Raw genomic sequence first — 57671 nt, 5'->3', positions numbered from 1 at the left:
CCCCGCGTCAAAACCGCCGGCGACCACGTCCACCAGGGCGTCGCTCTCGACGATCTCCAGGCGGATATCCGGGTACGCCTGCAAGAACTGGCTGACAATCGGCAGCAACACCAACTCACACGCCTGTCGACCGGCGGTGATGCGCAGGTTGCCTGAGGGCTTGTCGCGAAAGTTGTTGAGGTCTTCCAGTGCATCATCGATGTCACGAAAGGCCGGTTTCAGCCGGGCGTAAAGTCGTTCCCCCGCGTCAGTCAAGGCCACGCTGCGGGTGGTGCGGTTGAACAGCCGTACGCCCAGGCGATTCTCCAGGGCCCGCAATGAGTGACTAAGGGCCGAGGGCGTGAGGCCGAGTTCCACTGCCGCCCGACTGAAGTTCAGGTGCCGGGCGATGCACAGGAAAATCGACAGGTCGGCGGTGGAGGGGGATTTCATTTGTGAGCGCCTTTCACTAAGCTATGTAAATTTGCTGGGATTATCGCATCAGTAACACGAGCTTAAAGTCGCATCAACTCATCGAGAAGGCCCGGCAATGTCGCACGGGTCGCTGACAGGAGGAGTTGAAATGCGTACCTGGTTCATTACTGGCGCTTCCCGTGGTTTTGGCACCCTCATCGCAGAACACGCCCTGCGTGCCGGCGACGCCGTTATCGCCACTGCCCGCAATCCACAAGACATCACTGACCGTCTGGGTGACCAGCCGAACCTGCTCGCCGTGCGGCTGGACGTTACTCGCGAGGAAGAAGCCCATCTGGCTGTCGCAGAAGGCATCAAGCGCTTCGGGCGCATTGACGTGCTGATCAACAACGCCGGTTTCGGTGTGCTGGGCGCGGTGGAAGAAACCAGTGCCAGCGAAACCGAACGCCTGTTCGCCACCAACGTGTTCGGCGTACTCAACGTCACCCGCGCCGTGCTGCCGCACATGCGTCGCCAGCGTAGCGGTCATGTCATCAACATCTCGTCGATCGGCGGCTATCAGGCCTACATGGGCTGGGGGGTCTACGGTTCCACCAAGTTTGCGGTGGAGGGCATTACCGAAGCGCTGCATCAGGAACTGGCGCCCTTGGGCATCCATGCGACAGTTGTCGAGCCCGGGTTCTTCCGCACCGACTTCCTGGACGAGCAGTCGCTGATCAAGACCGCCCTGGAACTGCCGGACTACGAGGAAACCGTCGGCAAGATGCGCCAGTTTGCCGAAGGCGCCAACCATGCGCAGCCTGGCGATCCGGTGAAGTTTGCCGAAGCGATGCTTGCGCTGGTCAACGCCCCGGAGCCACCACAACGCCTGGCGCTGGGCAGCGACACCGTGGCACGAATCGAGGCGAAGAACCGCTTTGTGCAGGCGGAACTGACCGAATGGAAAGCGCTGGCGCTGTCCACCGACTTCAAGGCCTGATGTAGCGGTTTAACGGTAGATTCAACAGATTTCGCAAAAACCGGGCGGGTCCCGGTTCTTGCGTTTGGAAGACGGTGGTCATGCGGCCGGTTAACCCGGCCTCAGAGCAGGCTCCACGACACCCCGACGTACATCGCCATGCCTTCTCCGGGCGTGGATCGTGCCGCGTCCAGCCCTTTGTCGTCGTAGCCCGGCGTGACAGTGGCGGCATAGTGCTTGTCGGTCAGGTTGCGCAGGTCCAGCCAGGTCTGCCAGTCGCCCTTGGGCGCGTTGTAGCCCAGCGTCGCGCCGAATATTGCGTAGGGATCGGCGTAGTAGCTGTTGGCGTAATCGACGGCCACTCTGGACACCCATTGCGTGTTGAATGCGGCGAAAAAGCCTTGTGGCCAGTCGTAGCGCAGTTCGCCCTGGTAATAGTGCATCGGCAGGCCAGGCAGGCGGTTGTCGCCGAAGCGGTCATCGTCGCGATAGTGGAAGTCACTGAAGGTATAGCTCTGGCGCAGGCTCTATTGGCCGCCATCATCCGGCGACCAAAGCGGGCTCAGCAGGCTGGCTTCCACACCCTGGTGCACGGTGGGGCTGGCGTTGAGCTCGTAGGGCGTGGTGGCGTTGGCATCCGGCAACACCGAAAGCAATTCATGTCGCACCTGGGCGTAGTACCAGGCCAGGCTCCACTGCCCCAGAGTGCTGTCACCACGGCCACCGATTTCCAGGGTGGTGGCGGTCTGGTTTTGCAGCTTGACCGGATCGCGCTGGGCACCGGTGGCAACGCCGCTGCCGGCGGGGAATCGAATGTTGGAGCTATAGATCAGCGACCACGGGTGTGGCGCCTCGACCGAACGACTGAGATTGCCGAACAGTTGCAGGTCAGGCGTCAATTGGTAGCGCAGGCCCACGCGCGGGGCGTAGTCCCAGTCGTGCAGGCTGGTCTTGCCACCACTTTGCGGGTAGGTGACATCGCTTTCACGGCGGGTGTAGAGGGCGGCGAGGCCGGTGGTCAGCCACAGGTCGTCGGCGATCTCCAGGTCATTGCCCACATGCAGGACGTTGTCCGAACCCTGGTAGGTGAAGTTGCGAATCAACGTGCCCGGCGCATAGCCGGCGGTGTTGCCGGTGGGGATGCGCACGAACTCGCTGGCGCCGGCATTGGGTAGGTGCCTGGTTGTTCGCAGGCCCACTGTGCTGACGCTTTCCAGGCCCCAGAGCGTGTCGCGACGCTTGTAGTCGAACGTGCCGCTCACATCCGTGTACGCCACCTTCAGGCGGTTGGGACCTTCGCGCAAATCCATCGGGTAGTCGTGGTAGACGAGGCCGGTCTGGATGCTCGAATCGTCATCGATGTAGAAGGTGGTCTTGTTGCCGATGAAGGTGCTGCCCGGCTGTTCACGGCGATCGTCCCGCGCCACGTAGGCCGGGTTGGCCGCCCGTGGGTCGTGCTCGATGGAGTGCTTGGTCACCCGCCCGGCGAGGTCGTTGTCGGTCTGGCGGTAGCGCAGATAAAAGCGTGTTTCCAGGTTCGGGTTGAAGCGGTAACCGAAGTTGGCGACGACACCCTGGCTGTCGCTGGCGGTGTGATCCTGATAGCCATCGGCGTTGGCGCCGGTCATGGACACGTAATAGTCCAGATTCCCCAACACTTGCCCGGAGCTGACCTGGCGTTGCTGATAACCGTGGCTGCCCATGGCGTATCGCACCTGCAACAGCGGTGAGTCGTAGCCGGTGTGGCTGACGTAATCGATGGCGCCGCCCAGGGCCAATGCGCCACGGTCGAAACCGTTGGCACCGCGCAGCACTTCGACGTGATCGAGCCACAGCGGCTCCAGCAGTTCATAGGGCGTGCCGCCAGGGCCGGTCAGCGGCAGACCGTCGAGCATGGTGTAAATCCCGGACGCATGGGCACCCGGTGCACGGTTGATGCCCGAGCCGCGGATCGAGATCTTCACCCCTTCGTTGCCCGCCGACTGGGCATAGACCCCAGGCTGATAAGCCAGCACATCCTGATTGCTCGCCACGCGGCCCTGCAACGGGCGGCGCATGTCGACCACGTTGGTGCCGCCAGGCACCTGGTCAAGCCGGGCCTTGGCGTCTTCGATGGTCTGGTCTTCGTCGCTCTGGTCCTCAGCGCCGATCAGCACTTGTCCCAACTCCAGACCCTGGGCTTGGGTCATGGCCGGGCAGACAAGGGCCAGCCCCAGCAGCGCGGCGGGCAGGGATTTGGGCGAGGGCATGGGGACATCTCCAGACAGACAGGAACGGGCAGTGATCACTGCGACGCAAGAATGAACGAAGGGAGCACATGGGAATTTTGCTTTTTGACGAGAGATGCACGTGCTGCCTGTCGCTCTGTAGGAGCAGCCGGTCGACGCTCGATTGCTCCGGGCGGCGTTCCGACGAAAAACGTTAACGATGACGCGATCACCCTGAAAGGTCGCGGCGCCTAGAGGTTTTTCGCGAGCAAGCTCGCTCCTACAGGGGAAAAGCCGGATAATGGCCGCCATTCGCTTAAGCTCGCTATTCTGGTACCCCCGCATGGAAATCAAGGTCAACTTTCTCGACAACCTTCGACTTGAAGCCAAGTTCGACGACTTCACCGTGATCGCCGATCAGCCTATTCGCTACAAGGGCGATGGCTCGGCCCCGGGTCCGTTCGATTACTTCCTGGCTTCTTCGGCGTTGTGTGCCGCCTACTTCGTGAAGTTGTACTGCGAGACCCGCAACATCCCCACCGACAATATTCGCCTGTCGCAGAACAACATTGTCGATCCGGAAAACCGTTACAACCAGATCTTCAAGATCCAGGTTGAGCTGCCGGCCGATATCTCCGACAAGGACCGCCAAGGCATTCTGCGTTCCATCGACCGTTGCACGGTCAAGAAGGTCGTGCAGGCCGGGCCTGAATTCGTGATCGAGGAAGTGGAAAACCTCGACGCCGATGCCCAGGCGTTGCTGATGCCTGCTGCCAATTCAGATGCGACTTCCGAGGGTGGCACCTACATCGTCGGCAAGGACCTGCCGCTGGAGCAGACTATTGCCAACATGTCGGGCATTTTGGCCGACCTGGGCATGAAGATCGAAATCGCCTCCTGGCGCAATATCGTGCCTAACGTGTGGTCGTTGCATATCCGCGACGCGCACTCGCCGATGTGCTTCACCAATGGCAAGGGCTCGACCAAGGAAAGCGCGCTGGCGTCGGCGCTGGGCGAGTTTATCGAGCGGCTGAACTGCAACTTCTTCTACAACGACCAGTTCTGGGGCGAAGACATCGCCAACGCGCCGTTCGTGCATTACCCGGACGAGCGCTGGTTCCAGCCTGGGCGCAAAGACGAACTGCCGAAGGAAATCCTCGACGCGTATTGCCTGAAAATCTACAACCGCGACGGCGAGCTGCGCGGCTCGCACCTGTTCGATACCAACTCGGGCAATGAAGAGCGCGGCATCGTTTCGCTGCCGTTCGTGCGTCAGTCCGACGGCGAGGTGGTGTATTTCCCGTCCAACCTGATCGAGAACCTGTACCTGAGCAACGGCATGAGCGCTGGTAATACGCTGGCCGAAGCCCAGGTTCAGTGCCTGTCCGAGATTTTCGAGCGTGCGGTGAAGCGCGAAATCATCGAGGGTGAGTTCGCACTGCCGGACGTACCGGCTGAAGTGCTGGCCAAATACCCGGGAATTCTGGCGGGCATTCAGGGCCTGGAAGCCCAGGGCTTCCCGGTACTGGTGAAGGATGCGTCGCTGGGCGGCGAGTTCCCGGTGATGTGCGTGACCTTGATGAACCCGCGCACTGGCGGTGTATTCGCTTCGTTCGGCGCGCACCCCAGCTTCGAAGTGGCGCTGGAGCGCAGCCTGACCGAATTGCTGCAAGGCCGCAGTTTCGAAGGCTTGAACGATCTGCCGCTGCCGACTTTCGAAGGCCACGCGGTGACCGAGCCGAACAACTTCGTCGAGCACTTCATCGACTCCAGCGGCGTGGTGTCGTGGCGCTTCTTCAGTTCCAAGTCCGATTACGAATTTGTGGAGTGGGATTTCTCGGGCCACGGCGAAAACTCCAATACCGACGAAGCCGCGACCCTGTTCGGCATTCTCGAAAACATGGGCAAGGAATCGTACATGGCGGTGTACGAGCACATCGGCGCCACGGCCTGCCGCATCCTGGTACCGGACTATTCGGAAATCTACCCGATAGACGACCTGATCTGGGATAACACCAACAAGGCCTTGTTCTTCCGCGCCGATATCCTGAACCTGCATCGCCTGGACGAAGCCGAGCTCAAAGACCTGGTTGAGCGCCTGGTGGAAAGTGAGCTGGATGACTACACCGACATCACCACTTTGATCGGCATCGAGTTCGACGACAATACCGCTTGGGGTCAGCTGACGATCCTGGAATTGAAGCTGCTGATTTATCTCGCCTTGCAGCAATTCGAAGAGGCGAAAGAGGCGGTGGAAGCCTTCCTGCAGTACAACGACAACACGGTCGAGCGCGGGTTGTTCTACCAGGCCGTGAACGCGGTGCTGGAGATGGAACTGGACGAAGACCTGGAACTGGCCGACTACGAGGTCAACTTCCGTCGCATGTTCGGCAACGAGCGGATGGACGCAGCGATCGGCTCGGTGAACAGCAGTGTGCGCTTCTTCGGCTTGACGCCGACGAGCATGAAACTGGAAGGGCTCGACAGGCATCTGCGCCTGATCGACAGCTACAAGAAACTGCACACGGCACGGGCCAATGTGACGGCCTCAACCCGTTAACAACGATGGACGTATGATCGTTCCCACGCTCCGCGTGGGAATGCATCCTGTGACGCTCTGCGTCACGCTCCAGAGGGGACGCGGAGCGTCCCGGGCGGCATTCCCACGCAGAGCGTGGGAACGATCAACATTGGCCAATCATCCACGCAACTTCGCCGGACTGACGCCAAGGCGTTGCTTGAAGACGGTCGCCATGTGCGCCTGAGAGTTGAAACCGCAGAGGAGGGCGATTTGCGCCAGGCTGGCGGGTGAATCGCGCATCAGGGCTCGGGCCTTGGCCAGGCGCCGATCGATCAGGTAGCTATGGGGGCTTTTGCCGGTCGCTTCCTTGAACGCGCGCATGAAATAGCCTTCGGACAACCCCAGCAACTGCGCCATCGCCGGCACGCCCAACGGGCCGTCGAGCCCCGCGTCAATGAACTCATCGAGCAAGCGCATCCGGCTGCCGGTGATCGAACCACCGGACGGAGCCGACAGCGCTTCGTTAGCCTGCGCCCGTTCAGCCAATGCCAGCGCCCAGGCCTCCCAATCATCGTCAACCGAGGCTCGCAACAGCGCGCTGCGCATCCGCAGTGCGAGCGCCGTAGCCGGCTGATCGATGCGGTTGTTGAATGCACGATCCCCTATCAACGCGATTCCGTCAGTGCGTATCACCCGCAAGTATTCACCGCCTTTGGGGGATTCGGACAACACGTCACACCCGGCCGGAACGAATGCCAGGCCGTTGGGCACGGCATCGAAGGGCAGCACTCGGTCGCTGCCGATAGCGTGCAGGCCGCGCTGGCTGTCGAAGGCAAAACCGATTGCCGATTGGGACGCTACATATCGAGTCGCGTAGGCAGCGCCGGGAAGCAACTCGATTGCCCACGGCCCGGCCTCGACTCGGCGGATCGGTTCAGACAGCGACGGTGGTTGCGCACGGTTTCGATGGCTCATGGGCCCCATAGTAGTGAAGAGGGTGGGCAAAAGTCAGGTCAGTTTTTTGAAAGCCTGCACACGGCACCCTTGATTAGACTGGGAAAAACCTCAGGAAACTCCCCATGCACAAGCTGACTCGCAACGATATCGAACAGGCTGCCCGCCAGGTGTACCAGGTCATGCCGGCCACTGCCCAATACGCTTGGCCCTTGCTGGCCGAGCGGCTCGGTTGCACGGTGTGGGTCAAGCACGAAAACCACACACCGACAGGGGCGTTCAAGGTGCGCGGCGGCATTACCTTCATGCACTGGCTCAAACACACGCACCCGCAAGCGAAGGGCATTGTCACCGCGACCCGGGGCAACCATGGCCAGAGCCTGGCGCTGGCGGCCAGCGCATTGGGGCTCCGGGCGTTGATCGTCGTGCCGGTCGGTAATTCGGTTGAAAAGAACAACGCCATGCGCGGCTTCGGCGGCGAAGTGGTCGAGTATGGCCGCGACTTCGACGAAGCCCGCGAAGAAGCCGCGCGCCTGGCGCAAACCCATGGCCTCTTTCTGGTTCCGCCGTTCCACACCGAGCTGGTCAAAGGCGTCGCCACCTATGCGCTGGAGCTGTTCACGGCTGCACCGGACCTGGACACCGTCTACGTGCCGATCGGTTGTGGATCGGGGATTTGCGGGGTCATCGCCGCCCGCGATGCGCTGGACTTGAAAACCCAAGTGGTGGGTGTGGTTTCCACTGAAGCGGCGGCGGCAAAGTTATCGTTTGAGTCGGGCGCCATCCGCGAAACCGCCTCGGCCAATACCTTCGCCGACGGCCTGGCAGTACGCAGGCCCATTCCCGAAGCCTTCGCCATCTACGCCGCCGGCGCGGCGCGGATCGTGGCGGTCAGCGAGGCGCAGATCGCCGAGGCCATGCGCGTGTATTACACCGACACCCATAACCTCGCAGAAGGGGCCGGCGCCGCAGCCCTGGCGGCGCTCATGCTGGAGCGTGAAACGATGCAGGGGAAAAAGGTGGGTCTGATACTGTCCGGCGCCAATGTCGACAGGTCGGTGTATGGGAAAGTGATTGGGTGATTGAAAGGTCGCAATGATGAAAACACGGGCATGTGTATCGCTCTGTATCCGAACACGCTGTACGGAGACTGGCTTACAAATGCCCCGCAATGCGGATACATCCGGGATACACGGTTGCAGTCAAATAGCCCTGCCTTAGCGAGAAAGCAAACGCGCCTCGCACCACGGCTTATCGCCCTTGTGGCAATGACCCTAGCGGCCTGGCCGCACACTGTATCCGGAGTAATAACCATGTCCCGTATGTCGAATAAATCCCGCATTGGCCTGATCGCAGTTGCACTGGCCGGCAGCATGAACCTGGCTTCCACCGCTTTCGCTGCAGACGCGCTGCCTCAGGGCTACCGACTGGCCGCCGCGGAAAAGACCAGCGAAGGCAAGTGCGGCGAAGGCAAGTGTGGTGCCGATGGCGCCAGTGCCAAAGTGACCAAGGCCGGTGAAGGCAAATGCGGTGAGGGCAAGTGCGGCGACGCTTCGTTCGCACGTACCGACGCTGATCACGACGGCCGTGTCTCGCTGAAAGAATTGCTGACCGTAGCCCCAAAGGGCGCTGAAGAATTCAAGGCGATGGACACCAACAACGACGGCTTCCTCTCCGAAGGCGAGGTCTACAAATTCCGCACCAACCAGTTCACCTCCAACGGCAAGAAAGTGCCCACCGAGCTGTTCACCAAGATGAGCAAAGCCCAGGGCTGATGGTTGGGTGAAGTGGTAAAAAAACCTCCCCGGTATCAAAGCCGGGGAGGTTTTTTTATGGCGGGTGAAATGTCTGTCTATTCGAAGGCGCTACGGTAGGCGAAAAGACCCGGCAAACCACCCGTCATCACAAACAGCAGATTGCTTGCTGGCGGGTAGTCTCCACGGCGCACGGCGGCCAGCAGTCCGGCGAAGGCCTTGCCGCCGTAGACGGGATCGGTGAGCAAGCCTTCGTGGGAGGCCAGCAGGCGCACGGCCTCAAGCATGGCTGCGGTCGGTGCACCGTAGGCTTCGCCACGTTGGCTGCCATCCACGTTGATCAGGTGTTCGTCCAGCGTTATGGAAGCATCGAGCAGGTGCAAGGTCTGCCGGGATTTTTCCAGGGTTGTGGCCAGCGCCTGTTCTTCACTGGCCAATACCGAGTACCCGAGAATGTGCGTTGCCGAGCGGGCGAGCGTGACACCAGCCAGCAAGCCGGAGTGGGTTCCGGCACTGCCGTTGGGCACGATGATCTTGTCGAACTGCAGACCCAGTGCATCAGCCTGATGCAGGATTTCAGCCGCGCAGGCGGCGTAACCCAGACTGCCCCGGGGGCTGGAACCGCCCAAGGGCATGAGGAAGGGTTTTTTACCCTGAGCCTTGAGTCTGCCTAGCAACTCGTTCGCGTAGACATCCGGCGCCACACCTCGCGGTAAACGGTGAACCTTCGCACCAAAAAGATCGTCCAGCAGCACGTTACCGTTGTGGCAAAAGTCGTTATCGGAGCGCACGGCGGACGGGGTCAGAATCAGCTCGCAAGCCAGGCCATGGCGTGCGGCGACCGCAGCGGTCAATCGCGCATGATTGGATTGGAAACCACCCCAGGTCACCAGCGTGTCGGCGTTCTCGGCCAGGGCTTCACCCAGCAGAAATTCCAGTTTGCGCAGTTTGTTGCCGCCGCCACCAAGGCCGGTCAGGTCATCGCGTTTGACGTAGAGGTTGCAGCCGTTCAATTCGGGAAGCTGGCTCAGGCGGGACAGCTTCTGGATCGGTGTCGGGCCTTCGAGCAATGCCACCCGTGGGTAGGCAGCCAGCGCGGCATCAAGATGACTCAAGTCGTGGGGCATGAAGGTTTGCTCGTGAAGTGAAAGAACGCAGTGGGTTAAAACGCCACCATTCACTCTAGAAAGCGAGGGCCGGGAGATATACCGCTGACCAGGAATTACTGTTGATACGCGGTGTAATTAACCCACGGTGGTCAGGGGGCGGTCACAGAATCTGCGATCAACCGAAAAACAGTGTGGGAGCTAGCCTGCTAGCGATAGGGGCTTCACATTCAAAGAAGATGTCGAATGTGCCGCCGTCATCGCTAGCAGGCTAGCTCCCACAGTAGACCTGCTGAGATCGCAGAATCCATGTACGTCTCTAAGCTGTAGGAACCTTGCACTACAATTTTCACAATCTTCATAGGAAACCCAACATGGACCAATTCACCGGCGGCTGCCTTTGCGGCAACGTTAGGCTTGTGGCGTCGGGACTCCCCTACAGGGTGGGTCTTTGTCACTGCCTCGACTGCCGCAAACATCATGGGGCGCTTTTTCACGCGTCCGCGATATTTCCTCAGGATGCGGTCACGATCGAGGGCAAAACCCGGGACTACGCCGGACGGTTTTTTTGCCCGCGCTGTGGCTCGTCTGTTTTTGCCCGCACTGGCGACGAAGTCGAAGTGAACCTGGGTTCCCTCGATGCCCCGGACCAACTGACGCCCACCTACGAAAGCTGGATCATCCGTCGCGAGTCCTGGCTGCCGGCGTTTCCACTCGCACGGCGATACGAGCGTGACCGCGACACCAATGGGCGGTTCGAATAGGCGCTAAGTGAAAAGCAGCAGCCTCGAACGAGGCTGCTGCACTGCGGCTAGTTCGGCACCGGAATCGTGATGCCTTCTTTTTGCAGGTCCTCGCGTACTGACTGGAATTTCTGATACTTGGACAGCTCGACAGGGCCGTCGTAGCCCATGCTTTGCAATTTGCGTGGAGGGTATTTGGCGTAGGTTTTCATCAGGTTATTGATGGCGATGCTGATGGGCACCATGGTCCAGGTGTGCTCGGTGTAATTGTTCATGAACACGTCGTAGCGCTCCTGCGGGTCCTGCAGCAAGTCGAACACTTGCGGCACGATCGCTACGTATTTGGACTCACCTTTCCAGCCCAGGTTCGAGTCCACGGCCAGGCCACCGGTCTGTGCGCCATTGTCGCCGCGCAGGTTGAATACAGCTTTGTAGTTCCCTACGCGGGCGGCACCCGGGGTCAATTCGTTTTCGGTGAAATAGAACCATTCCTTGCGTGGATCGGGGCCGGTGCCAAGCAGCACGGGGGTCATGTCATAGCTGTCGAAAATGATGGGCTGACCTTCACGGTCTTTTTCCGGCAGTTTCACGCCGGCAACCGAGGCGAAAGTCGCCATCAGATCAAGGCCGCCAATGATGTCGTGGTTTTTGGCGTTCGCCTTGATTTTGTCCGGCCAGACCATGATCGCCGGCACCCGGTTGCCGCCCTCGCGCACGGTGCCCTTGGTGCCGCGAAATGGGGTGTAACCGGCATCCGGGTAAACGTCCTGCCAGGCGCCATTGTCGGTGGTGTAGACCACCAGCGTGTTCTTATCCAGGCCCAGCGCCTTGAGTTTGTCCATGATGTGGCCGATCCGTGTATCCAGCTCGACCACCGAGTCGGCGTACTTGGACTTGGAGATCGACTTGTGAACGAACTCCGGTGCCGGCAAGTTCGGTTGGTGCACTTTCATGAAGTTCACGTTGATGAAAAACGGCTTGTCGGATTTGGCGGCCGTATCGAGGAATTCCAGTGCTGCTTTCTCGACATAACCGTCAAAGAAGGGGATCCCGACCACGCCAGGTTTGCCATCGACGACCGGCGTATCAACATACTGGCCGTTGATCTTGAAGTCCTCGACGGCCTTTTCCCCGGCCTTACCCGAGAGAGAGCCCTTGGTCACCTTGGTAAACATCTCCCGGGTTTCCGGGTCCATGTCGGGGAACCATTTCGGGTCGGCGTAGGTGTAGGCATTGAGGTGATAGAGGCCGACGTACTTCATCACGTCATAGCCCTGGGCATTGGGCAGCGCATAGTCGGCTTCACCCAAGTGCCACTTGCCGGTGAAATAAGTCTCGTAGCCACCGGTCTTGAGCACTGAAGCGAGTGTCCATTCCGCGGCAGGCAGGCCGCCACCTTGCCCCTGAAAAGCGACGGTGGTCATGCCACTGCGGTTGGGGATCCGCCCGGTTTGCATGGCCGCCCGGCCGGGTGTGCAACTGGGTTGGGCGTAGAAGGAGTAAAAGGTGGTGCCTTCAGCGGCCAGTTCATCGATGCTGGGGGTGGGCATGCCACGCCCGACACCACCGCCGTAGGGCCCGAGGTCACCGTAACCGGTGTCATCGGAGACGATGAAAAGAATGTTGGTTTTTTCCGTTTGTGCAGCCTGTGTAATGCCATTTAGTGCCATGAACAAAGTGCATGCAACGCAGAACCTGGATCGATGCGAGAGCCTTTTCATATTGGCAATCCTTTCGGGTTAGATCCTTGCGCTGACAACTTGAATGTAATCAACGACCGGATCTCAGTGAGTAACCCCCCAAACCATGCTCATGAATAGTTTGAGGGGACAACTAACCCGAAAACGAAACTCCCATTCACTACTCTAAGCGCCCGCGAAAGCTTAGTTCGCCAATTCATGTTGCGTGGTTACACGCTATAAATTTGAGTGTCGTTCGTCGCTTTATCACGCCCAAGTTCTGCAATAAGCTCTAGACCCCTTTGGTCGACGGCAACAATATCGTCAGGATCCCGAGCAACGGCAGGTACGAACACAGCGTGTACACGTATTCGATGCCATGGATGTCCGCCAGGTGTCCGAGCAGTGCTGCACCGATACCGCCAAAGCCGAACATCAGGCCGAAGAACACGCCAGCGATCATGCCGACGTTGCCGGGTACCAGTTCCTGGGCGAAGACCACGATGGCAGAGAATGCCGAGGCGAGGATGAAGCCGATGATCATGCTCAGCACGCCGGTCCAGAACAGGTCCACATAGGGCAATGCCAGGGTGAAGGGTGCCGCACCGAGGATCGAAAACCAGATCACCCGCTTGCGCCCGATCCGGTCGCCGATTGGCCCGCCGAAGAAGGTGCCGGCAGCGACGGCGCCGAGAAACAGGAACAGGTACAGCTGCGAACTGGCCACCGACAGGTCGAACTTCTCGATCAGGTAAAAGGTGAAGTAACTGGTGAAACTGGCCATGTAGAAGTACTTGGAGAACACCAGCATCGCCAGCACCACCAGGGCGAAGGTCACCCGACCTTTCGACAAACCGTGGGTCGCCTTGCTGCCTGCCTTGAGCTTGAACAGGTTCAGGTGATTGCGATACCAGCGGCTCAAGCCGTATTGCACCAGGATGGCAAATACCGCAAACAGGCCGAACCAGGCGACGTTGCCCTGACCGTAAGGAATGACGATGGCCGCCGCCAGCAACGGACCGAACGCGCTGCCGGCGTTACCGCCGACCTGAAACGTCGACTGCGCCAGGCCGTAGCGACCCCCGGAAGCCAGGCGAGCGACGCGGGAGGTCTCGGGGTGAAAGGTCGATGAGCCAATGCCCACCAGCGCCGAGGCCACGAGAATCGCCGGGAAGCTGGCGACCATGGACAACATCAGGATGCCGATCAGCGTGCAGACCATGCCGGCCGGTAGCAGCCACGGTTTGGGGTGGCGATCGGTGTAGTAACCGATCCCCGGTTGCAGCAGCGAAGCGGTGAGCTGGAAGGTCAGCGTGATCAGGCCGACCTGGGTGAAGCTCAGGCCATAAGTGGCCTTGAGCATCGGATAGATCGACGGCAAGACCGCCTGGATGAGGTCATTGATCAAGTGCGCCAGGGCACAGGCGCCGATGACGCGCATCACCAAAGGGCTGGCTTGACTGGCCACCGATGCGGTGGCCGTGGGTGAGGCGGTGGTACTGATGGACATGGGAGATCTTCCGGACAAAAACGCACGGCGGGGCGCCAGGTGCCAGGCACAAAAGCGCTACCCATTTCGGGGTTCAGCGCTATCCTAGGTTTCACCGGTTTGCCTGTCTCGCGCAATTCGGGAGTCCACTGTCGCAAAAAGGGCATCATCATCAAACCGCTGGAAGAATTTCTCAGAGAGATTGACCAACGCCCCTGCAAGGTCAGCAGTAGCGCCACCGATTACCCGGAAAACTGGGTGATCGAACCGCACTCCCATGAAGCTCATCAGTTGATTTATGCCATCGAGGGCGTGATGGTCGTGCACTCGGGGCTCAGCCAATGGACCGTTCCGCCCAGTCGTGGGATCTGGATGCCCAGTGGGCACATCCACTCCATTCGCTGCGTGGGGCCGTTGAAAATGCGCAGCGTATTCGTGCGCCCCGAACCTTTCCCGGACCTGCCGAATGAGCCTCGGGCGGTGAGCATTTCCCCGTTGTTGAGCGAATTGATCAAGGTCTCGGTGGAGATAAAGCCCCCGTACGCGGCGGACTCGCGCGAGGGCAGGGTCATGCACCTGATCCTCGATGAACTGACGATCTTGCCCACCTTGCCCCTGCATCTGCCGCAACCCACCGATCCTCGCATAAAGGTGGTCTGTTCGGCTTTGCAACGCGATCCTGGCGATGACTCGACCCTGGCGCACTGGAGCGTTCGGCTGGACCTCGATGAAAAAACCATCCAGCGGCTATTTCGCAAGGAAACCGGGATGACGTTCGGCCAATGGCGTCAACAAGCCCGATTGCTGCTGGCCCTGGAACGAATCGCCGTTGGCGAGAAGATCATCGATATCGCCGGAGAGCTGGGGTACGACAGCCCCAGTGCCTTCACGACCATGTTCAAGAAACAGTTCGGCAAGACACCGAGTCATTTTTTCAAGTGATTCGTCCATTTCCATCGACTCAACTCAACCACGCGGCTCGGCCACCAACAGCAGCGATTGGGGCACGGGGCTTTGTGGGTGCTGTGGCTCTTGCAGGCTGGAGAGTGCAAAGCCAGCCATGTCCAACGCAGTGAGCCAAGTGGACAGTGTTCGGAAATACCACGGCATGGGTTGCCACTGCCCTGTGAACCCGCTGAAAGTCTCTAGCCGCCAACCCTCCTGATAGTCGCCGCCGGCAACGCTCCACGGATGCAGTGTCTGGATCACCAGTGCACCGCCGGGGGCGAGCAGGGCGTTCATGGCGGCCAGCAGTGGGATGATGTCCTGATGCAGCAAGGCGAAGTTGGCGCAGATCAGGTCGTAGTCGCGACCGATGTCCACAGCTCCGTCCACCAACGCTTCATAGCTCGCCAGATGCACCGGTGAAGAACCTGCGGCACGCGCCGCTTCGACCAGGGTCGCGTCGCCATCTACACCCGTCGCCGTGATGCCTCGCTCCGTCAGCTTGCGCAACAGCCAGCCCTCGCCGCAACCCAGGTCGAGCACGCGTTCGGGTTGGCGGCCCAACACCGCCAGCAGGATGGCCTGATCGGTTACCTCGCGGCGGCTTTCGATGCTGCCGGTGCGGATGGCTTCGATCCAGGCGTGGGCATTGTGGTGCCAGCTTTCGAGAAGGTCGGATTCGGGCGCGGGCATTTCGCTGTCCGGCGTTGTGGGTTTACTGGAAGGATAGGGCAGATGCTGGTGGGAGGGCGGACACTTTCGCAGAAGCAAAATTTGCGTCTGCGAAAGTGTTTTGTGCGGTGTCAGGTCCCCCGCTTACTTGTTCAATGCCGCTTCAGCCGCCGCGATTTCAGCCTGACGCTTGAGAATCACATCGCCCACTGGCGGCCCCTGGAAGCGTCGGGCTTCAAAGCCGAACCAGACGATGGCGGTCAACACCAGGAAGCCGATGGTGATGTACAGCGCCCAGTCGTTGGGTGGCTGGATACCGATGACGAAAATGATCACCATCGACAGCACCGACAGCAGGGAGAACACGGTGTACCAGAAGCGCCCAATGTTCCACGGCCCCATGGTCGGCCACTTCGAAGTCCCGTAGGCAAACAGGCCCAGCACGATGGGAATGATGAAGGAGAAGAACAGGAAGATCACCGTGCAGGAAACCACGATGGTGTAGACCGGTGTCGCCCCGACTGAGATCACCGAGGAGCCCCAGTCGAACAGCACTGCCAAGGTGGCGCCGGTCCAGATCGCCGCCACCGGGCTGCGGAAGGTCGGCGACACCGACGACAGCGCTTTGGAGCACGGCAGGCCGCCATCCCGGGAGAAGGCAAAGATCATCCGCGACACCGAGGTCACGGTGGCCAGTCCGCACAGCACTTGCGAGATGAAAATCGCCACGTACAGCGCATCCTTGAGCAGCGGATTGACCTGGGCGCTCATGGCCCAGAAGAACACGTTCCAGCCCTGTTTGGCGGCGTCGTCCATGTTCGGCAGCATCAGCACGAAGGCGCTGAGCATCAGCCAGCCGAACAGCAGCGACCAGACCACCGACATGACCATGCCCTTGGGCACGGACACCGCCGCGTTGCGGGTTTCTTCGGAGGTGTGCGCCGAGGCGTCGTAGCCGGTGATGGTGTAGATCGGCAGCAGCAGGCCGAGCATGAAGATCCAGGCATTGGACGCCTCTGGCCAGACGCCGCCCCCGGCCGCGCCGGAATAGTTGCCGAAGGTCACCAGCCGCGAGAACTCGAAACTGGGTGCCGAGATCAGGCAGACGACAGTCAGCGCCAGGGCCGTGGCGAAAATCAGGTAACCCGAAAAGTCGGTGAGCTTGGCGGTCAGCCCGATGCCCAGGTGATTACACAAGGCCTGCAGCCCGGTCAGGATCGCCAGGAATATCACCCGGGTCGTAGTGGTGTCCTCCATGCCCAATGTCGGGCCGAAGGCGCCGAAGAAGAAGTAATAGGTGCCGACGTTGATCGCGCCGAGCACGGTGACCAACCCCAGCAAGTTGAACCAGGCGGTGAGCCAGCCGGTGAAACGGTTGCCGAGGATCGAGCCCCAGTGATACAGGCCACCAGCGGTAGGGTAGGCGGAGGAAATCTGCGCCATGGCCAGGGCGAACACCCCGGAAATCAGGCAACCGATCGGCCAGCCGATGCCAATCGCCGCACCGCCCGCACCCGAGGTGCCCTGGGCGAGTGAGTTGATGCCGCCGGAGAGGATGCAGATGATCGAAAAGGAAATCGCAAAGTTGGAGAAAACGCCCATTCGTCGAGAGAGCTGCTGGGCATAGCCCATGCTGTGCAGCACCTTGACGTCATCGTCATGGGGTGTGCCGCTGTCGGGCTGGCTTGCTGGGTTCATGTTGGTGTGCCCCTTCTCAGGTTATGGAACAGGCCGAACTGAGCCGCCGTAGGCTCGACCCTGGTTTTCTGTGGGAGCGAGCCTGCTCACGATGGACTCAAGGGCGACGCGTTTATTCAACAAGCACGCGTTATCGTTAACGTCCATCGCGAGCAAGCTCGCTCCTACAGACGGCCGTGGAAAGCCGCATCGAAAATTTCCGCCACACCGGCGCGGGTCAATGGCAACGGGTTGCCGCTGGCGGAGGGGTCGACGATGGCCATGTCGGCGATCAGGTCGGCTTGCTTGTCATCCACGCCCAACTCGAACAACGTGTGCGGCACGCCGATGTCCTTGCGCAGTTTGAGGACGAAAGCCAGGAAGCTGTCGAAACCGGGGGAGGGCAGTCGCAAATACGCGGCCAGGCGTGTGATGCGTTCCTCAATGGCTGGACGATTGAATTTCAATACATAGGGCATCAGGGTCGCATTGGTCATGCCGTGGTGGGTGTCGTACAGCGCGCCAATCGGGTGGGCCAGGGCATGCATGCCACCCAGGCCTTTCTGGAACGCGGTGGCGCCCATCGCCGCCGCTGCGAGCATTTGCCCCCGTGCGTCGAGGTCCGAAGGCGTGTGCACCGCCCGCACCAACGCATTGGCTACCAGATGCATGCCCTCGACCGCGATGCCATCGGCCATGGGATGAAAGCCAGGGGCGCAGTAGGCCTCCAGGCAGTGTGATAACGCATCCATGCCGGTACCGGCCGTGACTTTGGCGGGCATGCCGACGGTCAGTGCCGGGTCGCTGATGACCACGCGCGGCATCATTTTCGGGTGGAAGATGATGCGTTTGGTGTGGGTGCGATCGTCGATGATGACCGCTGCACGACCCACTTCAGACCCCGTGCCCGCGGTGGTCGGTACCGCGATGACCGGGGCGATGCGGCTGGCATCGGCACGGGTCCAGTAGTCACCGATGTCCTCGAAATCCCAGACCGGGCGGGACTGGCCACTCATGAAGGCAATCAGCTTGCCCATGTCCAGGCCGCTGCCACCGCCAAAGGCGACCACGCCGTCGTGGTTCCCGGCACGCCAGGCGTCGAGCCCGCCTGCCAGGTTGGATTCGACCGGGTTGGGCTTGAGGTCGCAAAACAGCGCCGCGCCCAGCCCGGCATCACGTAACAAGTCCAACGCTGCCCTGGTGATCGGTGCTCGCCCGAGGCCGCTGTCGGTGACCAGCAGCGGTCGCTCGATACCCTGGCTGCGACAGACTTCGGCCAGTTCGGCGATGCGACCGACACCGAAACGAATGCTGGTGGGATAGTTCCAGTTTCCAGTCAGGCTCATGGCTCAGATCTCGTGGCGCAAATGGAAGGATTTGGCGCGGGTGAGGTGTTCATAACCCAGGCGCGATAGCGTGACCCCGCGCCCACTGTTCTTCACGCCGGTCCAGGCCAGGGCTGGGTCCAGGTAATCACAGCGATTCATGAACACCGTGCCGGTTTCGATTTCGTTGCCCAGGCGTTCGGCGGCGGCAAGGTCCTGGGTCCAGATCGACGCGCTGAGCCCGAACTCGCTGTCGTTCATCAAGGCGATGGCTTCTTCGTCGCTGGCCACCGGCATGATGCCGACCACCGGGCCAAAGCTCTCATCGCGCATGACCGACATCTGATGGGTGACATCGACCAGCACCTGCGGCGCGAGGTAGGCGCCGCCCGGCACATCGGCGGGAAAGGCCTGCGGATCGATCAGCGCCTTCGCGCCCTGAGCCAGTGCTTCGGCGATCTGGCCGCGTACGAAGAATGCGGCGCCCGGCGTGACCAGAGGCCCGAGCGTGGTGGCTTCGTCCAACGGATTGCCCAGCACGTACTGGCGGGTCAATTGCGCGAAACGTTCGACAAATGCCGGGTAGATCTTTTGATCGACGTAAATCCGCTCCACGGCGCAGCAGCTTTGTCCGGAATTGAAGAAGCTGCCGTCCACCAGATTCTCCACGGCATGTTTAAGGTTGGCGTCCGCCCGGACGTAGGCGGGGTCCTTGCCGCCGAGCTCCAGGCCCATGCCGAGAAAGCGCCCGTTGGCGGCGCTTTCCATGGCCTTGCCGGCCTCCACTGATCCTGTGAAATTAACCTGCTGTACGCGGCCAGAAGCGATGATCGCGCTTGTCTGGTCATGGTTGAGCAGCAGGTTCTGGAACAGTCCTTCGGGTAGTTGGGCACGGCGCATGGCCTGGGCAAAACGTTCGCCCACCAGCAACGTTTGTGAGGCGTGCTTGAGGATCACGCTGTTGCCCGCCATCAGCGCCGGGATGATGGTGTTCACCGCCGTCAGGTAGGGGTAATTCCACGGTGCGACCACCAGCACCGTGCCCAGCGGTTCACGGTTGATGTGCCGTCGAAAACCGGCCACCGGCGTGGGCTCGACTGCTGCCAGGGCTTGAGGCGCAATGGCGATCATGTGCCGGGCACGCTCTTCGAAGCCGCGCAGCTCGCCGGCGCAGTAGCGCACCGGTCGGCCCATCTGCCAGGCCAGTTCCGGCACGATGTCGTCCTTCATGGCCAGCATCGCGTCCACCGCAGCGCTGCAAAAGGCTGCGCGTTCGCTCAGTGGGCGGCGTTTCCATTGCGTCTGGGCGGTGGCGGCCGCCGTCAGCGCCTGCTCGATCTGTTCGGCAACGGCGCACTGACGCTCGGCATAAACCCGGCCATCGACCGGCGAGATAAGTTGAATCGTTGCAGTCATGATGTTCTCGACCCTGGTGTGTTCAATAGCGCTCGAAGCCGCGCTGCAGTTCCCAGTCGGTGACTCGCCGGTCGTACTCTTTCTGTTCCCAATCGGCGGTGTGCACGTAGTGGTCGATCACCTCATCGCCGAAAGCCTCGCGCAACATGGCCGAGCCTTTCAGCGCGGCACTGGCGTCGCGCAGGGTCTTGGAGACTTCGGGCAAATGCTCGTCGACATAGGCATCGCCCTCGTAGGGCGGGTCGAGGCTGAGTTTTTCGTCAATGCCGGCAAGCCCCGCGGCGATCAGCGCGGCGAAGGCCAGGTAGGGGTTGAGGTCGGCGCCGCCGATACGGCATTCGATGCGTATGGACTTGCTCTCTTCGGCGCACAGGCGGAAACCGGCGGTGCGATTGTCGCGGCTCCAGACGGCGCGGGTCGGGGCGAAGGTGCCCGCCTGAAAACGCTTGTAGGAGTTGATGTAGGGGGCAAGAAAACAGGTGATGTCGTTGGCGTACTTGAGCTGCCCGGCCACCCAGGAACGCATCAGTTTCGACATGCCGAACTCGGCCTTGGCGTCGAAGAACAGCGGCTTCTTGGCGTTCTTGTCCCACAGCGAATTGTGGATGTGGCTGCTGGAACCGGCGGCGTCATAGCGCCACTTGGCCATGAACGTGATCGCCTTGCCTTGCAGCTGCGCGATCTCCTTGCAGGCGTGCTTGATGATGACGTGATGGTCGGCCATGGTCATGGCATCGGCGTAACGGATGTTGATCTCTTCCTGGCCCGGCCCCCATTCACCCTTGGAGTTCTCCACGGGAATGCCGCAGGCCTGCAGATGCTTGCGAATCGCCCGCAGCACCGGTTCCTCGCGGGTGGTCTGCAGGATGTTGTAATCCTCGATGTAGTGCCCGGCAGTCTTGGGTTTGTAGTAGTTACGCTTGTGGATGGACTCGTAGCTCTCGTCGAACAGGTAGAACTCCAGTTCCGAGGCGAACATGCCGGTGTAGCCGCGTTCACGCAGGCGCTCGACCTGTTTTTTCAGGATTGCCCGTGGGCTGTGGGGCAGGTCCTGGCGATGGTGATGGTCCAGCACATCGCACAGCACCAGCGCCGTGCACTCAAGCCAGGTCACCTTGCGCAAGGTGCGCATGTCGGGCTTGAGCACAAAGTCACCGTAGCCTTTGCTCCAACTGGCGGCGGCGTAACCGGGTACCGGCTCCATGTCGATGTCATCGGCCAGCAGGTAGTTGCAGCAGTGGGTTTCTTCATGGCCGCTGTCGATGAAAAACTCGACCTGGAATCGCTTGCCAACCAACCGTCCCTGCATGTCGACCATGCACACCAGCACGGTATCGATTTCGCCGGAAGCGGCAGCACGCTTGAGTTCGTCAAAACTGAGTAGAGGCTCGGTCATCACGGCTTTCCTGCGCAAATTGTTGGGTCTTGTCCGAAATAGCTGTTGCAGACGCTCTTCAGATAATTCCAACAACTGCCGCCGTGAGCATCGTGGGCAATAAGCTGAACATAGCTTAGCCTACTGTCGCTTTTCGCAAGTTTTCGTGGGTGTTTAATGGTAGCCCTGAAGGTTTTTGGCAACGATCGAGTACATATCCGTTGCTGCGGTAACGGCTGCTATTGGTTCCGCTTTTACAGCGGGTTACTTGGAAGAGCGCCAAGTAACCAAGCGCTTTTATCCCCTGACGTACGGTGCCTCGCCTAGGCTCGGCATTCCCTCGCTCCGGTGTCCATCCGGGGGCATCGCCTCCGGTTTGCTGCGCTGCACCTCCTCTCGATGTGCGCGGCTTCGCCGCACGGCGCTACGCGCCTGCCCCCCGGATGAACACCTCCACGGGCGCATCCCCCTGTAGGAGCTGCCGCAGGCTGCGATCTTTTGATCTTGCCTTTTTCCAAATCAAAAGATCGCAGCCTCGTTCCACTCGACAGCTCCTACAGAATGCATGCGTTCATTGGCGACCAGGCCGTGAAAGGGCCTTTTGGCAAACAGCGGATATGACCAACTACAGGTCGGATTCGCGCAAAAAACCGGACTTTGCATCTGTTCGAATGATCTTCAGCGGCCCGCCAGATTGGCGCCTTCTGTCCCTCGATCAATGACAAGGATAAAAAACATGCAAATGCCGAAAACCATCCAGATCAAGAACGGTGAAAAAGTCAGCCCGACGTTCTCCGCTCAGGAATACGCCAACCGTCAGGCCAAATTGCGGGCTTATCTGGCGCAGAACAATATCGACGCGGCCGTCTTCACCTCCTATCACAACATCAATTACTACAGCGATTTCCTGTACTGCTCCTTCGGGCGTCCGTATGCGCTGGTCGTGACCCAGGACAGCGCCGTGACCATCAGCGCCAACATTGACGGTGGTCAGCCATGGCGCCGTACCGTCGGCACTGACAACATCGTGTACACCGACTGGCAGCGCGATAACTACTTCGTCGCGATCCAACAGGCGCTGCCCAAGGCCGGGCGCATCGGTATTGAATCCGACCACCTGAATCTGCTCAATCGCGACAAACTGGCCAGCCGCTATCCGCAGGCAGAGCTGGTGGATATCGCCGCACCGTGCATGCGCATGCGCATGATCAAGTCCGCCGAAGAACATGCGATCATCCGTCATGGTGCCCGCGTCGCAGACATCGGTGGTGCTGCCATCGTCGAAGCCTTGCGTGACCAGGTTCCAGAATACGAAGTCGCCCTGCATGCCACCCAGGCGATGGTGCGCGAAATTGCCCGCACCTTCCCGGATTCCGAACTGATGGACACCTGGACCTGGTTCCAGTCGGGTATCAACACCGATGGCGCGCATAACCCGGTGACGTCGCGCAAGGTCAACAAGGGCGACATCCTCAGCCTCAATTGCTTCCCGATGATCGCCGGTTACTACACCGCACTGGAACGTACCTTGTTCCTTGACCACTGCTCCGATGAGCATCTGCGCCTGTGGGAAGTCAACGTCAAGGTGCACGAAGCCGGTCTGAAACTGATCAAGCCAGGCATGCGCTGCTGCGACATCGCCCAGCAATTGAACGAGATCTTCCTGGAAAACGACCTGCTGCAATACCGCACCTTCGGCTACGGCCATTCCTTCGGCACGCTGAGCCATTACTACGGTCGCGAAGCCGGGCTGGAATTGCGCGAAGACATCGATACAGTGCTGGAACCAGGGATGGTGGTGTCGATCGAGCCGATGATCATGCTGCCCGAAGGCCTTCCAGGTGCCGGCGGGTATCGTGAACACGACATCCTGATCGTCAATGAACAGGGCGGGGAAAACATCACCAAATTCCCGTATGGCCCTGAACACAACATCATCAAGAAGTAAGCACCCGCGCCGCACAGTGACCCTGTGCGGCGTTTCTTTTTGGTGAGTGGTACCGGCCGTCAACGTGGCCGGGTTGTACCGAAAAAAACAACGCATGCACGCCAAAAGCGCGCAGCATTTACTGACCCTTGACCCTGCCAAGTACAACAATAGGGGGTTTCTGTCATGTTCTGCGTCCCAACCGTTCATCCCGCCAACCGCACCTCTACTCATGGAGGTGCCCTATGAGCACTCCAAGCGCAAGCCTGACGCCCACCATGGCCCAGGCACTTGAACAGACTGCCGAGCGCAAGGCCCTGCGCCGCGCCGCCAGCGCCAGTTTCATGGGCAACTTTGTCGAATGGTTCGACTATGCAGCCTACGGCTATCTGGCAACGGTTATCGCACTGACGTTTTTTCCGCAAACCGACAAGACGACCGCGCTACTGGCGACGTTCGCCGTGTTCGCGCTGTCGTTTATCGTCCGTCCGCTAGGCGGGCTGGTCTGGGGCCACTTCGGCGACAAATACGGGCGGCGCAGTGCGCTGTCCTGGTCGATTCTGATCATGTCGGTCTCGACGTTTTGCATCGGCATCCTGCCGACCTACAACCATATTGGCCTGTGGGCACCGGCCTTGTTGTTAGTGATTCGCCTGTTCCAGGGTTTCTCTGCGTCAGGGGAGTACGCCGGGGCGTCTGCCTTCCTCGCCGAGTACGCGCCCGAGGGTAAACGCGGGTTGTACACCAGCATCGTCCCGGCCAGTACGGCAGCTGGCTTGCTGTTCGGCGCGGTGTTCGTCGCTGGCCTGCATGCCTGGATGAGTGTCGAGGACCTGCACAGCTGGGGCTGGCGCTTGCCGTTTCTGCTGGCTGCGCCATTCGGGTTGGTGGGGCGTTATATCCGCATGAGTCTGCAAGACACGCCGAAGTTCCTGGAGATGGAGAAGCGCCTTGAGGCGAAGGAGGGCGCGACCCATGCTCCGGTGCGTGAACTACTGACCGTACACCGACGCAGTGTGATGATCGGCATCGGCGCAACCTGCCTGAATGCCGTGGCGTTCTACCTGTTGCTCAGCTACATGCCGACCTATCTGTCCACCGAAATGGGCATGAGCGAGAGTGATTCGTTCCTGGCCTCGACGGTGTCGCTGGCGACCTATATCGGGCTGATTTTCCTGATGGGCAAGCTGTCGGATCGGTTTGGGCGCAAGACCATGTTGCTGATCGCTTCAGTGTTGTTCCTGGCGCTGACATTCCCGCTGTTCGGGATGTTGGAGAATCAGCCGCTGATCGTGATTCTGATGATCCAGATTGCCTTCGGCGCGATCCTGGCGATGAACGACGGCACCTTGCCGTGCTTCCTCGCCGAGATATTCCCCACCCGTGTTCGCTTCAGTGGTTTTGCCTTCAGCTTTAACATCGCCAACGCAGTGTTCGGGGGCACCGCGCCGTTCATCGCGACCTGGCTGATCCAACTGACCGGCAACAAAATGGCCCCGGCCTGGTATCTGCTCGCGGCTGCGGCGGTGGCATTGATTGCAATGCTGGCGAGCCGGGAAACGGCGCATAAAGCGTTGCAGGACTGACTGGCTGCGGCGTTCTTGAGTCGGCCACAGAATCTGCGATCAACCGAAAAACAATGTGGGAGCTAGCCTGCTGGCGATGACGGCGGCACATTCGATATCTTCTTTGAATGTGAAGCCCCTATCGCTAGCAGGCTAGCTCCCACAGGAGATTTTCAGTGAACACAAAATCGGTGTTCTGAATCAATGCACCGCCGCTACCTGCTTGCGCTCACCAATGGGCGAAACTCCGAAAAAACGGCTGTAGCACTTGGAGAAGTGCGCTGGGGAAACGAAGCCGCAGGCGAGGGCGATATCCCGGACCTGGGATTCGCTGCGCAGCAGTAACTGTCGCGCCCGTGACAGGCGCAGTTCCAGGTAGTACTGACTCGGTGTGCGTTGCAAGTGCTTGTGAAAAAGCCGCTCCAGTTGCCGCACCGACACCTCGTTCAATCGCGCCAGTTCCTCAAGACCCACCGGCTCCTCGAGATTGGCTTCCATGATCGCCACCATCTGACTGAGCTTGGGCTGCGAAGTACCGAGCTTTTGCCGCAATGGCACCCGTTGTTGCTCCTGCGCCCCCCGTACCCGATCGCACAACAGCAACTCGGCCGTGTGGGCCGCTATGTCACGACCTCCGGGTTGGTTGCGGGCGATCAATTGCAGGGTCATGTCCATGGAGGCCACGCCGCCGGAGCAGGTGTAGCGATCACGGTCGATCTCGAACAGTTGATTGGAAATGATGATCCCCGGAAAACGCTCCTTCAGGGCTTCGATGTCCTCCCAGTGAATCGTGCAGCGATAGCCCTTGAGCAAATCGGCGCGCGCCAACAGGTGACTGCCCGTGCAAATCCCGCCCAGTGGCACCTGATCATGCGCCAGCTTGCGTAGCCAATTGAGCAGTGGTCGGCTGCTGTGATTGGCGACGATGGGGTTCGATCCGACAACGAACAGCACGTCCAGCTTGGGTGCATCATTGATGGTGTGGTCGGGCAGCACGCGCATGCCATTGCTGGCCGTGACCGGGTCCAGGCTGGTGGCGATGATGACGGTGCGGTACAGGGTTTTGCGCGCGGCCAGATTGGCCATGCGCAGGGTTTCCACGGCGGAGGCGAAGCCGATGGTGGTGAAGTTGGGGATGATCAGGAAGCCTATGGTTTTCACTGGCTGTTGTTCATCTGCCGAACGTCCTGCAGCGCGTTTCGCCACTTGGAGTTTCGCCATTATTGCCGCTCCTCAACTGCATCAGTGACGTGCCCCGCAGCAGCTGCAGGCAGGGTCAACGTCATCTTGTTTTTATGGTTATCAGCCCTGTTAACGGGTTGATGGAATCTTACACCGGGCGCCTGATCAATGAATCATGACGGGTGGGAAATGCGACAAAACACAGAACGAAAAAAAACGGCCTGCTCGGGGTGGAAAGCAGGCCGCAAAGAGGTGAACGGTGATGAAGGGTCTTGGTTGTCAGGCGTTCTCGGTTTGACCCATCTCAGCGGTTTGCACGGTCCGCTTCCTGGCGTTGAAGATGGCGCCCATACAAACGATGGACAGGGTCAGAGCGCCCGTTGCAATCACTTCCATACGGTGCTGGGGCAAGATCAACATGACCGTCAGAATGCTCAGGATCGCGGCAATCACCAGGTAGCTGAGCCAAGGGAAACACCACATTTTGAAGGCGATTGGTTCTCCCGAGGCATTCATCCTTTTGCGCAATACCAGCTGGGAAACAGCAATCACCAGGTAGACCAACAGCGCAACCGCCCCAGAGGTCGCCAGGAGGAAGGAGAAGACTTCGTCGGGCGCAAAGTAATTGAGTGCCGTGGTCAAAAAGCCGACGGCCGTGCTGGCCAGCACCGCTATGAAAGGCACTCCTGAAGCCGACGTTTTCTGCAGAACCCGAGGGCCATCGCCGCGCTTGCTCAGCGAATAAACCATGCGCGACGCGGTGTAGATGGCCGAGTTAAGGCAGCTGGCTACAGCGATCAGCACGACGATATCCACGATCATTTTCGCATTGGGAATATGCATCAACTCAAGGGCGCGCTGATAAGAGCCGACTTGCACCAGCATGGGGTCGTTCCACGGAACGATGGAGATGATGAGGAACACCGACACGATGTAGAAAATGCCCATGCGCCAGACCACAGAATTGGTTGCACGGGTGATCTGTTTGGAGGGGTTGCGCGATTCGGCAGCGGCGATGGTGACGATTTCCGTGCCCATGAAGCTGAACACGGTGGTGAGCATCGCACCGACAACCGCTGTCATGCCGTTGGGCATGAAACCACCAAACTGACTGCTCAACTGAGCGACACCACTGACGGTCGTATCCGGAAGTGCGCCCACCAGGGCCAGCGCACCCAGCGCGATGAAACCCAGTACCGCAATGACTTTCAGCATGGCGAACCAGAATTCGAACTCCCCGTAGCGAGCGACGCTGAACAGGTTGGTCAATGTCAGCAGGCCGGTGACCGCTATCGCGAACTCCCAGGTTTGAATCGAGGGAAACCAGGCATTGAGAATCGCTGCAGCGGCGATGGCTTCAATCGGAATCACCAGCACCCAGAACCACCAGTACAACCAGCCGATGGTGAAGCCGGCGCTGCGGCCCATCGCGCGTTCTGCGTAGGTCGAAAACGAACCGGTATCGGGCGATGCCACGGCCATTTCTCCCAGCATGCGCATCACCAGCACCACCAGGGTGCCGGACAAAATGTACGCCAGGATGGCGGCGGGACCTGCCGAAGCAATGGCGTGCCCTGAACCGATGAACAGGCCGGCACCAATGGCGCCGGCAATGGAGAGCATGGTGACGTGGCGCTGCTTGAGGCCAGGGGCCAGATTTGAGCTACTGGACATGAGACTTACCCTTTTTATTGTACTTGGGGAGGGTGAAGCATTAACCGTGTAGTGCGTGGATCGGCACGTCCGTGCGCGCTTTATGTCTCCAGATTGAAAGCTTCCCGTACCGCGGCGCTGATGCCCGAGACACAGACTTCGAGAATCAGCTCGCCTTTCTCGCGGCTGGAGCCTTTGGGGGACGACAGGGTTCCGCAGGCGGGTGTGCGCTCCGGGATGATGGGGAAGACGTCATAGGGTGGGAAGGTGGCAGGCGGATGGTCAACGGCGCGAGTCAGATCGACCTTGTCGGGGTGCAGGGCCAGCATCAGGGACGTTTCGAAAATACCGCCATGTTCGATGTCCCAGCCGAGGAATCCGTCGGGGTACAGCTTTGCGATCACGGCCGGATCGTTAATGAAGTCCCAATAGGACAGCACCACCACCTTGAAGTCATTGATGCCACCGTAGCGCAGCTCGCGCAGGGCAAGGTCGATGCCCTCGACAATGAACATCGAGTTCTCAAAGTGACCATTCATCATCACCAGTTTGCGTGCGCCGTGGCGTGCAAGCTCGCGGATGATGTCCTGCACGGTATGGGTCAGCGTGGCGCCATCGAGGCTGGTCGTGCCGGGAAAGTGGTTGCCGCCACCTGATTTCTGCTGGGATTTGTAGCCATAGGCGAGGGCCGGCAGAACCAGGCCGCTGACATTCTGCGCCACCGCCTTGCAGACCGCGCTGGGCAGCAGCACATCGACTTCCATGCACATGTGATGACCATGCTGCTCCAGCGCACCTACGGGCAGAAAAATCGGGCAGCCGGTAGCCACCTTGTCTGCATATTCCGGCCAGGTGAGTTCTCCAATAACGACACTGTTGTTCATCTAAACACCCTTGGAAAATGATTGACCTGTTGGCGATTGTCAGCCGGTGGTCGGACTCGCTCGCCTGTCGTCAGGCCGGGCCTTTTGATTGCGGGAATCGAAGGTGGCACTGAGGGCGATTCGACCAGATCGCGAGGGGGGCAATTTGTCTAAATCCGACCTGTAAATGACAAAACACCCTCTAATTTGGCATTTATGCTGGTGGATCCAAGTATGTGAGTGACGCTTTTGGGCAAGAGGGGTGAAAAGTCGGGTTTGGCAAAGTCCAGGTCGGACTCGCACAAAAATGGCTGATGGCGAACTGCTGCAATGCATCGAACCCGCCGATGAGGCGTTTGGTTGGCGGTGACGGCAGGCAGGAGAAAACCCCAAAAGTACGAGACGGCCAGAAGTACTTTCCATCATCCAGGCGAGACAATAATGAAAAATCGCATCGACCTTTCACGCCGTACATTCCTCAAGAACACCAGCATCCTGGCAGGCACTGCAGCGCTTTCGGGCTTGCTGCCGATGCGCAGCTTCGCCGCAGCGGAAAAGGAGTTGGTGATCCTCGCCTGGGCCGGACACGCGGAGCCCGACATCGTCGCCGATTTCGAGCGCCAATACGGGGTCAAGGTCCGGGCCAAGTACTACACCGGCGGCGACAACATGCTGGGGCTGATTTCCCAGTCACCACCCGGCACCTTCGACCTGATCCTGTCCGACGCTGAATATGTCCAGCAACTCAATGCCGGTGAATACATCGAGCAACTCGACCCTGCGGACTACCCCTTCGACGACTTCTACCCCGAGTTCCAGCATTTCCCTGGGCACTGGCAGGGCGACAAGCTCTACTCGGTGCTGATCCGCTTTGGCTTCCTCGGTATCGCCTACAACACTCAGCTCGTTCCCGAATCCAAAGTGAACAGCTACGACCTGTTCTGGGATCAAAGCCTGAAGGGCAAGGTGGGGCACTTCGACTGGCACCTGCCGAACCTCGGCCAGATCAGCCTGATGAACGGTAATGCGCGGCCTTACGAGATCGACGCCGCGCACTGGCAAGCGGTGCAGCAGAAGATGATGAGCCTGCGCCCGCAGATCGGCGGTTTCTTCGACTACGGCGGTACGTTTTCATCGCTCAAGAACGGTCAGATCCATGCCATGTGCGGCATCGGCGACTGGATCACCGGTGTCTTGCAGCGTGCCGGCGCACCGGTGAAAACCGTGCTGCCGAAGGAGGGCGGGCTGCAATGGACCGAGTCTTACTGCATTGCCAAAAAAGCACGTAGCCCGGAGCTGGCGAAGAAGTTCATCCAATACATCACGTCCCCTGAGGGCCAGGTCAAGACCGCGAAAATGGCCGCCTATCCAGCGCTCATTCCAAGCAAAAAGGGCTGGGAACTGCTGAACCAGGCCGATCCAGCCGAAGCCAGGCGCCAGGGCATGGTGCTCGGCCAGCGCAACGTCATGGATGACATCCGCGAGGGTCGCATCCAGTACCGCGAACTGCCGGTCCGGCAGAGCCTGGATGAGTGGAACGATTTCTGGTCGCAGTACAAGGGTGCCTGACCCATCGCGTGGAGGTGGTCGCTGTGATTTCAGACAAGTTGAAGACTTCGCCGTCGGTGCTCGCCGGTAACGCAAAGGCCGAAACGCCGCGCGGCAACAAGAGGGTGCGATTGCCGTGGTTTGGCCTGTGTTTCTCGATGCCGATCCTGATCTGGCAATTGCTGTTCTTCGTGCTGCCGCTGGTGTTCCTGGTGGCCATCAGCTTTTGGCTTGTACGCAATTTCAGGATGGTGCCGGCGTTCGAGTGGCAGAACTGGAGCTACATGTTCAGCCGCGGCTTCTTCTGGGATGCCTACCTCCATACCTTGGCCATGGCGGCGGGCGCCACGGTGCTGGTCAGTCTGGTGGCCTTTCCCTGCGCATACACGATCGCCTTCAAGTTCCGCGAGTCGACCAGGCAGTTGTTGGTGTTGTTGCTGGTCACACCGTTTTTCACCAGCTATCTGGTGCGCACTTATTCATGGCAGGTGTTCCTCAGCGATAACGGCATCTTCAATGCCGCGCTGGGTCTACTCGGGCTGGAGCCGTTCGCCATGCTGAACACGACGTTCGGCACTTATGTCGGCTACTTCACCCTATGCCTGCCATTGGTGGTGCTGCTGCAACTGTTCAGCCTGATGTACATCGATCGCTCGTTGATCGAGGCCGCGCACAATCTGGGCTGCGGACGCTTGCGCACGATGTTTTTGGTGGTGGTGCCATCAGCACGCATCGGTATCGTCGTCGCGGCGCTGTTCTGCTTCATCCTGACGTTCGGCGACTTTGTCAGCCCGCTCTATCTGGGCGGTGGCCAACCGCCGACCTTGAGCACGCTGATCACTGACACCACCAAATCCGGTCAGCAATGGCCACGGGCAGCGGTAATCGCCACGATGATGATCGTGACGTTGCTCATCCTGGCCTTTGGCGCCGTTCGCTTCGCTTACCGGAGACGCACATGAACGAGCATCGACTGATCAACGGTTTGCTGCGCTGCTTTGTCCTGCTGATGTTCGTGTTCATTTTCATGCCTATCGCCGGCAGCTTCGTGTTCTCGTTCAACATCGACCGTTTCCCATCCTTACCGTTGGGTGGCTTCAGTCTGCACTGGTACGAGACGATCGCCGCCGACCCGGCGGTCTGGCAGGCGTTCAAAAACAGCCTCATGACAGGAATCGTGGTGTCGCTGGTATCAACCCTGCTGGGATTCACCGCGGCTTACACCGACTTCCGTTACCGATTCTTCGGCAAGTCGATCTACATGGCCCTGGCCATGCTGCCGCCGACCATTCCGGTGGTGATCATGGGGCTGGCGATGTTGGCTTTCCTGTCGCGGGTCGGGCTGTCCGGGGAAATCTACGCGGTCATGATCAGCCACATTGTGATGTGTGCACCGTTCGCAATGGCGGTCATCAGGATGCGCCTGGCGCAGATGGACCCGAACATCGAGGCGGCCGCCTGGAACCTGGGGGGCAGTCAGTGGAAGGCCGTGCGCTACGTGATCCTGCCATTCACGGCACCGAGTATTTTCGCCGCGCTGTTCGTGACCATGGCCGTGTCTTTCGATGAGTTCGCCGTCGCCTGGTTCGTGTCGGGGCTTAACGAGACCGTGCCCGTGCGCATCCTCAACACCTTACAGGGGCAAGTGAGCCCGACCATCAACGCGATTGGCACGATCGTCTTTATCACCACCATGACCCTGGTGATCCTCGCGCAGCTGCTGTTGATGCGGCGGCGCAACCTCCCCAGTGCCTGATACCACCCTGACCATCATCCGCACACGAAGGATTCAGCCATGACTCAACCGCTGGTGGTATTCGACAACGTCGTTAAACATTTCGGCAGCTATCAGGCTGTCGAGCGTATGAATCTTGAGATCTACAAGGGCGAGTTCGTCGCGATCATGGGCTCCAGCGGATGCGGCAAGACCACCACGCTGCGCATGCTCGCGGGGCTGGATAAACCCAGTGAAGGCGAAATTCGGCTCAATGGCGAGCGCATCAACGATCTGTATTCCTGGGAGCGAGAGACGCCACTGGTTTGGCAAAACCTGGCGCTGTTTCCGTTTCTGGACGTACTTGGGAATGTCGAATTCGGCCTGCGCATGAAAGGGATGGGCAAGGCCGAGCGACGCAAAAAGGCGCTGGCGTGGCTTGAGCGACTGGGCCTTGAGGAGTTCGCCCATCGCGATATCAGCCTGCTCTCCGGTGGCCAGCGCCAACGCGTGGCGCTGGCGCGCTCGTTGGTCACCGAACCGCCGATACTGCTGCTCGACGAGCCGCTAAGCGCGCTCGACGCACATCTGAGTGTGCGCATGCAGGGTGTACTGACCGGGCTGCAAAAGGACTTGGGCATCACCTTTGTCTACGTCACCCACAGCCAATCCGAAGCGTTTGCCATGGCCGATCGTGTCGTGATCATGAGTCGTGGGCGGGTCGAACAGGTCGGTTCGCCGCAGGAGGTTTTCCTTGAGCCGCGCAACCGCTTTGTCGCCGAGTTCGTCGGCGGTAAAAACATCCTCGATGGCACAGTCATTGGCTTTGCTGACAGTGGGTTGGTTTGCCTTGACTCGGCACACGGCGGATTCATGGCCAGACTGCCCGAGGCTAAAAAGGTGGTCGCTGGAGAGCGCGTTGGTATGTGCATCAGCGCCGAACATATCAACCTGACCTTGCAGCCCACCCGACGCAACCAGCTGAGCTGTACCGTCGTGGGTGAAGAGTTCATCGGTTCGATGGTGAATATCTATCTGGAAGCCGACGGAGGGCTGGAGTTGCAGGTGCTCAAGCCCCATGCCGATTACAACCAGCTTGGCCTGCACTGCGGGCAAACGGTCTTTGCCGAATGGGACAGCGCACATGCACTGATTCTGCGTGGGGACTGACGTTGTCAGCCCCCGGTCAAGTCTGCCGGCGCCTTACTTGACGGCATACACCTTGCGCACATAACGGGTGCTTTTCCAGGCGCAGGGCGCACCCTGTGCAACGAACACGCTGTCACCGGTATTGACCGTCACGCTCGATCCATCAGCAGCCTGCAACGTCACGCTGCCTTCGATCAAATACATCAGCTCATTGAGCTTGTGCGCTCGGCCGCGACGCTCGTAGGGCGTCGAGTCCCAGACGCCGACGCGCAGATCGGTGGCGGCATCTTCGAAGGCATTGCGTGACCGGCATTGCGGCGTTGGACCGATCAGTATCTGTGGCTCCGGTGCTGCTGAAGGCGACAGGAGCGCCAGCGGGTCGAGCCACGTCAGGCCAGGCGTTGGTACTTCTGTGGCCATGGCGCAAAACGCCCATTGCGAGCCGGCCTGTGCCTCGATCCGCAGGGCGGTGCCGCGACCGATGACCGCGCTGGCGCCTACCGCCAGTTCCAGCGTCTGCTCCCGGGTTTTCAGCGTCACGTGGCCGGTGTGGACCACGATCACTTCGGTGTGCGGGAAGTCCTCGATATCAAGGGTTTTACCGGTATCGACGATGCCCGCAGACACGCCGTCAGTCCCGGACCAGGCGACCTGGCGACCCTCGGTGAATGGATCCGCAGCATTCAATGATTGTTGCGTGAAAGGCGTGACGACACGGCTGCCATCGGCGCGAGCCAACAGCACAATGGTAGGTTCGGACATACGGGTGACGCTCCATGTGTATAGGGGAGTAGGGTAGCGATATCGGGGCAAACCCAATGCTCAGCCGATGGCTTGAGTGACTAGGGCAAACTGCCGAACGCCGTTAGCCGATTGTGGCGCTGCACCGCGAGCCATCTGCGCCACGGTGTCGACCTTTTTCAGCCCGGCCGCTTCCAGCCAGTCGGCCAAACCACAATCTGCCGGAATATCGATACGCACAAAGGCGTCCGGTACCTGGGTTAGCAGCGTTGCGATCAGGTGTTTGGCCTGCTCAAGGTTTTCGGCGATCACCGGGCCGATGCAACGACCGCGTCCGAACGGGCGCAGCAGGGCGAAGGCCTGCAACTGACCGCCGCGCACGATGCCCACCGAGTGCTCCACGACTGTGAACAGATCGGTGAGCACCGCTTGCCGATCCAGTCCGCTGCCGGCGTTGGCCAACTCCAGCACCCGCGCTTGATCCGCTTCGTGCAGCGGGCGGCATTCTTCACCATCTGCCAATGCCCCAGGCAAAGGGGCTTGCGCCTGGCCCTGATGCTGCTGAATCCAGCCGAACTCGACAAAACCCTGGCTGGCATAAAGTGGCGCACCGGCCAGGGTGGCGTTCAACATCGCAGTGCTTGACTGGCAGGCACCAAGCGCTTGCTCCATGAGTTTGCGACCGATCCCCTTGCCTTGGTAATCGTCGCTGACGATCACCAGGCCAATGGTGGTGAAATCACCTTGGGGACAGGCGAACGCCGTGCCGATCAGACGCTCGCCATCGAGCACGACAAAGCCGTTGCTGACCCGTTGCAGCATGGCCCAGTCGTCGAGCCGATGGGGCCACTTCAATTGCACGGACAGTGCATGGGCCGCAGGCAGGTCGGCGGGGGTCATCGGGCGATAAACGTAAGAAGGAAGCGGGGCGGACATGGCGAATCTCCGATAGGCGAGCGACGGGTTGTGCGGCGTGATGACGCCTGTATCCCATCTGTTTGAAAGGCTGACAAGGGGCTAGGGAATATTCGGCAGATTCCGCGAGGCACAGGCCACAAGACCACACTTACTACTTAATTGGCGCCTGAGGTCGGCAGCAAATGCTTGGGTCTTTTTACCCTATAAAAGGCTTGGCCCGAGACTCGCCGACTCAGGGTTGGAATGTGCCATTAATTGCTTCAATCAAGAGGGAGAAAGGCGAGCGCGGCATGAACAGTCGCTAATGCTGCCGTGCGGCGCAGTTTCTGCGGGAAAAGGCGGTATGTGCCGTTCTTGGGTGCCTGTAAAGGTCCATAAGAGCGCATAAACAGGGGCTTTGCCCAAGGCTTGTGCGCACCGCAAAGTCTGCTGAGGGAAACGGCTAAAACGGTGATTTGTATCGAACGAAGATCGCTTTTAACGCCATCTGCTGATTTCACAGTGTTGTAATGGCGGTGTGCTGCAGCGTTGCATCGCTGCCTCGCAAACCAGGCAAATGCTTGTCGCGCCAATGACCTCAACGAACTTCAGGAACGCACTCAATGAGCTTTCTTCGCCCCAAATTCATTACGTTCGACTGCTACGGTACGCTGACCAATTTCCACATGGGCACGATGACGCGCGAGCTGTTCGCTGATCGCGTTCCAGCGGAACAAATGGATCAGTTCGTCAAGGATTTCTCGGCCTATCGCCTGGACCAGGTCATGGGTGACTGGAGGCCTTATGACGAAATTCTCAAGACGGCCCTGGCACGCACGTGCAAGCGCTGGGGCATTGCCTACCGCGAAGAAGGTCAACTCTATTACGACGCCGTGCCAACCTGGGGCCCGCACCCGGATGTACCGGCCGGCCTGTCGAAAATCGCCGACAAGATCCCGCTGGTGATTTTCTCCAACGCCAGTGACAGCCAGATCATGTCCAACGTCGACAAGCTGGGCGCGCCATTCCATAAGGTCTTCACCGCCGAACAGGCCCAGGCCTACAAACCACGTCTGGCGGCGTTCGAGTTCATGCTCGACAACCTCAACTGCGGCCCGGAAGACATCTTGCATGTATCTTCCAGCTTCCGTTACGACCTGATGCCGGCACACGACATGAAGATCAAAAACAAAGCCTTCGTCGCCCGTGGTCACGAAGTACCGGGCAATGCCTTCTACAGCTACCACCAGATCCCGGACATCGGTGGTCTGGCTGGATTGGTCGGTCTGTAACGGCACTCTCATTGGCATAGGTTTATTGGCAGAGTCTTCTTGGTATAGGCGGATTGAACATGGGCAGTGAATCCTACTGGCTCGACACCGCACCGGCTTTCACCGGTGCACAGCTCGGCGCATTGCCCGGGCAAGTCGACGTGGCCATCGTCGGTGGCGGTTTCACCGGGTTGGCGGCGGCTCGTGCGCTGGCCCTCAAGGGCGCCAGTGTCGTGGTGCTGGAAGCCGGGCGGGTGATCGGCGAGGCCTCGGGGCGCAACGGTGGTCAGTGCAACACCGGGGTCGCCCAGGATTACGCCGGCCTCAGCGCCAGCCTCGGTGCCGACAAGGCGCGGGCCTATTACCAGGCCTACGATAGCGCGGTGCAGAGCGTGGTGTCGCTGGTGGAGCAGGAGCGCATCGCTTGCGATCTGATCCGCAACGGCAAGTTGAAACTGGCCGCCAAACCGATGCACTACGAAGGCCTGGCACGGACGTGCGAATTGATTCGCCGTGAAGTCGATGCCGATGTCGAGTTGCTGTCCGCCGAGCAGACCCGCGCCGAAGTCAATTCGGCGCAGTTCCACGGCGGCTTGCTGCAACGCAATGGCGTGCAGATGCACGTCGGGCGTTTTGGCGTCGGCTTGGCCGAAGCGGCGGTGCGTCACGGCGCGCTGATCCACCAGGGCACCTCGGTGCTGGACTGGAAAGCTCGGGCCGGTGGCTATCAGGTCAACACCAGCAAGGGCTCGCTGCACGCCGGGCAAGTATTGCTGGCGACCGGTGCCTGCCAGCACGGCGGCCTGGGGTGGTATCGGCGGCGGATCGTGCCGGTGGGTAGTTTCGTGATCGCAACCGAAGTGCTTCCCCAATCGCTGATTGACCAGTTGCTGCCAGGCCATCGTGCCTATGTCACCAGCCGCATGATCGGCAACTACTTCCGCCTCACCCCGGACAACCGCTTGCTGTTTGGCGGCCGTGCGCGGTTTGCCATGTCCGACAGTGTCAACGACGCCAAGAGCGGCAAGGTACTGCAAGCGGCAATGGTGCAGATGTTCCCGCAGCTGGCCAACGTGAAAATTGATTATTGCTGGGGTGGATTGGTGGACATGACGTCCGACCGTTTGCCTCGGGCCGGCCAGCACGGCGGTGTGTATCACTCCATGGGTTACAGCGGCCATGGGGTGCAGATGTCGGTGCACATGGGCCAGGTCATGGCCGACGTGATGGCCGGGAAAGTCGAGGCCAACCCGTGGCGCGAACTCGATTGGCCGGCGATTCCCGGTCACTTCGGCAAACCGTGGTTCCTGCCGTTCGTGGGCGCCTATTACCGTTTTCAGGACTATTTGCATTGAGTTGATGTTGTGGCGTCACCGTCGTTTACGTTCCCAGGACGTTCCGGTCAACCGGGACACTCGAGCCTTCTTAATTTCGACAGGTATAACCGATATGACAGACAACAATAACGACTCCAAGCTGATCTCCGGCCAGGAAAGCCTGCGAGTGTTCGAAGGCCTCAATCGCGGCATGTCACGCCGCAGTGCGCTGCAAATGCTCGGTGTGGCGGGTGTCGCCGCAGCGGGCGCAGGCAGCCTGTTTGGCGCCGCTGGCAAACTGTTCGCTGACGAAGCCGCGGCCCCCGGCAAAGGCAAGCCGGGCGGGCGGATTCGCGTCGCTGGTATGTCCAGCTCCACCGCTGACACCCTCGACCCGGCCAAAGGCGCGTTGTCCACCGACTATGTGCGCCACTTCATGTTCTACAACGGGCTGACCCGTTTCGATGCGCATCTGGTGCCGCAACTGGAGCTGGCCGAGCGCATCGACAACACCGATGCCACGCTGTGGACCATCACCCTGCGCAAGGACGTGACTTTCCACAACGGCAAAACCCTGAGCGCCGCCGACGTGGTGTTCTCGCTGACGCGCCACAAGGACCCGCTGACCGGTTCCAAGATCATGCCGCTGATGGAACAGTTCGCCGAGATCAAGGCGACAGGCACCAACGAAGTGCAGATTCGCCTAAGCGCGCCGAACTCCGAGCTGCCGTCGATCCTGGCCGTGTCGCATTTGCTGATCGTTCCCGAAGGCACCACCGACTTCAACCAGGGCATCGGCACCGGGCCGTTCAAGGTCAAGGAATTCAAACCGGGCGTACGTTCGATTGCCGCGCGCAACACCGGCTACTGGAAACCGGGCCTGCCGTACCTCGACGAAATCGAGTTCATCGCGATCTCCGACGAACCGTCGCGAGTCAACGCCTTGCTGTCCGGCGACGTGCACTTGATCAACGAGGTCAACCCACGCTCCACCACCCGGATCAAGGCCAGTGCCAAGCACCGGGTCGTGGATGCACCGTCGGGCAACTACACCGACTTGATCATCCGTCAGGATCAGATGCCAGGCAAAAGTGCCGAATTCACCGAGGCCATGAAGTACCTGCTGGACCGCGAGCAGGTCAAATCCGCCGTGTTCCGTGGCTTTGCCGTCGTCGGTAACGACCATCCGATCGCTCCCGGCTCGCGCTACTACAACGCCGACCTGCCGCAACGAGTCTATGACCCGGAGAAGGCCAAGTTCCTGCTGAAAAAGGCTGGCATGGAAAGCATCAGCATGCCGCTGGTGGCGTCACCCGCAGCCACAGGTTCCGTGGACATCGCAGTGCTGCTGCAGCAATCGGCGAAGCAGGCCGGCCTCAAGCTGGACGTCAACCGCTTGCCGAGCGACGGCTACTGGTCCAATCACTGGATGAAGCACCCGCTGAGCTTCGGCAACATCAACCCACGGCCGAACGCCGACGTGATGTTCTCGCAGTTCTTCCAGTCGAAGGCGCCATGGAATGAATCCGGTTGGCAGAACGATCAGTTCGACCAGTTGCTGATGCTCGCCCGCGCTGAAACCGACGACGCCAAGCGCAGCAAAATGTACGCCGACATGCAGACCCTGGTGCATGACCACAGCGGTATCGGCGTGCCGGTGTTCATCAGCAACATCGACGGTGTCGACCAGCGCATCAAAGGTTACGGCAGCAACCCGCTGGGTGGCTTCATGGGTTACATGTTCGCCGAGCAGATCTGGCTGGACGCTTGATGGTGATCTGAGTAGTACGTCAGGGACAGTGCAGGAGGGTAGGCGATGAATAGCAACACACTGTGGTTGATCGGCCGGCGTCTGGGCGCCGCGATCGTGACTTTGTTGATCGTGTCGATGGTCGTGTTCGCGATCACGGCAGTCCTTCCCGGGGACGCGGCGCAACAATCTCTTGGACAGTTCGCCACGCCGGAACAGGTGGCGGCACTGCGCCTGAAACTGGGGCTCGATCAGCCCGGTGTGGTGCGTTACCTGCACTGGTTGATGAACCTGCTCAGCGGCGACATGGGCCAGTCGGTGTCCAACGCCATGCCGGTCGGCGAGTTGATGGCCGGCCGTGTACCCAACACCCTGATGCTGGCGGCCGCCACGGCGCTGGTGTCGGTGCCGGTGGCGCTGATTCTGGGCATCGGTTCGGCCATGGGCCGGGGCGGGCGCATCGATAGTTTCCTGAGCTTCTTCACCCTGGCCATGGTCGCCGTCCCGGAGTTTCTGGTGGCCACCCTGGCCGTGCTGATCTTTGCCGTGAACCTGGGCTGGTTGTCGGCGCTGTCCTATGCCAGCGACATCACTTCACCCTGGCAATTCATGCGCACTTACGCCTTGCCGGTGATGACCCTGTGCTGCGTCATCGTCGCGCAAATGGCCCGTATGACCCGGGCGGCGGTGATCGATCAACTCGACAGCCCGTATGTGGAAATGGCGCGGCTCAAAGGCGTAGGCCCGATGCGCATCGTGCTGACCCATGCCTTGCCCAACGCCATCGGGCCGATTGCCAACGCGATCGCCCTGAGCCTGTCGTACTTGCTGGGCGGTGTGGTCATCGTCGAGACGATCTTCAACTATCCCGGCATCGCCAGCTTGATGGTCGATGCCGTGACCAACCGTGACATGGCGCTGGTCCAGGCCTGCACCATGCTGTTTTGCACGGCGTACCTGGGGTTGGTGCTGATTGCCGACCTGTGCGCGATTCTGTCCAATCCGAGGCTGAGAAACCAATGAACAATCTCATTGTGAAATCGACGCCGGCGGCCCCCGACCTGTCGGTTGGCAAGGTGTCCCATGGCCCGGCGTGGCTGGGCCTGATCGGGGCTGCAATGTGCGTTATCTGGTTGCTGGTGGCGTTCTTCGGCCCGTGGCTGGCGCCGCACCCGGTGGGCGAAGTGGTCTCCGACAATGTCTTTGACAGCATCAGCGCCCTTTACCCGTTCGGTACCGACTACCTGGGGCGCGACATGCTCAGCCGCGTGCTGGTCGGCGCCCGCTTCACGGTTGGCCTGGCGTTGATCGCAGCAGTGTTGGCCAGTGGCCTGGGCACCGGTTGCGCGCTGCTGTCGGTGGTTTCGCCCAAATGGCTGGACGAAGTCATCAGCCGGCTGATGGATGCCTTTATCTCGATCCCGAGCAAGATGCTGGCGCTGATCATGGTTTCGGCCTTCGGCTCTTCGGTGACCTTGCTGGTCTGCACCGCGGTGTTGAGTTTCACCCCCGGCGCGTTCCGCATCGCCCGCAGCATGGCGGTGAACATCGAAGCGCTGGAGTACGTGCAAGTCGCCCGTACCCGTGGCGAACGCCGGTTGTACATCGCTTGTGTGGAAATCCTGCCCAATATGCTCAACCCGGTGCTGACTGACCTGGGCCTGCGCTTTGGCTTCATCGTGTTGCTGCTCAGCGGCATGAGTTTTCTCGGCCTGGGTGTGCAACCGCCCGATGCCGACCTCGGTTCGCTGGTGCGGGAAAACATCGGCGGCTTGAACCAGGGCGCGCCAGCCATCGTGATCCCGGCGCTGGCCATCGGCACCCTGACTATCGGTGTGAACCTGTTTATCGACAGACTGTCGTCCCGACGTAGTCGCCGCACGGGAGGGCATTGAAATGAGCGAATTGATTCGAGTCGAAGACCTGCGCGTGGTCGCCTGTGGCGAGCGCGGTGAAACGGAAATCGTCAAAGGCGTGAGCTTCGCCCTGGAAAAAGGTGAAGTGCTGGCGTTGATCGGTGAGTCTGGCTCCGGCAAGACCACCATCGCCCTGGCGCTGCTCGGTTATGCCCGTCGTGGTTGCCGGTTGTCCGGTGGGGTGGTGCAGGTCGGCGAGCACAACATGCTCGCCCTGAGTGAGCACGAGTTGCAGGGCCTGCGCGGCAATCGGGTGTCGTACATCGCGCAAAGCGCGGCGGCGGCATTCAACCCGGCGAAGAAACTGATCGACCAGGTGGTGGAAGGGGCGTTGATTCATGGCCTGGGCACCCGCGCCGTGCTCGAAGCCAAGGCCATCGAACTGTTCCGCGACCTGGCCTTGCCGGACCCGGACAACATCGGTCAGCGCTACCCGCACCAGGTTTCTGGCGGGCAGTTGCAACGGGTAATGGCAGCCATGGCACTGATCAGCGATCCGTTGCTGGTGGTGCTGGACGAGCCGACCACCGCCCTCGACGTGACCACCCAGATCGACGTGCTCCGCGCTTTCAAACGCGTGGTGCGCGAGCGTGGGGCAACTGCGGTCTACGTCTCCCACGACCTGGCGGTCGTCGCGCAAATGGCTGACCAGATCGTCGTGCTCAACGGCGGCCAGATTTTCGAACAGAGCGCCACCGCGCCGCTGCTCAAGGGTCCGGCTCACGAATACACCCGCAGCCTGCTGGCAGCCGCGCGGCCGGACACCACGATTCGCCCTCCCTGTGGCGTCGCTGAAGACGTCCCGCTGCTGACCATCAAGGGCCTGACCGCCGGTTACGGCAACAAGAACGCCCAAGGCATGCCGGCGATCCGCGTACTGGAAGACATCGACCTGACCGTGCGTCGTGGCCAGGCCATTGGCGTGATCGGTGAGTCGGGCTCGGGCAAATCGACCCTGGCGCGGGTGGTGGCGGGCTTGCTGACGCCGGCGTTGGGCGGCTTGACCTTCGATGGCCAGCCACTGGGTGGCAGCCTGTCGGAGCGTACGGATGACCAGTTCCGCCGCATCCAGATGGTCTTTCAGAATGCCGATACTGCGCTCAACCCGATGCACAGCATCAGCACCATTCTCAGCCGGCCACTGAAGATGTATTTCGGCCTCAAGGGCGCGGCGTTGCGCGAGCGTATCGGCGAACTGCTGGATCTGGTGCGTTTGCCCCGGACACTGGCCGAGCGCCGTCCAAACGAACTGTCCGGCGGGCAAAAACAACGGGTCAACCTGGCCCGGGCACTGGCCGCCAAACCGGATCTGATCCTCTGTGATGAGGTGACCTCTGCGTTGGATACCGTAGTCGGTGCGGCGATTCTCGAACTGCTGCGCGACCTGCGTCAGCAACTGGGGGTTTCGTACCTGTTCATCAGCCATGACATTTCCACCGTGCGCGCGCTGTGCGACGACGTGGTGGTGATGTACAGCGGCCGCAAAATCGAGGCGGGCAGCCGGCAATCGTTTACCCAGGCACCGTTCCATCCGTACACGGATCTTCTGATCCATTCGGTGCCGGAACTGCGTCAGGGCTGGCTGGAAAGCTGCGGGGCCACAAGCGGCGAGCTGCCGCCCATTGGCCCCAAAGCCAACGTGTCGGAACTCTGCACCTTCCTCAACCGTTGCCCGGTACGCGTCGATGGCCTGTGCAATCGAACCGCCCCGAACCGACGGATCATCGACGGCGGCAGTGAAATCCTCTGTCACCACGACAGCGCCGAGTTGCGTAAAACCCAGCAGGATTTGATCACCATGACCCAGGGAGCCTACGCATGAACGGGCGTTTTGTGAGGCTGGCGGAGCAGGGTCGACCGACTGTCAGCTTGAAGGTCGACGGCGCGCCCATCGAGGCGCTGCAAGGCGACACCCTGATGGTGGCGCTGCTGACCCAAGGCAATGCCTTGCGCCAGTCGGAGTTTGATTCCAGTCGGCGCGCCGGTTTCTGCCTGATGGGCGCATGCCAGGATTGCTGGGTCTGGACCCGCAGCGGCGAACGCCTGCGGGCGTGCTCCAACGAAGTCCGTGAAGGGCTGGATATCGTCACCACACAACCGGAGGCGATATGGCCACTGCGCGGCTGAGTTCCAGAAAAGTTGTCATCGTCGGCGCCGGCCCAGCCGGTATTCGCTGCGCCGAGACCCTGCTGGCGGCGGGCATCAAGCCGATCCTGATCGATGAAAATCGCCGCGATGGCGGGCAGATCTATCGTCGCCAGCCGGAGGGTTTTACCCGGGACTACAGCGCCCTGTACGGCACCGAAGCCGCCAAGGCGCGAAACCTGCACGAAAGTTTCGACCGCTTGCGCGAGCGTATCGACTACCGCCCGAACACCCTGGTGTGGAACCTGACGCCAGGGCAGTTGCATTGCGTCAATCAAGGCCGCCACTCGACGGTGGACTACGACGCGCTGATCCTGTGCACCGGCGCCACCGACCGCTTGATGCCGATTGAAGGCTGGCAGTTGGCGGGCACCTACAGCCTTGGGGGCGCGCAGATTGCGCTCAAGTCCCAGGCGGTGTCGATTGGTCACAGTGTGGTGTTCATGGGCAGCGGGCCGTTGCTGTACCTGGTTGCCACCCAGTACCTCAAGGCCGGCGCCAAGGTGGCGGCGGTGCTCGACACTTCGCCGCTGAGCAAGCGTATTGGCGCGTTGCCAAAATTGCTGGCGCGCCCCGGAGTGCTGTTCACCGGGATGAAACTGTTGGCGCAACTGTATCAGGCGAAAATCCCCGTGCACCTGGGCATTAAACCGCAGCAAGTGCTGGGCGATGCGGCCAGCGGGGTCAGCGGCGTGCGCGTACTGACCGCCCGTGGCGAGACGTTGAATGTCGAGTGCGATGCCGTGGCCCTCGGTTACCACTTGCGCCCGGAGACCCAGTTGGCGGATCTGGCCGGTTGCCGCATGCGTTTCGACGATGCGTCGGGGCAATGGTGGCTGTCGGTGGATGAAGAAGGCCGGACCACGGTCAATGGTGTGTATGCCGCCGGTGACGGCTCGAAGATTCGCGGCGCCGACGCGGCCGAACATGCCGGTCGCCTGGTGGCGATGGCATTGCTGGAAGATCTGCAGCAACCAGTGAACGCCGGCTTGCGTGACGAACAACGTAATGCGTTGGCGGTAATGGACCAATTTCGCCTTGGCCTGGCCCAGGCGTTTCCCTGGCCGGCCGAACAAGCCAAGGCCTTGCCCGACAGCGCCATCGTTTGCCGCTGCGAGATGATCAGCGCCGGTGAACTGCGCCGTACCGTCAGCGACAAGGGTGCCTGCGAGGTTAACCGGGCCAAGGCGTTCAGCCGGGTCGGCATGGGCCGCTGCCAGGGCCGTTACTGCTCCCAGGCCGGAGCCGAGGTGATTGCCGCCGCCGCTGGCGTCAGCGTGCAACAGGTCGGTCGACAACGGGGTCAGGCCCCGGTCAAACCCTTGCCGATGACCATCATTGAGGAGCCCTCATGAAACCGCAAAAAAGCGATGTCCTGATTATCGGCGGCGGCATCATGGGCGCGGCGTCGGCATTTTTCCTGCGTAAACGTGGACACTCGGTGACCTTGCTGGAGCGTGACCAGATCGGTCAGTACGCCAGCGGTGTGAACTTCGGCAACGTCCGGCGCCAGGGCCGCTACCTGGGGCAACTGGAGTTGGCCAACCGTTCCTGGGCGTTGTGGAAGCGCTTGCCGGAACTGATCGACGATGACCTGGAGTTCATCGCCAGCGGCCACATGCGTGTGTGTTATCGCGAAGACGAAATTGCGGAATTGGAGGCCTACGCCGCCGCACCGGAAGCAGCGCAACTGGACCTGGAAATCTATCGCGGCGCCGAGTTGCACAAACGCTTTCCGTTCCTTGGGCCGGACGTGAAGGGTGGCTCCTACGCCCCCCACGATGGTCACGCCAACCCGCGATTGGCTGCCCCGGCGTTTGCCCGGGCTGCACGGCGCCTCGGTGCACGCATCGAAGAGCAGACGGAAGTGGCTGAGGTTCAGAAGGTCGGTGGTGAGTTCAGCGTGAGCACCACCGATGGTCGCCAATTCAACGCCGCCCAGTTGCTGATCACTGCCGGCGCGTGGGGGCAGAAGCTCTCTGAACAATTCGACGAACCGGTGCCGCTGGACACCCATGGCCCGCAAATGGCGGTGACTGAGCCGGTGCCATACGCCTTGCCGACAGTGATTGGCGTGTACACCAAGATCCCGGAAGAAGTGATTTATTTCCGGCAGATCACCCGTGGCAACATCGTCATCGGCGGCGGCTATCGCAGCAAACCAGACATGCTTAATCGCCGGGCCTACGTCGAGCCGCGCAGCATTCTCAACCAGATCACGCAAATGCAACGGCTGCTGCCGGGCGTCGGCAACCTGAACATCATCCGCGTCTGGAGTGGCATCGAAAGTTACCTGCCGGACTCCCTGCCGATCATGGGCCCCAGCGGCACCGTCGATGGCCTTTATTACGCGTTCGGCTTCTGCGGTCACGGCTTCCAGCTCGGCCCGGGCGTCGGCGACGTGATGGCTGAACTGATCAGCACCGGCAGCACCAGCACCTTGATTGAGCCGTTCTCCATTCGCCGGTTCGCCCATTTTGCCGAACTACGGAGCAAGGCCTCATGAAGCCGCGTGTACTGGATATTCTCAAACGCTTGATGGCCTTCGACACCGTCTCTTCGGAGTCGAACATGGCCCTGATCGATTACGTGCGCGACCTGCTGCTGACCAAGGGCATCGAGTCGTTGATCGTCAAGGATGCCACCGGGAAGAAGGCCAACCTGTTCGCCAGCACCGGCCCGAAAGAGCTGCCGGGGATTCTGTTGTCCGGGCACACCGACGTGGTGCCGGCGGCAGGGCAAGCCTGGACCTTTCCAGCCTTTGAGGCGACGGTGCAGGACGGCCGAATTTACGGTCGTGGCAGTTGCGACATGAAGGGTTTTATCGCCCTGGCCATCGACGCCATGCTCGATGCGGCGGATCACTCACTGAGTCGACCGCTGCAACTGGCGTTGTCCCATGACGAAGAAATCGGTTGTGTCGGCGTGCGGCGCTTGTTGGACGTGCTGCACCTGGCACCGGTGCGGCCGTTCTTGTGCCTGATCGGTGAGCCGACCAACATGCAGTTCGTTCTCGGGCACAAGGGCAAGGGCTCGTATCGGACCTACTGCCGGGGCCTGGAGGCGCATTCTTCGCTGGCGCCGCTGTCGGTCAATGCCATTCACGTGGCGAGCGACTTCATCGGGGTGCTGCGCCAGACCCAGCAGCAATTGCAGGAGCAGGGCGCCCAGGATGCCGATTACGACGTGCCTTACAGCACCGTGCATGTCGGGCAGATCGGCGGCGGCCGTGCGCTGAACATCGTGCCGAACCTCTGCACCCTGGATTTTGAAGTGCGCAACTTGCCGGCCGATGATCTGGAACAGATTCTGGCGCAAATGCAGGAGCGCGCCGAGGTGATCGTGCGCGAGGCTAAAAAGCTCTCCAGCGTGGCGGCCATCGAGATCGAAACGATCAATGTCTACCCAGGCCTGGACACTCACCCGAGCGTCGAGGCGGTGCGCTTTCTGAAAAATTTCGCGGCGCCGGATACCGGTACGGCCAAGGTGTCGTTTGGCACCGAAGGCGGGTTATTCAATCAGCGTCTGGATGTGCCAGTGGTGGTCTGTGGTCCGGGCTCGATTGAACAGGCGCACAAGCCGGATGAGTTTATCGAGATCAGCCAGATGGAGGCCGGAGCGCGGTTTCTGGGTGGATTGCTCGGTTCACTGAAACTGGGTTGATTGCTCGTTCCCACGCTCCGCGTGGGAATGCCTCCACGGATGCTCCGCGTTCGGCTCTTGATGGGGACGCAGAGCGGCTCTGGTTATGGAACGCAGAGCGGCTCTGGTTATGGGACGCAGAGCGGCTCTGGTTATGGAACGCAGAGCGGCTCTGGTTATAGGACGCAGAGCGTCCTGGGCTGCATTCCCACGCAGAGCGTGGGAACGATCAAGCCCACAGAAAATTGTGTTTAGCTGACAAATATAAATCTGCCGTTCCACCGCCATTTTCAGCATCCGACACTGTCCGCAAAGCGCTTTCAGCATCCTCATCCGCCGCGTCTCCCTAGACTGGAATCTGTCTCGGATCAGGACTCGACCATGCTCAAGAATCGCTTGAAAGACCCCAGCCTTTTGGCAGAACTCGCTTATGTAGACGGGCAGTGGATTGGCGCCGATGACGGTGCGACGCTGGACGTCATCGACCCGGCCAGCGGTCAGTTGCTCGCTCGCGTACCAGCGATGCAAGGCGCGGAAACCCGGCGTGCCATTGAGGCGGCGGACAAAGCCTGGCCCGCCTGGCGTGCACGTCCGGCAGCCGAACGCGCGGCGCTGCTTGAGCGTTGGTATCAGGCCATGATCGACAACCTCGACGATCTGGCGTTGATCATGACCTGTGAACAAGGCAAGCCGCTGAACGAAGCCAAAGGCGAAATCCGCTATGGCGCAGGCTTCGTCAAATGGTTCGCAGAAGAAGCCCGACGGGTCTACGGCGAAACCATGCCGGCCCCCACAGGCGACCGTCGACTGTTGACCCTCAAGCAACCGGTCGGCGTCTGCGCAGCGATTACTCCGTGGAACTTCCCCAACGCGATGATCACCCGCAAGTGCGCGCCGGCATTGGCCGCGGGCTGCCCGATCATCGTCAAGCCTTCGGACCTGACGCCGCTGTCGGCCCTCGCATTGGCGGTACTGGCCGAACGCGTGGGCATTCCGGCCGGGGTGTTCAACGTGTTGAGCGGCAAGCCCGCCGGTATTGGCGAAGAGCTGACCGGCAACCCGACCGTGCGCAAGATTTCCTTTACCGGCTCCACCGCCGTGGGGCGTTTGCTGATGCGCCAGAGTGCTGAACACATCAAGCGCTTGAGCCTGGAACTGGGCGGTAACGCGCCGTTCATTGTCTTCGACGATGCGGATCTGGAGCAGGCGGTTGCCGGGATCATGCTCAGCAAATTCCGTAACGCCGGCCAGACCTGCGTCTGCGCCAACCGGATCCTGGTGCAGGACGGCATCTATGAGCGCTTCGCCCAGCGTCTGGTCGAGGAGGTCGGCAAGCTCAATGTTGGCAACGGCCTGGAAGCTGACGTGACCATCGGCCCGTTGATCAACAAGGCCGCCGTGAGCAAAGTCGCGCGGCATATCGACGATGCCCTGAGCCAGGGTGCGAAGTTGCTGTGCGGGGGTATTCCCGACGGTGACAGCCAATTCGTGCAACCCACGGTACTTGGAGACGCCCACGCCGGCATGCTGCTGGCCAGCGAAGAAACCTTCGGCCCGGTCGCGCCGTTGATGCGCTTCACCGACGAAGCCGAAGCCCTCGCGCTGGCCAACGCCACGCCTTACGGTTTGGGGGCCTACTATTTCACTCAGGACCTGCGGCGCTCCTGGCGTTTCGGCGAGGCGCTGGAGTTCGGCATGGTGGGCCTCAACACCGGGATCATTTCCATGGAAGTCGCGCCGTTCGGCGGCATCAAGCAATCGGGCCTTGGCCGTGAAGGCAGCAAGTACGGCCTGGACGAATACCTTGAAGTCAAAGCCTTCCACATCGGCGGCTTGTAATTCACAGACACGGGGAGCCACAACTGATGAGCAAGGTATTCAAGATCGCCGCGATTGCCGGCGATGGCATTGGCAAGGAAGTCCTGCCGGAAGGGCTGCGGGTGCTGGAGCAGGCGGCGAAGAAATGGCAGTTGGACCTGAGCATCGAAGTGCTTGACTGGGCGCACTGCGATTACTACCTGGAACACGGGCAGATGATGCCCGAGGACTGGTTCGAACAACTCAAGGGTTTCGACGCCATCTACTTCGGCGCCGTGGGCTGGCCGGACAAGGTGCCCGACCATATTTCCCTGTGGGGCTCGCTGCTCAAGTTCCGCCGCGACTTCGACCAGTATGTGAACATCCGGCCGGTGCGGCTGTTTCCCGGCGTGCCGTGCCCGTTGGCCGGGCGCGAACCGGGGGATATCGATTTCGTGGTGATCCGCGAGAACACCGAAGGCGAGTATTCGTCGGTCGGCGGCAAGATGTTTGAAGGCACCGAAAATGAATTCGTGCTGCAAGAGTCCGTGTTCACCCGCCGTGGTGTGGACCGGATTCTCAAGTACGCCTTCGACCTGGCCCAGACCCGGCCACGCAAGCGGCTGACGGCGGCGACCAAGTCCAACGGGATTTCCATCAGCATGCCGTACTGGGATGAGCGCACGGCATTGATGGCGGCCAAGTACCCGCAGATTTCGTGGGACAAGCAGCACATCGATATCTTGTGTGCGCGTTTCGTGCTGCAACCGGATCGGTTCGATGTGGTGGTGGCGTCGAACCTGTTTGGCGACATCCTTTCCGACCTGGGACCCGCGTGTGCCGGAACCATCGGCATTGCGCCGTCGGCCAACCTTGATCCCGAGCGGCGGTTTCCGTCGTTGTTCGAACCGGTGCACGGTTCGGCGCCGGACATCTATGGGCAGAACATCGCCAACCCGATTGCGATGATCTGGTCCGGGGCGCTGATGCTCGACTTCCTGGGCAATGGTGACGAACGTTATCGCGCGGCGCACGACGGGATCCTGCAGGCGATCGAGCGGGTGATCGCCGAAGGGCCGATTACCCCGGACCTGGGCGGGAAGGGCTCGACACAGGACGTCGGCAAAGCCATCGCCCATCTCCTGTAGCCCACCACAAAACCCTGTGGGAGCTGGCTTGCCAGCGATGAGGTCGGAACATTCAGCCTGTTTGTTGACTGATCCACCGCTATCGCTGGCAAGCCAGCTCCCACAGAAAACCAAAGCTGTGCGGATCTTCAGTAACCCTGCGTGCGATCGATCTGGCCCACCATGGGCTCACCCCGTTCGAACCGCTGGATGTTCTCCAGCAAAACGCCAAACGCACTTCCAGGCTGGGTCATCGCCGCGATATGCGGTGTCAGCAGAATCTGCGGATGGCCCCAGAACGGATGATCCGCCGGTGCCGGCTCTTCCTGTAGAACGTCCAGTACCGCACCGCTGAGCTGCCCGCTGTCCAGCGCCTCCAGCAGATCACTTTCCACCAGGTGCCCGCCACGGCCCATGTTGATCAGCGCCGCGCCGTGGGGCAGTTGGCGGAATAACTGACGATTCAGAATGCCCTGGGTCTGCTCGGTCAGCGGCAGCACGCACAGCAGGATGTCGCATTGACTGAGAAACGCCGGCAGTTGCTCGGCACCGGCATAGCAATCCACGCCCGGGATGTGGTGAGCGCTGCGGGCCCAGCCTTTCAACTGGAACCCGAACGGTTGCAGGGTCGCGAGAATCTGTTGCGCCTGGGTGCCCAGCCCCATCACGCCGACCCGACGCCTGGCCGACGGTTGCAGCATGTGTGCCTGCCAGCAGCGGGCCACCTGCTGCTGGCGATAACGCAACATGTCCCGGTGCAGGCTGAGCACGGCAAAGCTGGCGTATTCGCACATGCCGGCGGTGATGCCGGGGTCCAGCAGGCGCACCACGGGCAAGTCCCTGGGCAATCGACCGAGGTCCAGTTGATCGACCCCGGCGGACAACGCGAACAACACCTTCAGATTCGGCAGCACGGCCTCAATGTCATCCGGTGCCTGCCACGCGGCCAGGTACTCGATGTCCCTGGGGTCGCCAATGTTCGGCCAGGCGCGCCATTCGATATCCGGGGCGTGTTCGGCGAACAGCGCTTTCCACTGTTCGCCGCGCACAGGGTCAGCTTTGTAAAGCAGGGCCATGGTCAATTCCTGAAGGGTGAAAGTGTTCCTATCATCGCGCAACGCCAGCGCAGGATCTGTTGAAAGCATCGCTTTAAACGCGTTTCATCCCTTCGGATCGGCAGGCCCGCAGCATATTCGGCGCACTGAAGGAATCTGCCGTTTGGCAGGGTGAAAACAGTGGATCCGAATTTCTGAGAAGCCAAGTTCGGCGTAGTTCGTTCCGCGCAAGCCTTAATCTGGACACCATCGGAAATCACCAATTACCTCCGGGCTGCCGGACTCACGATGGGAAATGCCATGAACAGCAAAGTCGACCAAACCCCTCATTTGCTCCGTCAGCGCGATCAGTTCGTGCCGCGGGGCCTGGTGACCGCTCACCCATTGGTGATCGATCGCGCCCAAGGTGCCGAATTGTGGGATGTGGACGGCCAGCGATACCTGGATTTTGTCGGCGGCATCGGCGTGTTGAACATCGGCCACAACCACCCAAAAGTGGTCGCGGCGGTTCAGGCGCAACTGCAAAAGGTCTCCCACGCCTGCTTCCAGGTGGTTGCCTATAAGCCTTACCTGGATCTGGCCCAGCGCCTGTGCGAAATGATCGGCGGTAAAGAGGCCTATAAAGCCGCGTTTTTTACCTCCGGCGCCGAGGCCGTGGAGAACGCGGTGAAAATCGCTCGGGCGCACACCAACCGTTCGGCGGTGATCGCCTTCCGGGGTGGTTTCCACGGACGGACTTTGCTGGGCAGCACCCTCACTGGCATGAGCCAGCCGTACAAACAGAACTTCGGGCCGTTCGCGCCGGAGGTGTTCCATACGCCGTATCCAAACGCCTATCGCGGCGTCACCAGCGAGATGGCGCTCAAGGCGCTGGACGAATTGCTCGCCACTCAGGTTGCGCCGGAGCGGGTCGCTGCGATCATTATCGAAGCGGTTCAGGGCGATGGTGGTTTCCTCTCGGCACCGAAAGAGTTCCTCCAGGGGCTGCGCGCGCTGACGGAGAAACACGGCATCGTTCTGATCCTCGATGAAATCCAGACCGGGTTCGGCCGAACCGGCAAGTGGTTTGGTTTCCAGCACGCGGACATCCAGCCAGACCTGGTGACCGTCGCCAAGAGCCTGGCCGGTGGCTTGCCGCTGTCCGGTGTGGTCGGCAAGGCCGAGATCATGGACGCGCCGTTGCCCGGGGGCCTGGGCGGCACCTACGGCGGCAACGCGTTGTCCTGCGCGGCGGCACTGGCGGTCATCGATGCCTACGAAGAGGAACAGTTACTGGAGCGCGGTGAAGCCTTGGGCGAGCAATTGCGCCAAGGGCTGCTTGACTTGCAGAGTCGTTACCCACAAATCGGCGATGTGCGCGGCACCGGATTCATGCTCGCCATCGAGCTGATCAAGAACGACGAAGCCCGCACACCGGACGCCGATCTGAACCAGCGTCTGATCGATGAAGCGCGCAAGGGTGGCTTGCTGGTGATCAAGTGCGGTGTGCACCGCAACGTGCTGCGTTTCCTCGCACCGTTGGTGGCGACGCAAGCACAGGTCGACGAAGCGCTACAGATTCTGGAAGCGGCCTTGGCACGGGTCTTGAACTGACGTGCTGCCGACGCCGGGCGGTGCCGCAAGGCATTGCCCGTGAGCGTTTATGGAGCATGGATTGATCGAATGCATCATCGGAGGCTATGTACACCATGGGGCTGACTGATTATCGAGCGTTGCTCATCGATTGCGATGAGGTCCTGGTAGACCGCGATTCGGGGGTCTGGGCGGCGCTGCAACCGCTGCTCGACAGCCGGGGCGGACACCCGGACAAGGAACAGGTGCTGGCTGAATTTCGCGAGGTGGTGCAAGCACTGTATCCACGCTTTGGCGAGCTGGGTTTCAGTGGACTGCTGTGTTTCGCCCATCGCCAGTTGGCCGAGCGCTGGGGACTGAAAGCCAATTGGGAGGAGGGCATGAGTTTCGCCCGTTCGGCGGCTGGCTGGTCGTTGTTCGAGGACGCGCCGGGAGCGATGTTGTACCTGCGCAAGTTCTATCGGCTGCTGGTGAAGGGCGACCGGGATGCCGAGGATCGCGGAGTGCTCTGTGAGCGCCTGGGGATCATGGCCGAGGACTTCGTCTCGTTGGCCAGCGACCCGTTGCAGGATGCGGATTGGTTAAAGAGCAACGAACTTGAGCCCGCCCAGATCCTGCAAGTGACCCGGCCTTCAGCCAGTCGACAGGCGGGAGTCGATGTGTGCCTGATCTGTCGCGAGCGGGTCCCACAGCCGACGCCTTGTGCCGCGCACTACTGCATTAACAGCATGGCGGACCTGGTGGCTCAACATCAGCTGTCTTTACGGCGCTGATTTTGCTAGAAGATTGTCTTACAAATGGCAGTCAAGAGGTTCGCAATGGAAGGTTTAGTCAAACTGGACCGCATCGACATCAGTATCCTGGTTGAGTTGCAGAAGGACGGGCGCATGACCAATGTCAGCCTGGCCGATGCCGTGGGATTGTCGGCCAGCCCCTGCCTGCAACGGGTCAAACGGCTGGAATCGGCCGGGTACATTTCCAGCTACAAGGCACACCTGAACCTGGCCAAGATCACCGAGTCGGTGACGGTCTTCACCGAGATCACCTTGAGTGACCACAAGCGCGAAGACTTCGCCAAGTTCGAGTCCAATATTCGCTTGGTGGATGAAGTGCTCGAATGCCATCTAATCAGTGGTGGCTACGATTATCTGGTGCGTTTCATGACCCGCAGTATTCAGCATTATCAGGAAGTGATTGAAAGCCTGTTGGACAAGAACATCGGCATCTCCAAGTACTTCAGCTACATCGTCATCAAATCCCCCGTGCTCAAGGATGGCGTGCCGTTGCGTAAGTTGCTGCGGCACTGAAATCCCCTCAACACCTACACAAATCCCTACTGTGGGAGCTAGCCTGCTAGCGATAGCGGTACGTCTGACACATGGATGCCGGATGTGCTGACGTCATCGCTAGCAGGCTAGCTCCCACAGTTGATTTGTGCGCAATGCACCGTGTTTGGACATCACACCGCTCAAACCCGCAAACACGCCTCATCCTCGCGCAAGCCGCATAAACATCTGTTTCTACCCACAAAAACAGTTTCCGATTGCCCCGCATGCACCCTTTTCGGAGCAAAGGGCCAAAGTCTCTGCGTTGTAATGCGTACGGAGAGAGGGACGCGGTTTGTGATGTCGCTGATTTCGGGAGGATGAAGCGTCAGCAACGAATCGTTTAATAACACCAATCGGAGCCAAAAAAATGCGAATGAGCAACGCAAAAGCACTATTGGGTTACAGCGTCTTCCTGCTGGCCGGCAGCAGCGAAGCGCACCAAATCTGGTACGAACAACCACCCGGGCAATCTCTATCTTTGTACTACGGCGAGTATGACAAGAATATGTTGGAGGTTACGCCAGGCGGGATGGACCGGTTCAAGCAACTCAAGGGCTGGTCAGTCGGCGACAAATCCCAGCCATTGAGTTTGACCTTGCAGCGTCAGGCCTTCGCGGTGGCCCATCAGGGCAAGCGCGATGATTCACTGCTGGCCCAGGACCCGCATTATCCGATCTTCGATTCCCACGAGGCGGACAAGGCACTGAAGACCTACTGGACGCCCGCCACCCGTTGGGTCGGCGATCTGCGCGCGCGCACCCCGGAACTGACCCTGGACATCGTGCCCACTGGACAGGTCGAGGGCAACAAGGCCCAGTTCCAGGTCTTTTATTCGGAAAAACCCTTGGTGGATCAAGAGGTTATACTCGAAACCGGTTCGGGCGAAGTTGTCACCCAGCGCACCGACAAGTCAGGCAAAGTCAGCTTCGATCTGCCCTGGCAGGGCACCTATGTGGTGGCTGCCGAATACAAGGATCGCACCTCTGGTGAGCGTGTCAGTCCCGATGGCAAGACCGAACCGTTTGACCTGAAGAGCTTCAGCTCCACGCTGTCGTTCTATCGAGAGCAAGGCAAACCGTCATTGCCACGGGCACCGGCGCAGCTGCCGGCCTCCGAAGTCGCCCGGCTGAAAAAACAAGCCTGATCCTCCGTCCCTACAGGAGTTACCAATATGTCCCAATCTTCAGGATTGGCCGGGCAGGTGGGAAGTATTTCCCCCGCACTGGCCACCACTCAGGTAAAAGCCAACACGCGGATGCTGGCGATCGACGCCCTGCGTGGCTTCGTCATGCTGTTGATGCTGATTGACCATGTACGAGAAACCTTCCTGTTGCACCGCCAGGTCACCGATCCGATTGACGCGTTAAGCGTGACGCCGGACCTGTATTTCACCCGGATGCTCAGCGAGATTTGCGCCCCGGCGTTTATCTTCCTCACCGGCCTGTCGGCCTGGCTCTATAGCCAGAAACACACGGCCCGTGAAACCTCGGTGTTTTTGCTCAAGCGCGGGTTGTTCCTGGTGTTTCTGGAAATCACCTTCGTGTGTTTCGCCTGGAACGCCGAGTTTCCGCCCAAGACCCTCTGGTTGCAGGTGATCTGGTGCATCGGCATCTGCATGATCGTGCTGGCCGGGTTGCTGCACTTCAAGCGCAGCTGGCTGATTGTGCTCGGTGTGGCCATTGTTGCCGGCCACAACCTGCTCGATAACGTGACCGTGGGGCCGGAGTCGCCGTTCTTTGTGCCTTGGTCGATCCTGCATCAGCGGGTGTTTATCGACATCACCGAGTTCACCCGCGCTCGCACCACGTACCCGGTGTTGCCGTGGATCGGGGTGATTGTGCTGGGCTGGGCGATCGGGCCGTGGTTCGGCAAGGACATGGAACCGAGCGAGCGCTTGTCCCGCCTGCTCAAGCTGGGCGTTGGACTTCTGGTGGCCTTCGTGTTCATCCGTTACCTGAACGTCTACGGCGAGAAACCCTGGGTGCAGACCGGTGACTCGTTGCGCACCTTCATGAGTTTCATGAGCGCCAAGAAGTACCCGCCGTCGCTGATGTTCCTGATGCCGACCCTAGGTTTAAGTCTCCTGCTGCTGGCGTTGTTCGAGAAGATGCAGGATCGCTGGTCCACCTCGACGCTGGCCATTTATGGTGGGGCGCCGATGTTCTTCTACTTGCTGCACCTGTATGTGCTCAAGGCCATGTACCTGGTAGCAGTGGCCATCTGGGGTGCCAATCAGGGCGCGTACTACGGCTTCGATGACCTGCCCATGGTGTGGTTGTGGAGTGCGATCCTCGGCGTGTTGCTGTTCTTCCCGACACGCTGGTTCGCCGCACTGAAACAGCGCCGTCGCGACATCGCGATCCTCAAATACCTCTGAGGCGCCCAAAGGTGTCCCCGTCTGGGGACACCTTGCAGATCCCCAATTCTGTGGAGTTGCACTGTGAAAACCTTATCGACGCATACCCTGCTATTGGCATTGGGCGGGCAGTCCCTGCTCGCCTGCGCATCAGAGCAAGACAACGCAAAAGGCTTTATCGAAGACAGTCAGTGGAGCCTGCTCAACCGCAGCGTCTACGACCGCCGGGACTATGAACACGGCTCGCGCAGCAATGGGGCGCGCAATGCTTTCAAGCCCCGCGCAGAGCGTAGCGAGCTCGCCGAAGAATGGGGCTACGGCCTGATGGCCGACGTCGCCTCTGGCTATACCCGCGGCACCGTAGGTTTCGGCATCGACGCCCATGCCTATTCCGGCTATGAACTGGACAGCGGAGGCGGGCGGGCCGGCAAGGCGCGGCTGCTCGGTGTGGACAATGACGGCCATCCCAAGAAAGAGATCGGTCGCGGTGGCGCCGTGGCCAAAATGCGCTTTTCCTCGACTGAATTGCGCTATGGCGAGCAGCGGGTAAAAACCCCGGTGTTTGGCTCATCCGACAGCCGTTTGCTGCCCGAAACCGCCACCGGCTGGTTGCTGACCAGTCGCGAGCTGCCCGCTACCACGTTGTACGGCGGGCACTTCAATGAAAGCACCGACCGCAATGCCACCAGTCACGATCAGGGGTTTGTGGTCAATTACTCCAACGGCAAGCAGGGCAACAGCTTCGACCTGGTCGGCGTGCGCAACACGGCGCTCAAAGGGCTCAGCGCCAGTTTGTTCAGCGCGCTCTACGAAGACACCTGGCGTCAGCAGTACCTTGGTGCGATCTACACCCAGCCGATCGTGGAAGTCCAGGATCTGACCTTCGACCTGAACCTGTATCACACTCAGGATACGGGCAAAGCCTTGTCCGGCCGGATCGATAACACCACCTGGAGTTTGCTGACGACTTATCGGATCGGCTCCCACAGCTTCGGCGTGGGCTATCAGAAAGTCGACGGCGACACGCCTTATGACTATGTCACCCGTGGTGCGATTTACCTGAGCAACGCCGTGGCGCTGTCTGACTTCAACGCACCGGAGGAAGCCTCCTGGCAAGCCCGTTACGATCTGAACATGACTGGCTACGGCATTCCCGGCCTGACCTTCGGCGCACTGTATGCACGGGGCAGCGGCATCGACGGCACGCACATGGACCCCAACGGCGGTTATAAATGGCTGGGCTACGGACAGGGCGGTAAACACTGGGAGCGGGATCTGCAGGCCAAGTATGTGGTGCAGTCGGGTGTCGCGAAGAACCTCGCGTTTTCCGTACGCCACGCGGTCCATCGTGGCAATGCGGCGCAGGCGGAACTGGATGCCAATCAGATTCGTCTGGCGGTTGAGTATCCGTTGGGGGGGAGGTTCTGAAAGCAGTGCGGGGGGACAGATGACTGTCTCCCCCTGTGGGCTTGTCGGGTCGCCGCATCGCAGCGAAGGCGGCCTTAAAGCCGACCTGACTCTGGCGGGTGTACCCAATCCAATTGTGGGAGCTGGCTTGTCGGGTCGCCGCATCGCAGCGAAGGCGACCTTATAGCCGACCTGACTCTGGCGGATGTACCCAATCCTACTGTGGGAGCTAGCCTGCTAGCGATGGCGGCCTGACAGCCGGCCTGCTCTGTGGGGTGTACATATCCGTTGCTGCGGTAACGGCGGCTTATGGTTTCGCCCTTACGGCGAGTCCCTTTGGCAAACGCCCCAAAGGAACCAAAGGTCTCGCCCCGAACGTACGGCCCCTCGCTAAGGCTCGGGGTTCCTTCGCTCCGGCATCCATCCGGGGGCATCGCCCTCCGGTTGGCTTCGCTGGCACCTACATGCGATGAGTTCGACTGCGTCGAACGGCGCTGCGCGCCAATCCCCGGATG

The 57671-nt window shown here is 60.5% G+C and carries 46 protein-coding genes and 1 pseudogene (1 of these 47 running past the window's edge); 30 read left to right on the top strand and 17 right to left on the bottom strand.

The window, feature by feature from the left end; translation table 11 throughout:
- On the bottom strand, window positions 1-432 hold the start of the coding sequence (locus ACRESJ_RS24900) for a LysR family transcriptional regulator (RefSeq protein ID WP_431760276.1). The gene continues 471 nt to the left of window position 1, outside the view; 432 of the gene's 903 nt are visible here — the first part of the coding sequence; the start codon lies at window positions 430-432; its stop codon lies beyond the left edge, outside the window.
- A 130-nt stretch (window positions 433-562) separates the two neighbouring features.
- Between ACRESJ_RS24900 and ACRESJ_RS24895 the strand changes: the two genes are divergently transcribed.
- Window positions 563-1393, top strand: coding sequence for an oxidoreductase (locus ACRESJ_RS24895; RefSeq protein ID WP_431760275.1), 831 nt, complete (start codon window positions 563-565; stop codon window positions 1391-1393).
- A 101-nt stretch (window positions 1394-1494) separates the two neighbouring features.
- Here the strand turns inward: ACRESJ_RS24895 and ACRESJ_RS24890 are convergent.
- Window positions 1495-3621 (bottom strand): annotated as a pseudogene (locus ACRESJ_RS24890) (TonB-dependent receptor family protein).
- Window positions 3622-3922: 301 nt separating this feature from the next.
- On the opposite strand from ACRESJ_RS24890, the gene ACRESJ_RS24885 reads away from it, so the two are divergent.
- Complete coding sequence (locus ACRESJ_RS24885) at window positions 3923-6139, top strand: OsmC domain/YcaO domain-containing protein (RefSeq protein ID WP_431760274.1); 2217 nt, start codon at window positions 3923-3925, stop codon at window positions 6137-6139.
- A 138-nt stretch (window positions 6140-6277) separates the two neighbouring features.
- On the opposite strand, the gene ACRESJ_RS24880 is transcribed toward ACRESJ_RS24885, so the two are convergent.
- On the bottom strand, window positions 6278-7075 hold the full coding sequence (locus ACRESJ_RS24880) for a helix-turn-helix transcriptional regulator (RefSeq protein ID WP_431760273.1): 798 nt from the start codon (window positions 7073-7075) through the stop codon (window positions 6278-6280).
- A gap of 104 nt (window positions 7076-7179) precedes the next feature.
- On the opposite strand from ACRESJ_RS24880, the gene ACRESJ_RS24875 reads away from it, so the two are divergent.
- Window positions 7180-8136 carry a threonine dehydratase gene (locus tag ACRESJ_RS24875; protein WP_431760272.1) on the top strand — a complete coding sequence of 319 codons (957 nt, stop codon included), beginning with the start codon at window positions 7180-7182 and terminating at the stop codon, window positions 8134-8136.
- A gap of 231 nt (window positions 8137-8367) precedes the next feature.
- On the top strand, window positions 8368-8829 hold the full coding sequence (locus ACRESJ_RS24870; protein WP_431760271.1) for an HvfA family oxazolone/thioamide-modified RiPP metallophore: 462 nt from the start codon (window positions 8368-8370) through the stop codon (window positions 8827-8829).
- A 77-nt stretch (window positions 8830-8906) separates the two neighbouring features.
- On the opposite strand, the gene ACRESJ_RS24865 is transcribed toward ACRESJ_RS24870, so the two are convergent.
- A complete protein-coding gene (locus tag ACRESJ_RS24865) occupies window positions 8907-9935 on the bottom strand; it encodes a D-cysteine desulfhydrase family protein (protein WP_431760270.1) in 1029 nt (342 codons plus the stop codon).
- A 353-nt stretch (window positions 9936-10288) separates the two neighbouring features.
- On the opposite strand from ACRESJ_RS24865, the gene ACRESJ_RS24860 reads away from it, so the two are divergent.
- Window positions 10289-10678 (top strand): GFA family protein, encoded by a 390-nt coding sequence (locus ACRESJ_RS24860; RefSeq protein WP_431760269.1) that lies wholly within the window; start codon window positions 10289-10291, stop codon window positions 10676-10678.
- 47 nt (window positions 10679-10725) lie between these two features.
- Here ACRESJ_RS24860 and ACRESJ_RS24855 read toward each other — a convergent pair whose 3' ends face one another.
- Together ACRESJ_RS24855 and ACRESJ_RS24850 are read right to left on the bottom strand one after the other, a co-directional pair.
- The gene (locus tag ACRESJ_RS24855) at window positions 10726-12378 is read right to left on the bottom strand and encodes an arylsulfatase (protein ID WP_431760268.1); all 1653 of its coding nucleotides are present in this window, start codon (window positions 12376-12378) and stop codon (window positions 10726-10728) included.
- 250 nt (window positions 12379-12628) lie between these two features.
- A complete protein-coding gene (locus ACRESJ_RS24850; RefSeq protein WP_431760267.1) occupies window positions 12629-13846 on the bottom strand; it encodes an MFS transporter in 1218 nt (405 codons plus the stop codon).
- A gap of 99 nt (window positions 13847-13945) precedes the next feature.
- Here ACRESJ_RS24850 and ACRESJ_RS24845 point away from each other — a divergent pair, with 99 nt between their 5' ends.
- Window positions 13946-14767, top strand: a complete 822-nt coding sequence (locus ACRESJ_RS24845; protein WP_431760282.1) for an AraC family transcriptional regulator — start codon at window positions 13946-13948, stop codon at window positions 14765-14767.
- A gap of 24 nt (window positions 14768-14791) precedes the next feature.
- Here the strand turns inward: ACRESJ_RS24845 and ACRESJ_RS24840 are convergent, their stop codons facing one another.
- The 5 genes from ACRESJ_RS24840 to ACRESJ_RS24820 all read right to left on the bottom strand — a co-directional run bounded on the left by ACRESJ_RS24840 (window position 14792) and on the right by ACRESJ_RS24820 (window position 21256).
- Window positions 14792-15463 (bottom strand): class I SAM-dependent methyltransferase, encoded by a 672-nt coding sequence (locus tag ACRESJ_RS24840; RefSeq protein WP_431760266.1) that lies wholly within the window; start codon window positions 15461-15463, stop codon window positions 14792-14794.
- 123 nt (window positions 15464-15586) lie between these two features.
- Window positions 15587-17140 carry an amino acid permease gene (locus ACRESJ_RS24835; protein ID WP_431760265.1) on the bottom strand — a complete coding sequence of 518 codons (1554 nt, stop codon included), beginning with the start codon at window positions 17138-17140 and terminating at the stop codon, window positions 15587-15589.
- Between the two features lie 164 nt (window positions 17141-17304).
- On the bottom strand, window positions 17305-18465 hold the full coding sequence (locus ACRESJ_RS24830) for an iron-containing alcohol dehydrogenase (RefSeq protein ID WP_431760264.1): 1161 nt from the start codon (window positions 18463-18465) through the stop codon (window positions 17305-17307).
- Window positions 18466-18468: 3 nt separating this feature from the next.
- Window positions 18469-19860 carry an aldehyde dehydrogenase family protein gene (locus tag ACRESJ_RS24825; protein ID WP_431760263.1) on the bottom strand — a complete coding sequence of 464 codons (1392 nt, stop codon included), beginning with the start codon at window positions 19858-19860 and terminating at the stop codon, window positions 18469-18471.
- Between the two features lie 22 nt (window positions 19861-19882).
- On the bottom strand, window positions 19883-21256 hold the full coding sequence (locus ACRESJ_RS24820; protein ID WP_431760262.1) for a glutamine synthetase family protein: 1374 nt from the start codon (window positions 21254-21256) through the stop codon (window positions 19883-19885).
- Window positions 21257-21971: 715 nt separating this feature from the next.
- Between ACRESJ_RS24820 and ACRESJ_RS24815 the strand changes: the two genes are divergently transcribed.
- On the top strand, window positions 21972-23183 hold the full coding sequence (locus ACRESJ_RS24815) for a M24 family metallopeptidase (protein WP_431760261.1): 1212 nt from the start codon (window positions 21972-21974) through the stop codon (window positions 23181-23183).
- Between the two features lie 224 nt (window positions 23184-23407).
- Window positions 23408-24748: an MFS transporter gene (locus tag ACRESJ_RS24810; protein ID WP_431760260.1), complete on the top strand. Its 1341-nt coding sequence runs from the start codon at window positions 23408-23410 to the stop codon at window positions 24746-24748.
- A 180-nt stretch (window positions 24749-24928) separates the two neighbouring features.
- Here the strand turns inward: ACRESJ_RS24810 and ACRESJ_RS24805 are convergent, their stop codons facing one another.
- The 3 genes from ACRESJ_RS24805 to ACRESJ_RS24795 all read right to left on the bottom strand — a co-directional run bounded on the left by ACRESJ_RS24805 (window position 24929) and on the right by ACRESJ_RS24795 (window position 28446).
- Window positions 24929-25948 carry a GlxA family transcriptional regulator gene (locus tag ACRESJ_RS24805; RefSeq protein WP_431760259.1) on the bottom strand — a complete coding sequence of 340 codons (1020 nt, stop codon included), beginning with the start codon at window positions 25946-25948 and terminating at the stop codon, window positions 24929-24931.
- A 240-nt stretch (window positions 25949-26188) separates the two neighbouring features.
- Window positions 26189-27583, bottom strand: coding sequence for a GABA permease (gabP, locus tag ACRESJ_RS24800; RefSeq protein ID WP_431760258.1), 1395 nt, complete (start codon window positions 27581-27583; stop codon window positions 26189-26191).
- An 80-nt stretch (window positions 27584-27663) separates the two neighbouring features.
- Window positions 27664-28446, bottom strand: coding sequence for a creatininase (locus ACRESJ_RS24795; RefSeq protein ID WP_431760257.1), 783 nt, complete (start codon window positions 28444-28446; stop codon window positions 27664-27666).
- 420 nt (window positions 28447-28866) lie between these two features.
- Here ACRESJ_RS24795 and ACRESJ_RS24790 point away from each other — a divergent pair, with 420 nt between their 5' ends.
- From ACRESJ_RS24790 to ACRESJ_RS24775, 4 genes are read left to right on the top strand one after another with little or no spacing between them, the layout of a single operon-like run.
- Complete coding sequence (locus ACRESJ_RS24790; RefSeq protein ID WP_431760256.1) at window positions 28867-29994, top strand: extracellular solute-binding protein; 1128 nt, start codon at window positions 28867-28869, stop codon at window positions 29992-29994.
- Window positions 29995-30017: 23 nt separating this feature from the next.
- Window positions 30018-30935, top strand: coding sequence for an ABC transporter permease (locus ACRESJ_RS24785; protein ID WP_431760281.1), 918 nt, complete (start codon window positions 30018-30020; stop codon window positions 30933-30935).
- The gene (locus ACRESJ_RS24780; RefSeq protein WP_431760255.1) at window positions 30932-31729 is read left to right on the top strand and encodes an ABC transporter permease; all 798 of its coding nucleotides are present in this window, start codon (window positions 30932-30934) and stop codon (window positions 31727-31729) included. Before ACRESJ_RS24785 ends, ACRESJ_RS24780 begins: the two co-directional genes overlap by 4 nt.
- A 39-nt stretch (window positions 31730-31768) precedes the next feature.
- Entirely contained in the window at window positions 31769-32857 is a 1089-nt protein-coding gene (locus tag ACRESJ_RS24775) for an ABC transporter ATP-binding protein (RefSeq protein ID WP_431760254.1), read from the top strand.
- A 33-nt stretch (window positions 32858-32890) separates the two neighbouring features.
- On the opposite strand, the gene ACRESJ_RS24770 is transcribed toward ACRESJ_RS24775, so the two are convergent.
- Together ACRESJ_RS24770 and ACRESJ_RS24765 are read right to left on the bottom strand one after the other, a co-directional pair.
- A complete protein-coding gene (locus ACRESJ_RS24770; protein WP_431760253.1) occupies window positions 32891-33598 on the bottom strand; it encodes a cupin domain-containing protein in 708 nt (235 codons plus the stop codon).
- A 60-nt stretch (window positions 33599-33658) separates the two neighbouring features.
- On the bottom strand, window positions 33659-34513 hold the full coding sequence (locus ACRESJ_RS24765) for a GNAT family N-acetyltransferase (protein WP_431760252.1): 855 nt from the start codon (window positions 34511-34513) through the stop codon (window positions 33659-33661).
- Between the two features lie 584 nt (window positions 34514-35097).
- Here ACRESJ_RS24765 and ACRESJ_RS24760 point away from each other — a divergent pair.
- The 12 genes from ACRESJ_RS24760 (at window position 35098) to ACRESJ_RS24705 (ending at window position 49459) form a co-directional block, all read left to right on the top strand.
- Window positions 35098-35766: a haloacid dehalogenase type II gene (locus ACRESJ_RS24760; protein WP_151143046.1), complete on the top strand. Its 669-nt coding sequence runs from the start codon at window positions 35098-35100 to the stop codon at window positions 35764-35766.
- A 59-nt stretch (window positions 35767-35825) separates the two neighbouring features.
- Window positions 35826-37100 (top strand): NAD(P)/FAD-dependent oxidoreductase, encoded by a 1275-nt coding sequence (locus tag ACRESJ_RS24755; RefSeq protein WP_431760251.1) that lies wholly within the window; start codon window positions 35826-35828, stop codon window positions 37098-37100.
- Window positions 37101-37194: 94 nt separating this feature from the next.
- Window positions 37195-38832: an ABC transporter substrate-binding protein gene (locus ACRESJ_RS24750; protein WP_431760250.1), complete on the top strand. Its 1638-nt coding sequence runs from the start codon at window positions 37195-37197 to the stop codon at window positions 38830-38832.
- Window positions 38833-38877: 45 nt separating this feature from the next.
- Window positions 38878-39834, top strand: coding sequence for an ABC transporter permease (locus ACRESJ_RS24745; RefSeq protein WP_431760249.1), 957 nt, complete (start codon window positions 38878-38880; stop codon window positions 39832-39834).
- Window positions 39831-40706, top strand: a complete 876-nt coding sequence (locus ACRESJ_RS24740) for an ABC transporter permease (protein WP_151143039.1) — start codon at window positions 39831-39833, stop codon at window positions 40704-40706. The genes ACRESJ_RS24745 and ACRESJ_RS24740 overlap by 4 nt, the downstream gene beginning before the upstream one ends.
- A gap of 1 nt (window position 40707) precedes the next feature.
- Entirely contained in the window at window positions 40708-42549 is a 1842-nt protein-coding gene (locus tag ACRESJ_RS24735) for an ABC transporter ATP-binding protein (protein ID WP_431760248.1), read from the top strand.
- A complete protein-coding gene (locus ACRESJ_RS24730) occupies window positions 42546-42854 on the top strand; it encodes a (2Fe-2S)-binding protein (RefSeq protein ID WP_431760247.1) in 309 nt (102 codons plus the stop codon). The genes ACRESJ_RS24735 and ACRESJ_RS24730 overlap by 4 nt, the downstream gene beginning before the upstream one ends.
- Complete coding sequence (locus tag ACRESJ_RS24725) at window positions 42836-44227, top strand: FAD-dependent oxidoreductase (protein WP_431760246.1); 1392 nt, start codon at window positions 42836-42838, stop codon at window positions 44225-44227. The genes ACRESJ_RS24730 and ACRESJ_RS24725 overlap by 19 nt, the downstream gene beginning before the upstream one ends.
- Window positions 44224-45378 (top strand): NAD(P)/FAD-dependent oxidoreductase, encoded by a 1155-nt coding sequence (locus ACRESJ_RS24720; RefSeq protein ID WP_431760245.1) that lies wholly within the window; start codon window positions 44224-44226, stop codon window positions 45376-45378. The genes ACRESJ_RS24725 and ACRESJ_RS24720 overlap by 4 nt, the downstream gene beginning before the upstream one ends.
- On the top strand, window positions 45375-46535 hold the full coding sequence (gene argE / locus ACRESJ_RS24715) for an acetylornithine deacetylase (RefSeq protein WP_431760244.1): 1161 nt from the start codon (window positions 45375-45377) through the stop codon (window positions 46533-46535). The genes ACRESJ_RS24720 and argE overlap by 4 nt, the downstream gene beginning before the upstream one ends.
- 360 nt (window positions 46536-46895) lie before the next feature.
- The gene (locus ACRESJ_RS24710; protein WP_431760243.1) at window positions 46896-48353 is read left to right on the top strand and encodes an NAD-dependent succinate-semialdehyde dehydrogenase; all 1458 of its coding nucleotides are present in this window, start codon (window positions 46896-46898) and stop codon (window positions 48351-48353) included.
- A 26-nt stretch (window positions 48354-48379) separates the two neighbouring features.
- Window positions 48380-49459: a tartrate dehydrogenase gene (locus ACRESJ_RS24705; protein ID WP_431760242.1), complete on the top strand. Its 1080-nt coding sequence runs from the start codon at window positions 48380-48382 to the stop codon at window positions 49457-49459.
- 128 nt (window positions 49460-49587) lie between these two features.
- On the opposite strand, the gene ACRESJ_RS24700 is transcribed toward ACRESJ_RS24705, so the two are convergent.
- Window positions 49588-50514 (bottom strand): 2-hydroxyacid dehydrogenase, encoded by a 927-nt coding sequence (locus tag ACRESJ_RS24700; protein ID WP_431760241.1) that lies wholly within the window; start codon window positions 50512-50514, stop codon window positions 49588-49590.
- Window positions 50515-50793: 279 nt separating this feature from the next.
- On the opposite strand from ACRESJ_RS24700, the gene gabT reads away from it, so the two are divergent.
- From gabT to ACRESJ_RS24670, 6 genes are all read left to right on the top strand, one after another.
- Window positions 50794-52086 carry a 4-aminobutyrate--2-oxoglutarate transaminase gene (gene gabT, locus ACRESJ_RS24695; protein ID WP_431760240.1) on the top strand — a complete coding sequence of 431 codons (1293 nt, stop codon included), beginning with the start codon at window positions 50794-50796 and terminating at the stop codon, window positions 52084-52086.
- Between the two features lie 95 nt (window positions 52087-52181).
- Window positions 52182-52838: an HAD family hydrolase gene (locus tag ACRESJ_RS24690; RefSeq protein WP_431760239.1), complete on the top strand. Its 657-nt coding sequence runs from the start codon at window positions 52182-52184 to the stop codon at window positions 52836-52838.
- 45 nt (window positions 52839-52883) lie between these two features.
- Complete coding sequence (locus ACRESJ_RS24685) at window positions 52884-53372, top strand: Lrp/AsnC family transcriptional regulator (protein WP_027616181.1); 489 nt, start codon at window positions 52884-52886, stop codon at window positions 53370-53372.
- Between the two features lie 394 nt (window positions 53373-53766).
- Entirely contained in the window at window positions 53767-54537 is a 771-nt protein-coding gene (locus ACRESJ_RS24680; RefSeq protein WP_431760238.1) for a DUF4198 domain-containing protein, read from the top strand.
- A 27-nt stretch (window positions 54538-54564) separates the two neighbouring features.
- On the top strand, window positions 54565-55770 hold the full coding sequence (locus ACRESJ_RS24675; protein ID WP_431760237.1) for a DUF1624 domain-containing protein: 1206 nt from the start codon (window positions 54565-54567) through the stop codon (window positions 55768-55770).
- A gap of 63 nt (window positions 55771-55833) precedes the next feature.
- The gene (locus ACRESJ_RS24670; RefSeq protein ID WP_431760236.1) at window positions 55834-57177 is read left to right on the top strand and encodes an OprD family porin; all 1344 of its coding nucleotides are present in this window, start codon (window positions 55834-55836) and stop codon (window positions 57175-57177) included.
- Window positions 57178-57671 lie beyond the last annotated feature (494 nt).

This window comes from Pseudomonas sp., assembly GCF_050739655.1.
In the GTDB taxonomy this organism is placed as follows: domain Bacteria; phylum Pseudomonadota; class Gammaproteobacteria; order Pseudomonadales; family Pseudomonadaceae; genus Aquipseudomonas.
This window is presented reverse-complemented; position numbering and strand designations above follow the sequence as displayed.

Bases quoted from the DNA above. Each gene is read 5' to 3' on its own strand.
- ACRESJ_RS24895 (WP_431760275.1), top strand. From the start codon at position 563: ATGCGTACCTGGTTCATTACTGGCGCTTCCCGTGGTTTTGGCACCCTC.
- ACRESJ_RS24885 (WP_431760274.1), top strand. From the start codon at position 3,923: ATGGAAATCAAGGTCAACTTTCTCGACAACCTTCGACTTGAAGCCAAG.
- ACRESJ_RS24880 (WP_431760273.1), bottom strand. From the start codon at position 7,075: ATGAGCCATCGAAACCGTGCGCAACCACCGTCGCTGTCTGAACCGATC.
- ACRESJ_RS24875 (WP_431760272.1), top strand. From the start codon at position 7,180: ATGCACAAGCTGACTCGCAACGATATCGAACAGGCTGCCCGCCAGGTG.
- ACRESJ_RS24870 (WP_431760271.1), top strand. From the start codon at position 8,368: ATGTCCCGTATGTCGAATAAATCCCGCATTGGCCTGATCGCAGTTGCA.
- ACRESJ_RS24865 (WP_431760270.1), bottom strand. From the start codon at position 9,935: ATGCCCCACGACTTGAGTCATCTTGATGCCGCGCTGGCTGCCTACCCA.
- ACRESJ_RS24860 (WP_431760269.1), top strand. From the start codon at position 10,289: ATGGACCAATTCACCGGCGGCTGCCTTTGCGGCAACGTTAGGCTTGTG.
- ACRESJ_RS24855 (WP_431760268.1), bottom strand. From the start codon at position 12,378: ATGAAAAGGCTCTCGCATCGATCCAGGTTCTGCGTTGCATGCACTTTG.
- ACRESJ_RS24850 (WP_431760267.1), bottom strand. From the start codon at position 13,846: ATGTCCATCAGTACCACCGCCTCACCCACGGCCACCGCATCGGTGGCC.
- ACRESJ_RS24840 (WP_431760266.1), bottom strand. From the start codon at position 15,463: ATGCCCGCGCCCGAATCCGACCTTCTCGAAAGCTGGCACCACAATGCC.
- ACRESJ_RS24835 (WP_431760265.1), bottom strand. From the start codon at position 17,140: ATGAACCCAGCAAGCCAGCCCGACAGCGGCACACCCCATGACGATGAC.
- ACRESJ_RS24830 (WP_431760264.1), bottom strand. From the start codon at position 18,465: ATGAGCCTGACTGGAAACTGGAACTATCCCACCAGCATTCGTTTCGGT.
- ACRESJ_RS24825 (WP_431760263.1), bottom strand. From the start codon at position 19,860: ATGACTGCAACGATTCAACTTATCTCGCCGGTCGATGGCCGGGTTTAT.
- ACRESJ_RS24820 (WP_431760262.1), bottom strand. From the start codon at position 21,256: ATGACCGAGCCTCTACTCAGTTTTGACGAACTCAAGCGTGCTGCCGCT.
- ACRESJ_RS24815 (WP_431760261.1), top strand. From the start codon at position 21,972: ATGCAAATGCCGAAAACCATCCAGATCAAGAACGGTGAAAAAGTCAGC.
- ACRESJ_RS24810 (WP_431760260.1), top strand. From the start codon at position 23,408: ATGAGCACTCCAAGCGCAAGCCTGACGCCCACCATGGCCCAGGCACTT.
- ACRESJ_RS24805 (WP_431760259.1), bottom strand. From the start codon at position 25,948: ATGGCGAAACTCCAAGTGGCGAAACGCGCTGCAGGACGTTCGGCAGAT.
- gabP (WP_431760258.1), bottom strand. From the start codon at position 27,583: ATGTCCAGTAGCTCAAATCTGGCCCCTGGCCTCAAGCAGCGCCACGTC.
- ACRESJ_RS24795 (WP_431760257.1), bottom strand. From the start codon at position 28,446: ATGAACAACAGTGTCGTTATTGGAGAACTCACCTGGCCGGAATATGCA.
- ACRESJ_RS24790 (WP_431760256.1), top strand. From the start codon at position 28,867: ATGAAAAATCGCATCGACCTTTCACGCCGTACATTCCTCAAGAACACC.
- ACRESJ_RS24780 (WP_431760255.1), top strand. From the start codon at position 30,932: ATGAACGAGCATCGACTGATCAACGGTTTGCTGCGCTGCTTTGTCCTG.
- ACRESJ_RS24775 (WP_431760254.1), top strand. From the start codon at position 31,769: ATGACTCAACCGCTGGTGGTATTCGACAACGTCGTTAAACATTTCGGC.
- ACRESJ_RS24770 (WP_431760253.1), bottom strand. From the start codon at position 33,598: ATGTCCGAACCTACCATTGTGCTGTTGGCTCGCGCCGATGGCAGCCGT.
- ACRESJ_RS24765 (WP_431760252.1), bottom strand. From the start codon at position 34,513: ATGTCCGCCCCGCTTCCTTCTTACGTTTATCGCCCGATGACCCCCGCC.
- ACRESJ_RS24760 (WP_151143046.1), top strand. From the start codon at position 35,098: ATGAGCTTTCTTCGCCCCAAATTCATTACGTTCGACTGCTACGGTACG.
- ACRESJ_RS24755 (WP_431760251.1), top strand. From the start codon at position 35,826: ATGGGCAGTGAATCCTACTGGCTCGACACCGCACCGGCTTTCACCGGT.
- ACRESJ_RS24750 (WP_431760250.1), top strand. From the start codon at position 37,195: ATGACAGACAACAATAACGACTCCAAGCTGATCTCCGGCCAGGAAAGC.
- ACRESJ_RS24745 (WP_431760249.1), top strand. From the start codon at position 38,878: ATGAATAGCAACACACTGTGGTTGATCGGCCGGCGTCTGGGCGCCGCG.
- ACRESJ_RS24740 (WP_151143039.1), top strand. From the start codon at position 39,831: ATGAACAATCTCATTGTGAAATCGACGCCGGCGGCCCCCGACCTGTCG.
- ACRESJ_RS24735 (WP_431760248.1), top strand. From the start codon at position 40,708: ATGAGCGAATTGATTCGAGTCGAAGACCTGCGCGTGGTCGCCTGTGGC.
- ACRESJ_RS24730 (WP_431760247.1), top strand. From the start codon at position 42,546: ATGAACGGGCGTTTTGTGAGGCTGGCGGAGCAGGGTCGACCGACTGTC.
- ACRESJ_RS24725 (WP_431760246.1), top strand. From the start codon at position 42,836: ATGGCCACTGCGCGGCTGAGTTCCAGAAAAGTTGTCATCGTCGGCGCC.
- ACRESJ_RS24720 (WP_431760245.1), top strand. From the start codon at position 44,224: ATGAAACCGCAAAAAAGCGATGTCCTGATTATCGGCGGCGGCATCATG.
- argE (WP_431760244.1), top strand. From the start codon at position 45,375: ATGAAGCCGCGTGTACTGGATATTCTCAAACGCTTGATGGCCTTCGAC.
- ACRESJ_RS24710 (WP_431760243.1), top strand. From the start codon at position 46,896: ATGCTCAAGAATCGCTTGAAAGACCCCAGCCTTTTGGCAGAACTCGCT.
- ACRESJ_RS24705 (WP_431760242.1), top strand. From the start codon at position 48,380: ATGAGCAAGGTATTCAAGATCGCCGCGATTGCCGGCGATGGCATTGGC.
- ACRESJ_RS24700 (WP_431760241.1), bottom strand. From the start codon at position 50,514: ATGGCCCTGCTTTACAAAGCTGACCCTGTGCGCGGCGAACAGTGGAAA.
- gabT (WP_431760240.1), top strand. From the start codon at position 50,794: ATGAACAGCAAAGTCGACCAAACCCCTCATTTGCTCCGTCAGCGCGAT.
- ACRESJ_RS24690 (WP_431760239.1), top strand. From the start codon at position 52,182: ATGGGGCTGACTGATTATCGAGCGTTGCTCATCGATTGCGATGAGGTC.
- ACRESJ_RS24685 (WP_027616181.1), top strand. From the start codon at position 52,884: ATGGAAGGTTTAGTCAAACTGGACCGCATCGACATCAGTATCCTGGTT.
- ACRESJ_RS24680 (WP_431760238.1), top strand. From the start codon at position 53,767: ATGAGCAACGCAAAAGCACTATTGGGTTACAGCGTCTTCCTGCTGGCC.
- ACRESJ_RS24675 (WP_431760237.1), top strand. From the start codon at position 54,565: ATGTCCCAATCTTCAGGATTGGCCGGGCAGGTGGGAAGTATTTCCCCC.